Origin of the sequence: Alicycliphilus denitrificans, assembly GCF_044792555.1 — a bacterium.
GTDB lineage: Bacteria > Pseudomonadota > Gammaproteobacteria > Burkholderiales > Burkholderiaceae_C > Alicycliphilus > Alicycliphilus denitrificans_A.
Window position 1 is genome coordinate 1,739,718 of sequence record NZ_CP126238.1, and the last position, 56,291, is coordinate 1,796,008.

Consider the following 56,291-nt stretch of genomic DNA (forward strand, 5'->3'; position numbering starts at 1 on the left):
GGCGGTGGGGCGGCTGGGGATGTTCACTTGCTGCGCAGATCCACAAAGGTTCACATCATGCCGCCACCAGGCTGCCGCTTCTGGTTGCACGATGCCGAGTGCACGCTTTAAGTCCGTCCATTTCCCGCATTGCGAAAGTCAAATTTCTCATGGTGAATTGTTGAGAATGTTGCGATGCGGAAAAATTTCTCATTATGGGATATATTATTTCGCATTGAGAAAATTAATGCATAAGTGATTGATTAGTAATGAAAAAATTTATATCTTATATAAGACATAAGAGCTTGTTTTGGTCTTATAGAAGACTTAAAGTGATGTCCAAGGGCATCACATGTGGCGCCCGCCGATCCCCCTACCTTTTGGAGAGCAACCATGTCGAATTCGCTGAACGCACAACTGAGCCGTGAGCAACAAATCGCCGCCCTGGAGAAGGACTGGGCGCAAAACCCGCGCTGGAAGGGCATCAAGCGCGGCTATAGCGCCGCCGATGTGGTGCGCCTGCGCGGCAGCCTGCAGCCCGAGTACACGCTGGCCAAGCGCGGCGCCGAGAAGCTGTGGGAGAAGGTCAACGGTGGTGCCAAGAAGGGCTATGTGAACGCCTTTGGCGCCATCACCGCCGGCCAGGCCATGCAGCAGGCCAAGGCGGGTCTTGAGGCCGTGTACCTGTCGGGCTGGCAGGTCGCCGCCGACGGCAATACCAGCGAGACCATGTACCCCGACCAGTCGCTGTACGCCTACGACTCGGTGCCGACCATGGTGCGCCGCATCAACAACACCTTCAAGCGCGCCGACGAGATCCAGTGGGGCCGCGGCATCAATCCCGGCGACAAGGAATTCATCGACTACTTCCTGCCCATCGTGGCCGACGCCGAAGCGGGCTTTGGCGGCGTGCTCAACGCCTTCGAGCTGATGAAGAACATGATCGCCGCCGGCGCCGCCGGTGTGCACTTCGAGGACCAGCTGGCCGCCGTGAAGAAGTGCGGCCACATGGGTGGCAAGGTGCTGGTGCCCACGCAGGAAGCCTGCGAGAAGCTGATCGCCGCGCGCTTTGCCGCCGACGTGATGGGCGTGTCCACCATCGTGCTGGCCCGCACCGACGCCGAGGCCGCCAACCTGATCACCAGCGACCACGACGCCAACGACAAGCCCTTCCTGACGGGCGAGCGCACGCAGGAGGGCTTCTACCGCGTGAAGAACGGCCTGGAGCAGGCCATCAGCCGCGGCGTGGCCTACGCCCCCTACGCCGACCTGGTGTGGTGCGAGACCGGCACGCCCGACCTGGGCTTTGCGCGCGAGTTCGCCCAGGCCGTGCACGCCGCCTGCCCCGGCAAGCTGCTCTCCTACAACTGCTCGCCGTCCTTCAACTGGAAGAAGAACCTGGACGACGCCACCATCGCCAAGTTCCAGGACGAGCTCTCGGCGTTGGGCTACAAGTACCAGTTCATCACGCTGGCCGGCATCCACAGCAACTGGTACAACACCTTCAAGTTCGCCCACGCCTACGCGCGCGGCGAAGGCATGCGCCACTACGTGGAAATGATCCAGGAGCCCGAATTCGCGGCCCGCGAGCAGGGTTACACCTTCGTGAGCCACCAGCAGGAAGTGGGCGCGGGCTACTTCGACGACGTGACCACGGTGATCCAGGGTGGTTCGTCTTCCGTGAAGGCCCTGACCGGCTCCACCGAGGAAGAACAGTTCCACTGATCTGACGGCAGGCTGCCGGCAGTCCGCACAGAGCGCCCGCAAGGGCGCTTTGTCGTTGTGCGCCCGGTGCGCACCCGCAAGCGGGGTGGTGTGGCTGGGTGGCCCCGGCAATGGAGGTTCCCCATCCCGCTTCTGCCGTGCAGCAAGGCCCTATATCAGCAGGGTCTGCGCCACGATCACCACGCCGATCAGCAGGTTCAGGCCGACCCAGGTGCGTATGCGGGCCAGCGCCTGGCTGCCGGCGCTCCAGTCGGACGCGGCCACCGCCTGCTCCAGCCGGTCCAGCGGTGCGAAGTAGATGTAGGCAAAGATGGCCATCATCACGATGCCCAGCGCGGCCATGATGGTCCATTGGAGCGGCATGGAAAAGGCGCCGCCCGACCCGATGCTGACCACGCCGATCATGCCCAGGCCACTGGTCAGCACCACGACGATGGCGATGGCCACGGTTCCCAGAAAGCGCTGCAGCACGCCATGCAGCAAGCGCACGCGCTGCGGCGGTTCGAGCTCTTGCGCGGCGGGCCGCAGGAAGAAATGGGTGAAGACCATGCCGCCTATCCACACGATGATGGAGAGCACATGGGCGAGCTTGAGGGCGTTGTAGATCATGGGCCAAGACGACTAGGGGGAAACCCTTCATTGTGCGGCCTGTGCCGGCCCATGTTGCTGATGTTGACGCTCTCAGTCGTCGAGCGACGCGCTCCAGCGGTCGCCCCAGCCGCGGCGCAGCTCGTCCATGTCGCGCCGGTCGCGCTTGGTGGGGCGGCCTTCGCGCAGACCGTCGGCAGGCTCGGGCGCCAGGCGCCGGGCCTCGGCGGCCTGGGCGCGGGCGGCGATGCTCTCCGGCGTTTCCTCGTACAGCTGCTGCGCTACGGGCGCGGGGCCGCGGAAGTGGCTCAAGCCCCGCACCACCACCGTGCGCGGCACCTGGCCCTGGCGCAGGGCCACGGTGTCGCCCACGCGCAGCTCGCGCGCGGCCTTGGCGGCCTGGCCGTTGACGGTGACGCGGCCCTTGCCAATTTCTTCCACGGCCAGGTTGCGGCTCTTGTAGAAGCGTGCGCACCACAGCCATTTGTCCAGGCGCATCGAGTCGGGGGGCGTTGTCATGGTGGTGATTTTGCCGGGTTCAGGCCCGGGCCAGCGGCAGGCGCACCACGGCGTCCAGCCCCAGCACCCGCGCGCCCTGGCGGCGGTTGGTGAGCGCAATGCTGCCGCCCAGGGCCTGTACGATCTCCTGGCAGATGGCCAGGCCCAGGCCCGAGCCCTTGCGCACGTCGCCGGCCGAAAACGGCTGAAACAGGCGTGCGGCCAGTTCGTCGTCGATGCCGGGGCCGGCGTCGGCCATGGTCAGCACGGCATCGCCGCCTTCGGCGTGCAGCGTCACGGCCAGCTCGGTGGCGGGTGGGGCGTGGCGTATGGCGTTGTGCAGCAGGTTGCGGCACAGCTCGCGCAGCATCCATTCGTGGGCGCGCATGGGCGCAGGCTCGGTGTCTATGCCGAAGTCCAGGTCGCCCTGCGCGATCAGGGGCGAGAGTTCCAGCGCCACCTCGCGCAGCACCTCGTCGAGCCGGCTTACGGGCAGCTCGCCCTGCTGGCGCAGCTGCTCCACCTTGGCCAGCGCCAGCATCTGGTTGGCCAGCTGGGTGGCGCGCCCCACCGTGTCGCCGATCTCGTGCAGAGCCTGCTCGGGCGGCAGGTCGCCGCGCAGGGCGGACTGCACCTGGGTCTTGAGCACGGCCAGCGGCGTGCGCAGCTGGTGCGAGGCGTCGCGCACGAAGCGTTTCTGGTGCGCCAGCAGGCGCGACAGGCGCAGCATGACGGCATTCGTGGCGTCGATCAGCGGCTGCAGCTCGCGCGGGGCCGCGGGGGCGGCAATCGGCGACAGGTCGCCCGCGGCGCGGGCCTGCAGGCTGCTGCTCAACTGGCGCACCGGCCGCGTGGCGCGCTGCACCACCAGCACCACGATGGCGGCGATCAGCGCCAGCAGCAGCGCCTGGCGCGCCAGCGTGTTCCACAGGATCTGCAGCGCCGCGGCGTGGCGCAGCTCCAGCGTCTCGGCCACCTGGACCACGGCCATGCCGCGGCCCTCGGGGCTGGCCACGGGCTGCAGCAGCGCCGCCACACGCACGGGATGGTTGCGAAAACTGGTGTCGTAGAAGTCCACCAGCGCCGCGTAGGGTGGGCGCTGGGCAATGCGGCCGCGCCACATGGGCAGCTCCTCGAAGCCGGAGATCAGCTCTCCCTGCAGGTTGGAGACGCGGTAGTACATGCGGCTCTGGTTGTCGGCCTCGAAGGCCTCCAGCGCGGCGTAGGGCACGATGACGCGCAGTTCGGCCGCCTCGTCATGGCCGCGCACGTCGATCTGTTCGCTGATGGTCTTGGCCGAGGCCAGCAGCGTGCGGTCGTAGGCCGTGTTCAGCGCCGCCAGCGCCTGGCCGTACAGGCTGTAGGTGTTCAGGCCGACAAAGAGCAGGGTGGGCAGCAGGATGCCCAGCAGCAGCTGGCGGCGCAGCGAGCGGGTGCGGATCACGTTTCGGCCTTGAGCAGGTAGCCCAGCCCGCGCAGCGTCATCAAGGCCACGCCCGTGCCGGCGAGCTTCTTGCGCAGGCGGTACACGACCACCTCGATGGCCTCGTACTGCACCTCGCTCTGGCCCGGGAAGACCAGCTCGTACAGCCGCTCCTTGGTCACCGCGTGGCCGGGCTGGGCCAGCAGCGCGCGCAGCAGCGCCAGTTCGCGTGGGGTAAGGTCCATGGGCGTGCCGTGCGCGTAGGCGATGCCACTTTCTTTTTCATAGCTTATGGCGCCCATGAATAGGGCGCCTGAGGCTGATTTGACCTCTAGTCCATCGCCGCTGCGGCGCACCAGTGCGCGCAGCCGTGCCTCCAGCTCGTCCAGGTCGAAGGGCTTGGGCAGGTAGTCGTCGGCGCCGGCGTTCAGGCCCAGCACGCGGTCGCCCACGGTGCCGCGTGCGGTCAAGAGCAGCACGGGGGTGCGCAGGCCGGTGGCGCGCGCCTGCTCCAGCACCTGCAGGCCGTCCAGGCCGGGCAGGGTCAGGTCCAGCACCACGGCGTCGGGCGGGCGTGCGCGCCATTCGGCCAGCGCGCTACGGCCATCACCCAGCGCCGTCACGGCCATGCCGCGGCGCGTGAGCGAGCGCTGCAGCGTGGCCTGCATGGCGGCATCGTCTTCTACCAGGAGCAGTTGCATGCCGCGATTAGAACCGTTTTGCGCCACGGCAGTGCGGCGCAAATGCAGCGGTAGTGCCGCACGAATGCGCGTAAACCCTAGTGCATTGGACAGCCGTTTGACAGCTTGCCCGCGCATCATCGCGTCGTTCATTGTTCCACTGACACAAGCGAGGAGACTGGTATGCGTCGAGACACCTTTCTGAAATCCCTGGCGGCCCTGGCTGCCGCGGGCAGCCTGCCGCTGTCGGCGCGGGCCGCCGTGGCCATGAAGATGATGTTGCCGGCCAACCCCGGCGGCGGCTGGGACACCACCGGCCGTGCATTGGGCAAGGCGCTGCAGGACGCGGGCGTGGCCTCCAGCGTGACCTATGAGAACAAGGGTGGAGCGGCCGGCGCCATCGGCCTGGCGCAGTTCATCAATGGCTCCAAGGGCGATCCGAACGCGCTGATGGTCATGGGCGCGGTGATGGTCGGCGGCATCATCACCGGCAAGCCGCCGGTGAACCTGAGCCAGGCCACGCCGATTGCACGCCTGACGAGCGAGTACAACGTCTTCGTGCTGCCCGCCAACTCGCCGTTCAAGAACATGGCCGAGGTGGTGGCCCAGCTCAAGAAGGACCCGGGCAGCGTGAAGTGGGGCGGCGGCTCGCGCGGCTCCACCGAGCACATCGCCGCGGCCATGATCGCGCGCGAGGTGGGCGTGGACCCGGCCAAGATCAACTACGTGGCCTTCCGCGGGGGCGGTGAGGCCACGGCCGCCATCCTGGGCGGCAACGTCACCGTGGGCGGCAGCGGCTACAGCGAGTTTGCCGAGTACATCACCGCAGGCAAGATGCGGGCCATTGGCGTGACTTCGGCCAAGCGCCTGAAAGACCTCGCCAACGTGCCCACGCTCAGGGAGCAGGGCATCAACGTGGAGATCGGCAACTGGCGCGGCGTGTACGGCGCGCCCGGCATCACGGCCGAGCAGCGCAAGGCGTTGATCGCCATGGTGGACAAGGCCGTCAAATCCAAGGCCTGGGCCGAGGCGCTGGAGAAGAATGGCTGGACGCCCGCGTGGCTGGCCGGCGACGAGTTCGCCAACTTCGTGGACACCGAGTTCGCCAGCCTGCGCGCCACCATGGTCAAGTCCGGCATGGTGTGACGAGTTGCTTTGTTTTTTTATAGCGCATTGCGCCCATCAATAGGGCGTTAACTGGCATTTTTATATATACCGTCATCCCCGCGAACGCGGGGATCCACGCCTCCGGGCGCTTGGTTCGCCATAGCCATGGATTCCCGCCTGCGCGGGAATGACGGGTTCAACGCGCGGCGCCCGGGCAGGGTGCCCGTTTCCATCCCCGAGGTCGTAGCCATGTCAGAGCCTGTTCTTTCCCCCGAGCCCAGCGCCGTGCCATCGCCGCGCTGGCAGGCCGCCGTGGGCGCGGCCGTGGTGCTGGTGGCCGCCGGCATGGCCCTTGGCGCGCTGCAGATCCCGGGCGACGCCGGCTATGGCGGCGTGGGTCCCAACTTCCTGCCCTGGATGTGCGCCGCGGTGCTGGGCCTGTGCGGCGTGCTGCTGGTGCGCGAGGCGCTCACCGGCGGCTACCGCCAGGCGGCCGACCCGGGCGGCGCGCCGCGCGCGGCGCTGGCGCCCTTTGCCTGGGTCACGGCCGGCCTGCTGCTGAACGCGGCGCTTATCGAAACGCTGGGCTTCATCTTTGGCTGCACGCTGTGCTATGCGCTGGCCGTGCAGGGCCTGCGCCGCGCCAATGGGCAGACCGGGCTGCTCCATCCGCGCGCCCTGGCCGTGGATGTGTTCACCGGCCTGGTGATCACGGCGCCGGTGTTCTGGCTGTTCACGCAATTCCTGGCCATCAACCTGCCGGGCCTGACGAATACGGGGTGGCTCTGACCATGGAAATCTTCGACGCATTGATGGCGGGCTTCGCCACGGCGATCACGCCGGCCAACCTGCTGTGGGCCTTGGTGGGCTGCGCCCTGGGCACGGCCGTGGGCGTGCTGCCGGGCATCGGTCCGGCCGTGGCCGTGGCCATGCTGCTGCCGATCACCGCCAAGGTGGAGATGACGGCCTCGATGATCTTCTTCGCGGGCATCTACTACGGCGCCATGTACGGCGGCTCCACCACCTCCATCCTGCTGAACACCCCGGGCGAGACGGCCAGCATGGTCACCGCCATGGAGGGCAACAAGATGGCCAAGAGCGGGCGCGCCGGCGCGGCGCTGGCCACGGCGGCGATCGGTTCGTTCGTGGCTGGCACCGTGGCCACCGTGGTGGTGACGCTGTTTGCGCCGACGGTGGCGGAGTTCGCCGTCAAGCTCGGCCCGCCCGAATACTTCATGCTCATGGTGCTGGCCTTCACCACGGTCAGCGCCGTGCTGGGCCAGAGCAGCCTGCGCGGCATGACGGCGCTGTTCGTCGGCCTGGCGCTGGGCTGCGTGGGCATGGACCAGATTTCGGGCGCGGCGCGCTACACCGGGGGCAAGATGGAGCTGCTGGACGGCATCGACATCGTGCTCGTGGCCGTGGGCCTGTTCGCCGTGGCCGAGGTGCTCTACGCCGCGCTCTACGAGGGCAAGGTGGAGGAGTCGCAGAACAAGCTCACGCGCGTGCACATGACGGCGCGCGACTGGAAACGCTCGGTGCCCGCCTGGCTGCGCGGCACCCTCATCGGCACGCCGTTCGGCTGCATACCGGCCGGCGGCACCGAGATTCCGACCTTCCTGAGCTACGCCACCGAGAAAAAGCTCGCCAAGGGCGAGGACAAGGCCGAGTTCGGCACCAAGGGTGCCATCGAGGGCGTGGCCGGCCCCGAGGCCGCGAACAACGCCACGGTGACGGCGGCGCTGATCCCGCTGCTGACCCTGGGCATTCCCACCAGCAACACCACGGCCGTGCTGCTGGGCGCGTTCCAGAACTATGGGCTGAACCCGGGGCCGCAGCTGTTTTCCAGCTCGGCGGCGCTGGTGTGGGCGCTGATTGCGTCGCTGTACATCGGCAACCTGATGCTGCTGGTGCTGAACCTGCCCCTGGTGGGCCTGTGGGTAAAGCTCTTGAAGATCCCGCGTCCGCAGCTGTATGCCGGCATCCTGATCTTCGCCACCGTGGGCGCCTACGGCATGCGCCAGAGCACGTTCGATCTGTTCCTGCTGTACGCCATCGGCCTGCTGGGCGTGCTCATGCGGCGTTTCGACTTCCCCACCGCGCCGGTGGTGGTGGGCATGATCCTGGGGCCCTTGGCCGAGGCGCAGATGCGCAACGCCGTCTCCATCGGCGAGGGCAACTGGTGGATCTTCCTGCAGCGCCCCATGTCGCTCACGCTGGTGCTCATCGTGCTGGCCGTGCTCATCCTGCCGCGCCTGCTGCGCCGCTGGGCCGAGCGCAACATGGCGCGTGCGCATCAGAGTGCCGATGATGTGAGTTGAGGGCCTGAGCGCGCGCATCGGGCCGTGGCCCGGAGGCCCGCTCCTCGGGTTTTCTCGCGCCGGATGGCTGGCTGTTTCCCGGTATCGTGCGTTTTCTCGTGCATGCATCACCACAACCACAGGAGACAACATGCGAGGAAATGAGGGAACGACGATGCGCTGGGTCATGACGGCCCTGTCCGCCGCCACGCTGGCGGCCTGCGGTGGCTCGGGGCCATCCAATGAGCTGCCCAAGGGCATCAAGGAGATCAGCGCCACGGCCTATCCGGCCACCACGGTGGGCAAGGGCGACACCGCGGCCACCCAGGATCTGCTCACGGGCGGCATAGGCAGGACGGGCCTGGGCGCCGCCGCCGCGCCGGCCTATGCCGACCCGGCGAATCCCACTGCGGCCGAGCTGCGCCGCAATGCGCTGTTCTCCAACTACCGCGGCATCCTCGATTTCACCGCCAAGGGCGGTTACGGCACGCTTTACGGCCCCAACGTCACGGCCGACGGCCAGGTGACCGCGTCCGAGGGCCTGATCCCCGGCCGCGAGTATGTGGCCGTGCTCGACGATGGCACGGGCCGCAAGCAGACCGTGATCGCCGTGCAGGTGCCCGACAGCTTCAGCGCCGCCAACCCCTGCATCGTGCTCGGCCCCTCGTCGGGCTCGCGCGGCGTGTATGGCGCCATCGGCACGGCGGGCGAGTGGGGCCTGAAGAAGGGCTGCGCCGTGGCGCTGACCGACGCCGGCAAGGGCGTGGGCCTGCACAACCTGGCCGACGACACGGTCAACCAGATCGACGGCACGCGCGCCACGCGCACCGTGGCCGGGGCGCTGAGCTTCTTTGCGGCCAGCCTCACGGATGCCGCACGCGCGGCCTACAACGCGGCCTTCCCGAACCGCATCGCCATCAAGCATGCGCATTCGCAGCAAAACCCCGAGAAGGACTGGGGCCAGGACACGCTGGCCGCGGGCCGCTATGCGCTGTATGTGCTGAACGCGCGCTACGGCACCTTGGACAATCCCGTGCCGTTTACCAAGGCGAATACGCTGGTGATTGCGGGTTCGGCTTCCAACGGCGGCTCGGCCTCGCTGCGCGCGGCCGAGCAGGACGGCGACGGCCTGATCGACGGTGTGGTGGCCTCCGAGCCCGTGACCGAGATGCCTGGCAGCGCTGGCTACGGCATCCAGCTGGGCGGCGCGCCCGTTACCGGCTACGGCAAGACCCTGGCCGACTACACCACCTACGGCAACATCTACCAGCCCTGTGCGGCGCTGGCGGCAGACGCGGCGCTGGCCGAAACGTCGATCTACAACTACATCGGCCTGGCCGCCATGACGGCCCGCGCCACGGCGCGCTGCGACGGCCTGGCGGCCAAGGGTCTGGTCAGTGGTGCGACGACGGCCGAGCGCGCCGCCGATGCCCTGGCCAGGCTGCGCGCCTATGGCTGGAGCACCGACAACGACAGCATGCACAACGCCCATTACGCGTTGGGCAATGGGCCCATCCTCTCGGCCATGTACACCATGGCCTATGGCCGCTTTGGTGTCGATGCCAATCTGTGCGGCGCCAGCTTCGCCGCGGCCAGTGCCACGGGCGACGTGGTGGCGGCCGCCCCCGCGGCGCTGGCAAACAGCTTTGCCACGGCCAACGGCACGGCCAATGGCACGCCGGCCACGGTGATCTACAACGACTCCAAGGGTGGGGCCAAGTCCTGGCCCTGGGCGGTGTCACCCTCCACGGGTGTGGCCGATTTTGGCCTGGACAACGCCCTGTGCCAGCACGCGCTGGTCAGTGGCAAGGACCTGGCCACGGGCGCCGCGCTCACGGCGGCGAGCACGCCCACCAAGGCGCAAAGCGACGCCGTGCGTGCCGGCATTGCCGAGGTGCTGCACAGCGCCAACCTGCGCGGCAAGCCCGCCATCATCGTCGCCGGCCGCAGCGACGCACTGGTGCCGGTGAACCACAATGCGCGCGCCTACACGGCGCTCAACCGCACCATCGAGGGGGCGGCCAGCAAGCTGCGCTACATCGAGGTCGTGAACGGCCAGCACTTCGACGCCTTCCTGCCCTTCAGCGGTTTCGACACGCGCTTCGTGCCCCTGCACCCGTACTTCAACCAGGCCATGGACGTGATGTGGGCGCACCTGAAGAGCGGCGCCCAGCTGCCCGCCAGCCAGGTGGTGCGCACCACGCCGCGCGGCGGTACGGCAGGCGCCGCACCGGCCATCACGAGCGCCAACGTGCCGCCGTTTGCCATGGCGCCGGGTGTGGCCGACCAGATCGGCTTCAGCGGTACGTCCATCACCGTGCCGCGCTGACCCGAAAGACGGCGCCGCCGGGTGCCACCCGCTAAGCCATCCGGTAACGCAGAAGGCCTCCGCATGGAGGCCTTCTTGCATAGGGTGCGCCCGGCGAAGCTCTTCGACAAGCTCAGGCACGGCACCCCGATGGGCAGGCCCTTACTCGATCTTGGCGCCGGAGGCTTCCACGATGCCCTTCCACTGGAGGTACTCGGTCTTCAGCAGGGCGGAGAACTGCTCTGGCGTCATGGCCTGGGGTTCGGCGCCCTGGGCATGGATGGCGGCCTTCACGTCGGCCGTGCCCAGCAGCTTGTTGACCTCGGCGTTGAGGGTGTTGACCACGGCAGCGGGTGTGCCGGCGGGCGCGAACACACCGTACCAGGTGCTCACGTCAAAGCCCTTGAAGCCCGACTCGGCCACCGTGGGAACGTCGGGCAGCGAGGAACTGCGCTTGGCGGAGGTGACGGCCAGCGGGCGCAGCTTGCCGGCCTTGATCTGGCCCATGGCGGACGGCAGGGACGAGACCAGCAGCTCCACGTTGCCGGCCAGCGCGTCCATCAGCGCCGGGTTTGAGCCCTTGTAGGGCACATGGCTGAGCTTGATGCCGGCGGCCTTCTCGAACAGGTCGCCCGCCAGGTGGATGGAAGTGCCATTGCCGGGCGAGCCATAGGTGACGGTGCCGGGTGCTGCCTTGGCGGCGGCCACCACGTCGGCCAGCGTCTTGAATTTGGAGTTGACGCTGGTGGCAATGACCACGGGTGTCCAGGCCACATGGGCCACGGCCGTCAGGTCTTTGGTCGGGTCCCAGGGCAGGTTCTTGTAGAGCCAGGGGCCGATGACCAGGTTGTCCTTCTGGCCCATGACCAGGTCATAGCCCGTGGGCGCGGCCTTGGTGGCCTCGGTGATGCCTATGGTGCCGCCGGCGCCGGGCTTGTTGTCGGCCACCACGGTCCATTTGTTGGCCTCGGCGAGCTTGGCGGATACCAGGCGCGCCAGGATGTCGGTGCCGCCGCCGGGAGGGAAGGGCACGATCATGCGGATGGGCTTGGCGGGATAGGCGCCGACCGCGGCAGTTGTGGTTTGTGCCTGGGCGGTGGCAAGGCCAAGTGTGCAGGCGAGGGTGGCAAACGAGAGGATATGTCTACGAAGCATTAGGGGAAGTCTCCGGGGAGGCCAAGAAAAAATCAGGCGCAGCCGCCGCGCTGGCGGTCGCGCCTGGCAGTTACATGCGTTCAAAGATCGCAGCGATGCCCTGGCCGCCGCCGATGCACATGGTCACCAGCGCGTAGCGGCCCTGGATGCGCTGCAGCTCATACAGTGCCTTGACGGTGATCAGCGCGCCGGTGGCGCCGATGGGGTGGCCCAGCGAGATGCCCGAACCATTCGGGTTGACACGGGCCGGGTCGGCGCCCAGCCCCTTGGTGACGGCGCAGGCCTGGGCGGCAAAGGCCTCGTTGGCCTCGATCACGTCCATCTGGTCGATCTTCATGCCCAGTTTCTTCAGCAGCATCTGCGTGGCCGGTACCGGGCCTATGCCCATGGTCTTGGGCTCCACGCCTGCGTGCGCGTAGCCCACCAGGCGTGCCAGGGGCTTGGCACCACGCGCCTTGGCGGCGCCGGCCTCCATCAGCAGCACGGCGGCGGCGGCGTCGTTGATGCCGCTGGCGTTGGCGGCGGTGACGGTGCCGTTCTCCTTCACGAACACCGGCTTGGCCTTCTGGAAGTCCTCCAGCTTGGCGCCGGGGCGGAAATGCTCGTCCTTGTCAAAGGCCACCTCGCCCTTGCGGGTCTTGAGCATCACCGGGACGATCTGGTCCTTGAAGCGGCCCTCGGCCCAGGCCATCTCGGCGCGGCGGTGGCTTTCCAGGGCCAGGGCGTCCTGCGCCTCGCGGGTGATGCCGTGCTCGGCGGCCACGTTCTCGGCCGTCACGCCCATGTGGATGGTGTGGAAGGGGTCGTGCAGCGCGCCCACCATCATGTCGATCATCTTGGCGTCGCCCATGCGCGCGCCAAAGCGCGTGGCCAGGCTGGCATAGGGCGCGCGGCTCATGTTCTCGGCGCCGGCGCCGATGGCGATGTCGTACTCGCCCAGCAGGATGCCCTGGCTGGCGCTGACGATGGCCTGCAGGCCCGAGCCGCACAAGCGGTTGACGTTCATGGCCGGCGTTTCCTTGGCGCAGCCGCCGTTGATGGCCGCCACGCGCGACAGGTACATGTCGCGCGGCTCGGTGTTGACGACGTGGCCGAACACCACATGGCCCACGTCCTTGCCCTCCACGCCGGCCCGCGCCAGCGCCTCCCTGACGACCAGCGCGCCCAGGTCGACGGTGGGGGTGTCCTTCAGGCTGCCTCCAAAGGTTCCGATGGCGGTGCGCACACCGCTGACGACGACGACTTCACGGGTCATGGTTTTCTCCTGTAATGATAGGTTCTAAGTTAAATTGGGCTTTTGCGCCCGCTGGGTAAGCGCTGTGTGCTATTAAATAAATAGTAGATTTTCGACTGTGGCGGCACGCTTCAGGCGTCGCGCACATCGGCCACGGGGTTGCTGCCGAAGTCTGCACGCGCAAGCCATGCCAGCACGCGGTCGGCCGCGGCCGCGGGCGAGGTGAGCATGCCACCCGTCTTCAGGGCGGCAAAGTTCTGCACGTCCGGAAAGTCGGCCGGGCTGGCGCCGCGCAGCTGGACCTGCATGTCGGTGTCGATCACGCCGGGCGCCAGCGAGCAGACCTTGGCGCCATGGGGCTTGGCCGCCTCGTCCAGCGCCAGGCAGCGCGTGAAGTGGTCCATGCCGGCCTTGGCGGCGCAGTAGCCGGCCTGCGAGGCCATGGCACGCCGGCCCAGGCCCGAGGAGATGTTCAGAACCTTGCGCGCAACCTCGTGGCCCGGGCCGCCCCAGGCCTCGGTGGCGCCCAGGAAGGCGGCGGTGAGCAGCATCGGCGCCTCCAGCCCCACGCGCAGGGCGTTGGCCAGGTCGGCCATGTCCGGCGCGCTGGTGCAGGCCGACAGCGGCGCGATGCGCGGAATCACGCCCGCGTTGTTGATCAGCGTGGCGCTGGCATAGCGCCCTGCGGGCTGCGCGGCGAGCCAGGCGTGCAACTGCTGCGCGGCTGGCGCGGGCTGCGACAGGTCTACCGTCCATTGCTCCAGCACGGCGCCGGCGGGCGTGCCGGCGGCCAGTTCGGGCTGGGTGTGGCGTGCCATGCAGACCAGGGTGTGGCCGGGCTGCAGCAGCCGCCGCGCCAGGCCCAAGCCCATGCCGCGCGAGGCGCCGGTGAGGATGTACAGGTGTTGCGTCATTCCGGCATGGTAGCCGCCCAGAACGGCCGGTTGTCAAAACGGCGGCTCCGACATGTAACTGCACCAGTCGCCGCGCAGCGGGTGCGCAAACCCGAGCCCGCAGGCATGCAGCAGCAGGCGCGGTGCGCGCGCCTGCGCGGCGGCGTCGCCATACAGCATGTCGCCGAGTATGGGGTGGCCCAGGGCCGCCAGATGCACGCGCAGCTGGTGCGTGCGGCCGGTGACGGGTTCGAGTTCCACGCGCGTGGAGTCATCCACTGGGTTGTGCGCCAGCACGCGCCAGCGCGTGAGGCTGGGCTGGCCGCGCGCGGTATCGATTACGCGCAGCGGGCGGCGCTCCCAGTCGGCGGCGATGGGCAGGGAGATCTCGCTCCAGCCGTCAGCGCCGCTGCCGGGGGGCGCTTGCAGGCGGCCCGCCACTACGGCCTGGTAGCGCTTGTGCACGCGGCGCTCGGCAAAGGCATGGCCGAGTGCGCGCTGCATCTGCATGCCCCGCGCCATGAGCACCAGGCCCGAGGTGGGCTGGTCCAGCCGGTGCACGATCAGGGCGTCGGGCCACAGGGCCTGGGCGCGCGCGCTCAGGGCATCCTGCTTGGTCGGCCCGCGCCCGGGCACGCACAGCAGGCCGGACGGCTTGCGCAGCACCAGCAGCGTGTCGTCGGCATGCAGGCAGTCGACGTCAGCGCTCATGGGCCAGGCGGTCCACGGTGGCGCACAGCTCCTCCACGTCGTTGGGCTTGTGGATCAGCGCGCGTGCGCCCTCGGCCAGGGCCGCCTGCTCAATCTCGGTGGTGACATAGCCCGAGGCCAGGGCCACCGGCAGGTCGGAGCAGATGGCGCGCGCCGCGCGCAGCAGGTCCAGGCCGGAGTAGCCGGGCATGTTGTAGTCGGTGACCAGCAGGTCGTAGCGCTCGGGCGCGGCGCGCAGCGCCTGCGTGGCCTCGTGCGGGTCGGTGAAGCCGCTGACCACGTAGCCCCGGCGGCGCAGCAGGCGCTGCACCAGGAACACCAGGGCCGCGTCGTCGTCCACGTACATCACATGGCGCTGGCGCGCACCCGCCGCGGGCGGTGGTGCCGGGGGGGCGGGCGGTGTGGCAGCGGCGGGCGCCGCCATGTCGCCAGATGTTGGCGTGGCCACGGGGAAGTAGAGCGTGAAGCTGCTGCCCCGGCCCGGCGCACTGTGCACGTCGATGCCGCCGCCATGCGTGCGCATCACGCCATGCACCACGGCCAGGCCCAGGCCCGTGCCCTGGCCCACCGGCTTGGTGGTGAAGAAGGGCTCGAAGATGCGCGGCAGCGTGGCCTCGTCCATGCCCGGGCCGTTGTCCTGCACGCGCAGCGCGACATAGTCGCCGGCTGCCAGGCCCAGGCTTTCGCGCAGGTGCTGCTCGGGCTGCACCAGGGCCGCGTCCACGTCGATGCGCCCGCGCTGCGCGCCTATGGCGTGCACGGCGTTGGTGCACAGGTTCAGGAGCGCCTGCTCCACCTGCGTGGCATCGGCCAGCACCGGGGGCAGATCGGCGGGCAGGTGCATGCTCAGCTCGATCTCTGGCGGCAGCGTGACGCGCAGCAGGCGCTCCGTGTCATGCGCCACCTCGGCCAGCGTGACCGCGGCGCGCCTGGGCGCCTCGTTGCGGCTGAAGGTGAGGATCTGGCGCACCAGGTCGCGCGCGCGCCGGCCGGCCTTGTCGATCTCCAGCAGGCTTTCATGCAAGGGCGTGCCGGGCTTGCAGTCGGCCTTGGCCAGCTCGACGTTGCCCAGGATGGCGTGCAGGATGTTGTTGAAGTCGTGCGCGATGCCGCCGGCCATGGTGCCCACGGCCTGCATCTTGTGCGATTCGCGCAGCTGCGCCTCCAGTGCGCTGCGGCGCGCCTCCTCGCGCTTCCTGCCGGTGAGGTCGCGCGCGAATACGGTGGTGGTCTCGCCCCCGGTGTGGCGCTCGAAGGACACGCTGACCTCTACGGCCAACTCGCGGCCGCTCGCCGTGAGGGCCGTCATCTCGCCCAGTGCGGCCTGGGTGGTCAGCTGGGCAAAGGCCAGCACCTGCTGGGCGGCGGGCAAAAAACGGCTCAGAGGACTGTCCAGGGCGTCTCGGGGCGCGCATTGGAACAGCATGGCGGCCGTGGGGTTGAAGACGGTGATGCGCTCGTGCTGATCCACGCAGATGATGGCGTCCAGGGCCGAGTTGATCACCGCCTCCAGGCGGCGCTCGCCGGCATGCAGCTGCGCGTTGCGCTCCTGCAGCTCCTCGGCGCTGCGCTGCAGCGCCTGGCGCTCGGCCAGCAGCGGGCCCTGGTCGATCACGGCGCAGAGAAACTGCGTGAGCGGCGCGTCGTTGTCGGTGTGTGATTCGATGTGCGCGATGTGCAGGTCGCCGGTGATCTGCCGCTGCTCGTCGATGTGAAACACCACCTCGGTGGCTTCGGCCCTGCCGTGCTCCCGTGCCGTCGCAAAGGCGGCGCGCACGCGCGCCGCGTGCTCGGCCCCGACGAAGGGCATCAGCGCGATCAAGGGGCGGTCATCCTCCAGGGGCTGGAACGAGCGCTGCGCCATGGAGTTGGCCTGCACCACCATGTCGTGCTCGTCCAGCACCATGAGCGACAGGGGCACGTTGGAAAACAGCGCCTCGAAGCGTTCGGAGGCACTTTCCGCCGCCGCCTGGCTGTAGCGCAGCACCTTGTTTTGCGCCTCCAGCTCGGCCTGCGAGGCGCGCAACTCGGCAATGAGTTCGGCCATGGAGCCGCTGGCGCGCCCATGTCCGCGGCGCTCGGGCATGTCCGCCTGCGGCGGCGCAGAGGCGGGCGCTTGCGGCGGCTGCTCCGCAGCGCGCAGGAGGAAAGACAGGTCGGGCTGATCCATGGCCGCGGTGGCTGAAGGCTCAGCGTACCGACAGCAGTTCGATTTCAAACTGCAGCGTCTTATTGGCGGGAATCAGGGCGCTGGCGCCGCGCATGCCGTAGGTGGTTGCGGGCGGGCAGGTGAGTTTGGCCTTGCCGCCCTCCTTCATGAGTTGCAAGCCCTCGCGCCAGCAGGGAATGACGCGGTTGAGCGGGAAGACGGCCGGCTCCCCGCGGGTGTAGGAGCTGTCGACCTCCTTGCCATCCTCGGCGATGCCGCGGTAATGCACCTTGATCGTGTCGCCGGGCTTGGGGCTTGTGCCGGTGCCATCGTGCAGGGATTCGTAGAGCACGCCGCTGGCCGTGGTGACGGGGGCGGCCTGTGCCAGGGCGGCGGGGGCGATGAGCAGGGCGGCGAGCAGGGCCAGGGTGGAGCGCATGAGTTCTTCCAAAAAACAAAGGCCCGATGGTAGGGCCTTTGTGTGGTGAGCTAACGGGCTTAGATCAATCGAGATCAGACAGCGGCACGCAGGAGCAGAACAGATTGCGGTCGCCGTAGACGTTGTCCACGCGGCCCACGGGGGCCCAGTACTTGGTCCTGCGCAGGCTGGCCACGGGGTAGGCGGCGGCCTCGCGCGTGTAGGGGTGGCTCCAGTCGGACTGGAGCAGGCTGGTGGCCGTGTGCGGGGCGTTCTTCAGCGGGTTGTCGTCCTGCGGCCAGTGGCCGTTCTCGATCTGGCGGATCTCTTCGCGGATGGCGATCATCGCGGCGATGAAGCGGTCGATCTCGGCCAGGGTCTCGCTCTCGGTGGGCTCGACCATCAGCGTGTTGGCCACGGGGAAGCTCAGGGTGGGCGCGTGGAAGCCGTAGTCGATCAGGCGCTTGGCCACGTCCTCGGCCATCACGCCGCTGGTTTCCTTCAATTGGCGCAGGTCCAGGATGCACTCGTGCGCCACATGGCCGTTGGCCGATGCGTACAGCGTCGGGTAGTGGTCCTTCAGGCGCACGCTGATGTAGTTGGCGCTCAGGATGGCGGCTTCGGTGGCCGCGGTCAGGCCCTCCGCGCCCATCATGCGGATATACATCCAGCTAATGGGCAGAACGGCTGCATTGCCCAAGGGGGCTGCGCTTACAGCTCCTACTTTGCTAGCGATTCCGACCGTGGCATGGCCCGGAAGGTAGGGTACCAGGTCCTCCACCACGCACACCGGGCCCACGCCCGGGCCGCCGCCACCGTGCGGGATGCAGAAGGTCTTGTGCAGGTTCAGGTGGCTCACGTCGCCGCCGAATTCGCCCGGCGCGGCCACGCCCACCAGGGCGTTCATGTTGGCGCCGTCCACGTACACGCGCCCGCCGTGCTGGTGCACGATCTGGCACAGCTCCTTGACCTGGGTCTCGAACACGCCGTGCGTGCTGGGGTAGGTGATCATCACGCAGGCCAGGTCCTGGCTGTGCTGCTCGCACTTGGCGTACAGGTCGGACATGTCCACGTTGCCGTTTTCATCGCACTTGGTGACCACCACCTGCATGCCCACCATCTGCGCGCTGGCCGGGTTCGTGCCATGGGCGCTGGACGGAATCAGGCAGATATTGCGGTGCCCATGGCCCTGGGCCTCGTGGTAGGCCTTGATCGCCAAGAGGCCCGCGTATTCGCCCTGGCTGCCCGCGTTGGGCTGCAGGCTCACGCCGGCGTAGCCCGTGGCCTGGCACAGCCAGCGCTGCAGGAGCTGGTCGAGCTCGGCGTAGCCCGCCAGCTGGTCGGCCGGGGCGAAGGGGTGGATGTGGGCAAATTCCGGCCAGGTGATGGGGATCATCTCGCTGGTGGCGTTGAGCTTCATGGTGCAGCTGCCCAGCGGGATCATGGTGCGGTCCAGCGCCAGATCCTTGTCGGACAGCTGGCGGATGTAGCGCAGCATGCTGGTCTCGCTGTGGTGCGTGTTGAACACCGGGTGCGTGAGGAAACTGCTGGTACGCGCCAGGCCCGCCGGGATCAGGCTGGCGGCCGTGGACTCCAGGGCTTCAACGCTGGGCTGGGCGGCGTTCGGCGCAAAGGCGCTCCACAGCAGGGCGAGGTCCGCGCGGGTGCTGGTTTCGTCCAGCGACATGGCCACGCATTGGGTGCGCAAGAGGCGCAGGTTGGCGCCGGCCTGCAGGGCGCGCTGCAACACGGCCTGTGCGGCGGCGGGACTGCCCATGTCCACCGTGAGGGTGTCAAAGGCCGTGGCGTGCAGCGGGGGCAGGCCCAGCTGCTTCAGGCCCGCCGCCAGGATGGCCGCCAGGCGCGCCACGCGCTGGGCGATGCGCGCGAGGCCCTCGGGGCCGTGGTACACGGCATACATGCTGGCGATCACGGCGGGCAGCACCTGCGCGGTGCAGATGTTGGAGGTGGCCTTTTCGCGGCGGATGTGCTGCTCGCGCGTCTGCAGCGCCAGGCGGTAGGCCGGCTGGCCGTGCGCGTCCACGCTGACCCCCACCAGGCGGCCAGGCAGGCTGCGCTTGAACGCGTCGCGGCAGGCCATGTAGCCCGCGTGCGGGCCGCCCGCGCCCATGGGCATGCCAAAGCGCTGGGTGGTGCCGACCACGATGTCGGCGCCCATCTCGCCGGGCGACTTGAGCAGCGTGAGCGCCAGCAGGTCGGCGGCCAGGATCAGGGCCGCGCCCTTGGCGTGGATGGCCTCGCTGCTGGCCTGCCAGTCGGCCAGCCAGCCACTGGAGCCGGGGTATTGGTTGATGGCGGCAAAGTAGTCGTCGCCGTTGATCGCGGCGGTCCATTCCTCGGCCGAGCGAACGATCTTCACGGTGAAACCCAGCGGCGCCGCGCGTGTTTCAATGACCTCGATGGTCTGCGGGTGGCATTCGCCGCTGACGATGAAGGTATTGCCCTTGGCCTTGACCGAGCGCTTGGCCAGCGTCATGGCCTCGGCGGCGGCGGTGGCTTCGTCCAGCATCGAGGCGTTGGCGATGTCCATGCCGGTGAGGTCGGTGACCATGGTCTGGAAGTTGACCAGCGCCTCCATGCGGCCTTGGCTGATCTCCGCCTGGTAGGGCGTGTAGGCGGTGTACCAGGCGGGGTTCTCCAGGATGTTGCGCAGGATGACGCCCGGCGTGTGCGTGCCGTAGTAGCCCTGGCCGATGAAGCTCTTCTTCACCTGGTTCTTGCTGGCGATGGCCTTCAATTCGGCCAGCGCGGCGGCCTCGGTGCAGGCCGCAGGCAGATCCATGGGCGTGGCGCGGGCGATGGAACGCGGCACGATGGAGTCGACCAGCGAGCGGCGCGAGGCCTCGCCGATCACGGACAGCATCAGCGCCTCGTCTTGGGCATCAATGCCGATATGGCGGGGCAGGAATTCGGTGGCGTTTTCCAGAGCGGACAGGGAAGGGGCGGCGTTCATGGGTCTTTAGATAAAATGACATCGAAAGCCGCTCTGGGTAAGCGCGAGCAGCTATCTTTTTATTGGGCGTTGAGCGTTTGGCGTGGACTACGCAACAACGCTCAATGCACCTCAGGCGCTGGCGGCAAAGGCGTTGTAGGCGGCCTCGTCCATCAGCGCATCCAGTTCGCCGGGGTTGGACAGCTTCACCTTGAAGAACCAGCCGGCGGCCAGCGGGTCGCTGTTGGCCAGCGACGGGTCGTCGCGCAGGGCCTCGTTGACCTCCACGATCTCGCCCGAGACGGGCATGTACACGTCGGCGGCGGCCTTCACCGATTCGACCACGCCGGCTACGTCCCCCTGGGCAAAGCTCTTGCCGATTTCGGGCAGATCCACGAAGACCACGTCGCCTAAAGCGTCCTGCGCATGCACGGTGATGCCGACCACGGCGCCATTGGCGTCGGCAGCGTTGACCCATTCGTGGTCTTTGGAAAATTTGATGCTCATGAAAGTCTCCGAAAAAGAAGAAAAAAAGTTGCGAGAAAGACCCAGGGCGCACTGTAGCCGCCCTGGGCACGGCAGAAATCAGGGGAAGTCAGCCCCTTTCAGCCCCGGTAATAGCGCGGCGGCAGGAAGGGGGTGGGCGCCACCTCCATGGGCACGGCCTTGCCGCGCACCATGGCGTTCACGCGCGTGCCGACCGCGGCCAGCTGCGGCGGCAGGTAGCCCAGGGCAATCGGCTTGTCCACGCTGGGGCCCAGCAGGCCGCTGGTGACCTGGCCCACCTTCTGGCCATCCAGGCTGTGCAGCTCGGTGTGCTCGCGCACCGGCACGCGTTCCAGCGCCACCAGGCCTACGCGCTTGCGCGTGAGGCTGGCCGGGTCGTCAATCTGGGCCAGCACCAGGTCCGCGCCCGGAAAGCCGCCGGCGCGTGCGCCGCCGGTGCGGCGCACCTTCTGGATGGCCCAGTTGAGTGCCGCCTCGGGCGGGGTGGTGCGGGTGTCGATGTCGTTGCCATACAGGCACAGGCCGGCCTCCAGGCGCAGCGAGTTGCGCGCGCCCAGGCCAATCGGGGCCACCTCGGGCTGGGCCAGCAGGGCGCGCGCCAGGGCCTCGGCCCTGTCGCCGGGCACGGAGATTTCAAAGCCGTCCTCACCGGTATAGCCGCTGCGCGTGATGAACAGCGCGGCGCCGTTCCAGTCGAAGCTGCCGCCGCTCATGAACACCAGCTTTTCCACGCCCGGCACCAGGCGCGAGAGGGCCGTCACGGCCTGGGGGCCTTGCAGGGCCAGCAGGCCCTGGGTTGGCATGGTCATGACCTGGCAGCGGCCGCCGATGCGTGCCTGTATATGGGCGATGTCGCCCACCTTGCAGGCGCCGTTGACGATCAGGAACAGCGTGTCGTTGCCCTGGTTGAAGAACATCAGGTCATCGATCACGCCGCCCTCGTCATTGAGCAGCAGGCCGTAGCGCTGCCTGCCCACGGGCAGGTCGATCACGTCCACCGGCATCAGCGACTCCAGCGCGGCTGCGGCGTCCGGCCCGATGAGCTGCAACTGGCCCATGTGCGAGACGTCGAACAGGCCGGCCTGCGTGCGTGTGTGCAGGTGCTCGGCCATCAGGCCGCTCTTGTACTGCACGGGCATGGAGTAGCCGGCAAAGGGCACCATGCGGGCGCCCAGCTCGATGTGCAGGGCGTTCAGGGGAGTGGTCAAGAGTTCGGTAGCGGACAAGGCGTTTCTCCAGGGCAAATACGGGCCATGGCCGAAGCCACGGTGTTTGCCCTGCTGTCCTCTTTACCTGAGAGATTCACCCGGCGATGCGGGTTTGCTCCTTCGGTGGGTACCCAAGGCGGACTTGGGTACCTCTCTCCAGCAAGGAAACGCCCGCAACTGCTGCGGGCGTGTCGTCAGTCCTTTTGCCTGAGCGTTTTGGCTGCGGGCCTGCGCCTTCGGCGGCCGGCGTTTGGGTGCTGGCTCTCTCCTGACAGCCGCAAATTCTACATCCCGCAGCGCGCCGGGCGATGCGCCGCGGCGTTTTCCGATAATCTGCAGATGCAATAAAAAGGATGGCAATGACAGAACCAAGAACCGAGGATGCAGCGGCCGACAAATCTGGCCTGGTTTTTCCCTGTGGTCAGGCGCCCGTGGCGGGCAGCGTCAAGGAGGTCGCTCCGGGCGTGTGCTGGATACGCATGCCCATTCCGTTTGCGCTTGACCACATCAACCTGTGGGCGATACGTGACGGCGCGGGCTGGGCGCTGGTGGACACCGGCATCTGGGCCACCGACACGGCAGACGCGTGGCGCCAGCTGTTTGCCACGGTGTTGCCGCAGGGGGTGACGCGCATCTTCGTCACCCACATGCACCCGGACCATGTCGGCATGGCCGGCTGGCTCACGCGCAAGTTCGACTGCCGCCTGTGGATCAGCCGGCTGGAATACCTGACCTGCCGCGCCCTGGGCGCCGACACCGGCCGCGAGGCGCCCGAGGACGCGATCCGCTTCTACCGGCGCGCCGGCTGGAGCGAGGAAGCGATAGAGACCTACCGCACGCGCTTTGGCGGCTTTGGCAAGATGATCTACGCGCTGCCCGACAGCTACCGGCGCCTGCGCGACGGCGAGGATATCGAAATAGGCGGGCAGGCCTGGCGCGTGGTGGTGGGCACAGGCCATTCTCCCGAGCATGCCTGCCTGTACTGCCCCGCACACAAGCTCCTGATTTCCGGCGATCAGGTGTTGCCGGGCATTTCGTCGAATGTCTCGGTGTTTCCCGCGGAGCCCGATGCCAACCCGCTGGCCGACTGGCTGGCCTCGCTGGACAAGCTGCAGCAGCAGGTGCCGGACGACGTGCTGGTGCTGCCGGCGCACAACCAGCCGTTTCGCGGCCTGCACGCGCGCATCCGGGCGCTGCGCGAGGGCGTGCACCGCGGGCTGGAGCGCCTGCGCGCCCACCTGGAGCAGCCCCGGCGCGCGGTGGATGTGTTCGGTGCGCTGTTTGCGCGCCCGATCACCGAGGCCCAGCACCAACTGCTGAGCCTGGCCACGGGCGAGAGCATGGCCCACCTCAACTACCTGGTGGCGTGCGGCGAGGTGACGGTGACGCTGGGCGAGGATGGCTGCGCCTGGTACCACAGGGTGCCAGGCTGAGCGCCGCTTGGGCTCGCGCTACCTGGCATACACCAAGTCACGCAGGAACAGCGACAGCTGCGGCACGTAGGTGATGACCATCTGGCAGGCCGGAATCACGCACACGAAGGGCAGCAGGTGGCCGACGCTGAGCTCCAGCGTGATGCACGCCACCGTGCAGGCCGCAAACAGGTTCACCACCATGATCAGGCCGAAGTGTGCAGCCACCGGCTCCGGGTGTAATTGAGTTGAACCTAGGAGGCTGTCGGACTTGGAAATCACCGGCTGCAAATCGACCGCAGCGGCCCATTTTCCACCGTCTTTTTGCCCAATAGCTCGGCTATTGGGCTGCAAATCCGGCAAAAACTGGTCTCGCTGGGGCCGATTTTCGCTTTCGGCGCTCCAAGCCCGACAGCCTCCTAGAAACGGCACTGGCTGGCAAGCGGTCAACTTCCGTTTCTAGGTTGAAGGCTTTGCTTGTCGGCTGCCGGAAGCTTGTCGAATATGGCCTTGTTCATCACGAAGATACGGGGCGAGTACACATGGCTGGTGAGTCAGCAACAAGCCTGGCCGCGGTCCACATGCTCAGAGCGCCTTGACCAGCTCCGGCACCGCCTGGAACAGATCCGCCTCCAGCCCATAGTCGGCCACGCTGAAGATCGGCGCCTCGGGGTCCTTGTTGATGGCCACGATGACCTTGCTGTCCTTCATGCCCGCCAGGTGCTGGATGGCCCCGGAGATGCCGCAGGCGATGTACAGCTGCGGCGCGACGATCTTGCCCGTCTGCCCCACCTGCAGGTCGTTCGGGGCGTAGCCCGCGTCCACCGCCGCGCGCGATGCGCCGATGGCCGCGCCCAGCTTGTCGGCCAGCGGGGTCATGACCTCGTTGAACTTCTCGCTGCTGCCCAGCGCCCGGCCACCGCTGACGATGATCTTGGCGGCCGTCAGCTCGGGGCGGTCGTTCTTGGTGACCTCGCGGCCCACGAAGCCGCTCTTGCCGCTGTCGGCGACGGCGGCCACACTCTCCACGGCGGCGCTGCCGCCGGTGGCGGGCGCGGCGTCAAAGCCCGTGCCGCGCACGGTGATGACCTTCACGGCGTCGCTCGATTGCACGGTGGCAATCGCGTTGCCGGCGTAGATCGGGCGCTCGAAGCTGTCGGGGCTCACCACCTTGGTGATGTCGCTGATCTGCGCCACGTCGAGCTTGGCGGCCACGCGCGGGGCCACGTTCTTGCCGCCGGCGGTGGCGGGGAACAGGAGGTGGCTGTAGTTGGCTGCGATGGCGAGAACCTGGGCGGCGAGGTTTTCCGCCAGGCCGTCCTTCAGGGCGGCGCCGTCGGCGTGCAGGACCTTGGCGACGCCGGCGATCTGGGCGGCGGCGGCTGCGGCGGCTTGTGCGCCTTCACCGGCCACCAGCACATGCACCTCGGCGCCGCAGGCGGCGGCGGCGGTGACGGTGTTCAGGGTGGCCGCCTTGAGGCTGGCGTTGTCGTGTTCTGCAATGACGAGTGCGGTCATGTTGTGTTCTCCTTCTGCCTTAGATGACCTTGGCTTCGTTCCTGAGTTTGGCCACCAGCGTAGCCACGTCGGGCACCTTGATGCCGGCGCCGCGCTTCGGGGGCTCGGCCACCTTCAGGGTCTTCAGGCGCGGGGCCACGTCCACGCCCAGGTCCTCGGGCTTGACGGTCTCCAGCGGCTTCTTCTTGGCCTTCATGATGTTGGGCAGCGTGACGTAGCGCGGCTCGTTCAGGCGCAGGTCGGTGGTGATCACGGCCGGGGTGGTCAGCTGCAGGGTTTCCAGGCCGCCGTCGACTTCGCGCGTGACGTTGACCTTATCGCCGGCCACTTCGACCTTGTTGGCGAAGGTGGCCTGGGGCAGGTCGGCCAGGGCGGCAAGCATCTGGCCGGTCTGGTTGGCGTCGTCGTCGATGGCCTGCTTGCCCAGGATGATGAGGCCGGGTTGCTCTTTGTCCACCAGGGCCTTGAGCAGCTTGGCCACGGCCAGGGGCTGCAGTTCTTCCGTCGTCTCCACCAGGATGCCGCGGTCGGCGCCGATGGCCATGGCGGTGCGCAGGGTTTCCTGGCATTGGGCCACGCCGCAGGAGACGGCGATGACCTCGGTGGCCACGCCCTTTTCCTTCAGGCGCACCGCCTCTTCGACGGCGATTTCGTCAAAGGGGTTCATGCTCATCTTCACGTTGGCGATGTCTACGCCCGTGCCGTCCGATTTCACGCGGACCTTCACGTTGTAGTCCACCACGCGTTTCACGGGGACGAGGATTTTCATCTTCAGCTTTCTTTCGATAAAGGAGGCAAATTGGCGGTAACTGTGGCCCAAAGGACGGGAGGCGGATGCGTCCAAATGGACGATGTTGCGCCCAGGGGTTCACCCACAATCAGCGTAACTGTCACTCGAACCGAAGAACTTCATATGGCCAACCCCTACGCCCCCTTGCTCCAGCCCGGCCGCATTGGCACGCTGGAATTGCGCAACCGCATCGCCCTGGCGCCCATGGGCGAGAACTTCGGGGGCCTTGATGGTCACGCCACCGAGCGTACCCAGGCCTATTACGAGGCACGCGCGCGCGGCGGTGCAGGCCTGGTCATTCTGGGCACGACGGCAGTCTCCTGGCCCAGCGGTACCAGCGAGCCGCACCAGCTGGGTATCTCCAAGGATGAATTCATCCCCACCCTGGCTGCCGTGGTGCACCGTGTGCGCCAGCATGGCGCCAAGGTGGCCATCCAGATCAACCACAGCGGCAGGGTGGCCGCCAATGACCGTGCGCACGGGCGCGAGATGTGGGTGCCTTCGGTGCCGCCGGAGCTGCCGCCCATTGCGGCGATGCGCACCATCACGCCCCAGGAAATCTCGACCTTCGTCGGCGTAGGCCCCCACCCTGACCGCTACCGCGTGATGGACGAGGCCGACATTGCACAAATGATCGAGTGGTATGCCGCCGCCGCCGTGCGCGCGCAGCAGGCGGGCTTTGACGCCGTGGAGGTGCATTGCGCGCACAACTACATCATTGCCGGTTTTCTCTCGCCCTACTTCAATCAGCGCACTGACATGTATGGCGGCAGCTACGAGAACCGCTCGCGCCTGCTGCGCGAGGTGCTGACCGAGGTGCGCCGCCGCGTGGGCCCCGACTATCCCGTCTGGGTGCGCCTGGACGCGCAGGAGATGCACACCCCCGGCGGCATCGTGCTCGAAGAGGCGCTGCAGACGGCACGCCTGTGCGAGCAGCTGGGGGTGGATGCCATCAGTGTTTCGGCCTATGCGCGCCTGACCTGCGGCAGCGACTTCACCGACGCGCCCATTCCGCAGCGAAGTGGCGCTTACCTTGAATACGCCAATGCCTTCAAGCGCGTGGTGCGCCTGCCCATCATCGTCGCCGGGCGCGTGGAGCCCGAGGCGGGTGCTGAGGCAATAGCGGCTGGCGAGGCCGATTTCATCGCCATGGGGCGCAAGCTGTTGGCCGACCCCGAGTTGCCCAACAAGCTGCTGGCCAACCAGCCGCAGGGCATTCGCCCCTGCATCTACTGCTACGCCTGCGTGAGCGAGATCTTTGTCAACCGGGGTATCAAATGCGCGGTGAACGCACAGGCTGGCCATGAGCATGAGGCGGCCATCATTCCGGTGCAAAAGCCCAGGCATCTGCTGGTGGTGGGCGGCGGGCCTGCGGGCATGGAGGCGGCGCGCGTGGCCATGCTGCGCGGTCATCGCGTGACGCTGGCCGAGCGCAGCGACCGCTTGGGTGGCACGCTGTTCTTTGCCGGCCTGGCCTACCCGGAAAACGGCCGCCTGCTCGATTACCTGGTACGCCAGATGCAGCACCCGCGCATCGAAGTGCTGCTCAGCACCACGGTGGACGCAGCACTGCTGGCCCGCTTGCAACCCGACGAAATCCTGGTTGCCACGGGTGCCAGGCGTGCTGCGCCCGCCATCGAGGGTGCGCAGCAAAACCATGTCTGGAGCGGCGACGAGCTGCGCCGCCTGATGACCGGCGACGGCGCCGACGAGATCGCCCGCGCCAAGCTCGGCCTGGCCGAGCGTGCGCTATTCAAGGCCGGGGGCATGCTAGGCGTGACTGACAGTGCGGCTGCGCTGCAAAACCTGTCGAAACTCTGGATGCCCTTGGGCAAGCGAGTGGTGGTGATTGGCGGCGGCCTGGTGGGGCTGGAACTGGCGGAATTCCTGCTGGCACGCGGGCGCCAGGTTACGGTGCTCGAACCTGGCACGCACCCGGGATCGGAGCTGCCCATCGTGCGCCGCTGGCGCGTGGTCGAGGCGGTGCAGGCCCATGGCCAGCTGCATCTGCAGGCGCAGGTGCAGCGCATAGAACGCAGGCAGGTGCTGTGGCTGGACAGGAAAGGTCAGGAGCAGCGCAGCGAGGCCGATTCCGTGGTGCTGGCCCTGGGGGCCGAGCCCGATGCCGGCGTGGCCGAGCGGCTGCAGGCGCTGACCAGCGTGCCGGTGCAACGCCTGGGTGATAGTGCCGCGCTGGGTTACATCGAAGGGGCCATGCACACCGGACACCACGCCGGGCGCATGGTGTGAGCTGCCTGCCCGGGGGGCTACCCCGGGATGTCATTCCTTGGTGCCCAGCCAGGCCACGCTGTTGAGGAAGATGCGCACCAGCTCCATCTGGCGGCGCACCCCGGTCTTGGAAAAAATGGAGCGCAAGTGCGCGCGTGCCGTGTTGCGACGGATGTTCAAGGCCTCGGCCGCTTCTTCGAGCGACATGCCGTTGGCCAGCTGTATGGCCAGCATGGTCTCGGCCGGCGTGAGCTGGAACAGCTGCTGCGCCAGCTTCACTGGCGGCTGGGTCTTGCTTTCGGAGTCGCGCACAAAAACGGCCACCGCCGGGCGCTGCTTGCCCTCGGTCCACTGGTCGGGCGAGATGCTTTGCACCACCACGCCCCAGGCCAGTTGGCCCGAGGGGCGGCTGATGGACAAGGCCTCGGTCAATGCTATTTTTGTGCCTGCGTTGTGGCTCAGGGCATCCTTCACCATGCGCTGCAGCTTGCGGTTGTCGTTGGCGTAGGTGGCTTCGAGCTGGTGGCCCGCCACGCGCAGGCCGTCCTGCATGTCCAGGATGGACTTGGCCGCCGGATTGCACTCGATGACGTTGCAATCCTTGTCCAGCACCACCACGCCCACGAGCAGCTGCGCCATCGCCCGGCTGTACAGCGAAAGCACCTTGCGGTCCTGGTGGATCGACTGGTGCAGGTTGAGTGCGCGCTTGATGTGCGGTATCAGGCGCCGCCCCAGATCCTTGTCGGCTGCCGAGAAGGGCGGAGCCTGCTCGCCCCGGGTGACGCGAAAGCCATAGACCTCTCCTTCGCGGGTGCCTATGTCTGCTGCCATGACGTGGTAGACATCGTGCGGAGCACACCAGTCGCGGTAGTAGGCGGAGGCGCGCCACTCGGCATCGGAAATCACATCAGCGTTGGTCACCAGGCGGTCGGGCTGCACGCCGGTGAAGGGGCTCACGCTCAGGTTGGGCGTGTTGAGCTCCAGCGCACGCCGTCCCTCGCTCACCGAGACGATCAGCCCCGTGTCCTCGGCCGTCACGGTGCGCACGATCAACGAGACATAGTTGCCCTGCAGTTCATGCCGAATGGACTCCAGGCAGCCCTCCCAGCCATCAGGATTGAGGGCTGCCTCGTAGAGCTTGTCCAGAATCTGGCTGAACCTGTCCAGGGTGATGGAACTGCTCGCAGTGCCGGTGGACGGTGGAAGGTCGGGCATGGGCGGATGGTGGCAAGCGATAGGGAGGCGCAAGTCTAACGGGTGGTCAACACTCGCACCGCGAGGCAGGAATGATGGTTTACACCAGTTCAAATAGCCCTGCGGCCCCCATGCCTCCGCCAATGCACATGCTGACTACGGCGTAGCGCACACCACGGCGGCGGCCCTCCAGCAGCGCATGGCCCACCAGGCGCGCACCCGACATGCCGAAGGGGTGGCCAATCGAGATCGCGCCGCCGTTGACGTTCAGGCGGTCATCGGGAATGCCCAGTGTGTCGCGGCTGTACAGCACCTGGCAGGCAAAGGCCTCGTTGATCTCCCACAGGCCGATGTCGCCCACGGTCAGGCCGTGGCGTGCCAGCAGCTTGGGGATGGCGAATACCGGGCCAATGCCCATTTCGTCGGCGCCGCAGCCCGCCACGGCCAGGCCCCGGTAGGTGCCCAGCGGGGTCAGGCCCCGGCTCTCGGCCTCGGCGCGGCTCATGAGCACGCTGGCGCTGGCGCCGTCGGAGAGCTGCGAGGCATTGCCCGCGGTGATGAACTCGCCCTGGGCCACCCACTGGCCGTTCTTCCACACGGGCTTGAGCGCGGCCAGGCTCTCCAGCGTGGTGCTGGCGCGGTTGCCCTCGTCCTGGGCCAGCGTGACCTCCTCGCGGCCGGTTTCGTTGCCTTCCTTGTCGAACAGCAGCTTGGCTGTAGCGAGGGGCACGATCTCGTCGGCAAACAGCCCGGCGGCCTGCGCGGCGGCCACGCGCTGCTGGCTTTGCAGCGAGTATTCGTCCTGTGCGGCGCGCGAGACGTTGTAGCGCCGGCTCACGATCTCGGCCGTCTCAATCATCTGGATATAGGCCGTGGGCATGGCGGCGAGTACCGCCTTGGACTGCGCGCGGTAGCCGTTCTTGTGCTTGTTCTGCACCAGCGAGATGGACTCCAGGCCACCGGCCACGGCAATGTTCATCTCACCCGTCATGATGCCCTTGGCGGCCGTGGCAATGCTCACCAGGCCCGAGGCGCACATGCGGTCTATGGCCATGCCGCCCACGCTCTCGGGCAGGCCCGCCGTGTAGGTGCACAGGCGCCCCAGGTTGTAGCCCTGTGAGCCCTGCTGCGCGGCAATGCCCAGGATGACGTCGTCCACGTCCTTGCCATCCACGCCCGCCTTGGCCAGCGCCGCGCGGATGACATGGCCGCCCAGTACGGGGGCCTCGGTGTCGTTGAACGCGCCGCGGTAGGCCTTGCCAATGGGCGTGCGGGCGGTGGAGACGATGACGGCATCCTGCGGGTTCTTGCTCATGGGGTATTCCTTCCAAAACCTTCAAAAAAACAGGCGGCTGATGGTGTCCACCACGCAGCCGGGCTTGTCCGATCCTTCGATCTGCACGGTGATGCGCACCGTCGCCTGCACGCCGCCGCCCTTTACGGGCTCGGCAGCCACCACGGCGCCGTGGCCACGCACGCGCGCGCCCACAGGCACTGGCGCCGGAAAGCGCACCTTGTCGCAGCCGTAGTTCACGCCCATCTTCAGCCCCTGGTACTGCACCAGCTGGGGCAGGAATAGGTTGGCTAGCGACAGGGTGAGGTAGCCGTGGGCAATCGTGGTGCCAAAGGGTCCGCCCTGGGCGCGCACGGGATCGACGTGGATCCACTGGTGGTCGCCCGTGGCGTCGGCAAAGGTGTCGATGCGCTCCTGCGTGATGGCCAGCCACCCGGTCGTGCCCAGGTCCTGGCCCACGGCCTGCAGCACGGCGGCGGCGGAGTTGAAAACCTGCGCCATCGTCACGCCCTCTGGGAGCTGACGGAGACCACCTCGCCCGTCATGTACGAGGTGTAGTCGCTGGCCAGCATGAGCATGACGTTGGCCACCTCCCAGGGCTCGGCGCCCCGGCCAAAGGCCTCCTTGGCCGACAGCTCGTTGAGCAGCTCTTCGGAGGCGGACTTTTTCAGGAAGGCATGGATGGCGATGGACGGCGCCACGGCGTTGATGCGCACGCCGAACTCGGCCGCCTCCATGGCCGCGCAGCGCGTCAGAGCCATCACGCCGGCCTTGGCTGCGGCGTAGTGCGCTTGCTCCACCTGGGCGCGCCAGCCCAAAACCGAGGCGTTGTTGACGATCACGCCCTTGCCGCGCGGCTGCATCACCTGCAGTGCGGCGCGCGTCATGCGGAAGGTGCCGGTCAGCGTCACGTCGATGACCTTGTGCCACTCGTCATCGGGCATCTCCACCAGGCGGCGGCTGGTGCCCAGGCCGGCGTTGTTGATGAGTACGTCGATGCCGCCCGTGCGCTGCTCGGCGAAGGCGATCAGCGCGTCCACCTGATCCTGCTGGCTCACGTCGCACAGCAGGCCGTGGATGTCCTGCAGGCCGGTTTTCTCGCGCAGCGCGGCCACGGCCTCGCTCAGGCGGCGCTCGTGCACGTCGGAGATGACGAGGCTGCGGCAGGCTTCCTCGGCCGCGCGCTGGGCTACGGAAAAACCAATGCCCGCGCCTGCCGCGGCGGTGACCAGCACGGATTTGCCACGCAGCAGGCCGTGGGCGGGAACGTAATCGGGGGAGGCTTTCATGGGCAGTTATCCAGTCGATGGTTCTGCCCGCATGTTGCAGGCTGGCGGCGGCAGCTGCATCGTCCGGTAGGACGATGGGGCAGGGCGGTCAGCGTGGCATGCCCAGCGCGCGCTCGGCCATCAGGTTGAGCTGGATTTCGTTGCTGCCGGCGTAGATGGTGTCGGCGCGGCTGCCAAGCCACAGCTGGCGCAGGCCGTCGTGCAGCGCGTCGCTGTCGTCCATGTCGGCGGCGGGGCCGAGCACGTCTATGGCCAGCTCGCCCAGGCCGCGCCGCCAATTCGACCACGCGTACTTGGAGACGCTGGCGGCGCGCGGATCGGCCTGCGCGCCGCTGGTGCGCAGCGCGTGGCTGCGCAGGGTATCGAGCCCCAGTGCCGCCTGTGCGATGCGCTGACGCAGGAGCGGGTCGCGCGCCGCGCCATTGGCCTTCGCTGCGGTGATTACGTCCTGCAGCTCGGAGCGGAAATGCGCCTGCTGGCCCAGGGTGGACGCGCCGCGCTCGCAGCCTAGCAGGTACATCGCCACCTGCCAGCCCTGGCCGGGCACGCCCAGGTGCAGGCCGGCCTCGGTGCGTGCGTCGTCGAAGAACACCTCGTTGAACTCGCTGCCGCCGGTGATCTGGCGGATGGGGCGGATTTCCACCCCCGGCTGGTCCAGCGGCACCAGCAAAAACACCAGGCCCTTGTGGCGCGGCTGGCCGCTTTGGCGCTCTTCGCAGCGTGCCAGCACGAAGATCCAGTTCGCCTCATGCGCCCAGGAGGTCCAGACCTTTTGCCCGTCGATCACCCACTCGCCCGTGGCCGCGTCCTGGCGTGCGCGCGTGCGCACTCCTGCCAGGTCCGAGCCCGCACCGGGTTCGGAGTAGCCCTGCGCCCAGTAGTCCGTGCCTGCCAGCACGCCGGGCAGGAAGCGCTGTTGCTGCTCTGGCGTGCCCCAGGCCATCAGCGTGGGGGCGAGCAGGGTCTCGCCAATGTGGCCAATGCGCCCGGGGCCGCCACAGCGCACGTATTCCTCGTGGAAGATGATTTGCTGTGCCAGCGGCAGGTTGCGCCCGCCGTATTCGCCGGGCCAGCCCAGACCGGTCCAGCCGCCGCGGGCCAGTTCCTGCTCCCAGCGTTTGGCCAGTTGCGCGTCGTAGCCGGGCGCACCCAGGCCGGCGGCGCCGCGCAGCGGGGCAAATGCGCCGCACAGGTGGTCGTCCATCCAGGCGCGCACTTCGGCGCGGAAGGCTTGCTCTTCGGTGGCCTCAATCAGGTTCATGGCTTGACCTCCTTGCCAGGAAAAATTGGTATCTTTTTGATAGCATTTGACGCTTTGCAAATAATGGTTTCATGCCAATTTGGCTTGAATTTTTGCCATGAGTGCAGTGGGGTGGTGACAGCCATCCCCCCCGTTTTTGACTCATTCTTAAGGGTAGGATTGGCAGATAACGCTTGTGCATAAAGCGTTAGAAGCTATCAATTCAGGAGTTATTGGTGATTCCGTCATCCAGCAATTGACGCGCCACCAGCTCGCGCCACCAGCGCAGCGGCGCCAGGCGTTGGCTGCTGGCCTGGGCGCGGCGGAAATACAGGTGCGGGTCATATTCCCAGGTAAAGCCCACGCCGCCGTGCAGCTGGATAGCCTCGCGCGTGCAGTACAGCGCGGCCTCGGTGGCCTCGCACACGGCCTGGGCGGCGGCGCGCAGCAGCACGTCGGCAGCGGGGTCGGTGTCGGCCAGGCAGGCCGCGCCATAGACGGCCGAGCGCGCGGTTTCCAGCGCCACCAGCATTTGGCCAATGCGGTGCTTGACGGCCTGAAAACTCGCCACGGGCTTCTCGAACTGCTGGCGCTCCAGCGTGTAGGCCAGGGACAGGTCCAGCGCCTGCTGCGCCACGCCGACCTGCTCGGCCGCCAGGGCGATGGCTGCGATGCAGCGCGTGTGCGTCAGCAGCGCCTGCAGCACCGGGCCGTGGGCAATGCGCTGGGTGGCATCCAGCGCCACCTGCTGTGCCGTGACCTGGCCGTGCAGACGCGTGGCGTCCACGGCGGGTTGGGTGGTGACGGCCAAGCCGGGCGCGTCGGTGGGTACGAGGAACAGGCCCCATGCGCCATCGCTTTGTAGTGCGGGCAGCAAGAGTTGCTGCGTCACGGGGGCAGAGCCGACCTGCGGCCACTGGCCTTGCAGCAGCCAGCCATCGCCGTTGTGTGCTGCCTGGGCGGTGAGAGTGGGGGTGTCTGGCGCGGGCAGTGCCAGGGCAAAGCGCTGTTCGCCGCTGGCCAGGGCCTGTAGCGCGGCGTCAACCTCGGGCTGGCCCGCCAGCGCGCGCAGGGCCGTGGCGGCCAGAGCCACGCCGTCGAAGTAGGGCACGCAGGCCAGGCGCCGGCCCAGCTGTTCTTGCAGCAGCGCCAGCTCGACAAGGCCCAGACCCAGGCCGCCCTGGGCCTCGGGGCTGTGGATGCCGCACCAGCCCAGCTCGGCCAGGCCCTGCCACAGGGCCTCATCCCAGCCGCCGGACTGGGCGCTGACGTCGCGCACGCGCTCGCTGGCGCTGTGCGCGGCGAGGAATTCGGCGGCGCTGTCGACGATCAGGCGCTGCTCTTCGGTGAGGTTCAAATCCATCGCATGGCTCTGCTTTTTGCTCCTTCCCCCTCTGAGGGAAGGCAGGGATGGGGGCTTGCAGGGCGTGGGGGATGCGCTTGCGCCGTTGGCCCCCACCCCAACACCCCAGCGGGGGAGGGAGGTGAAAACCGGCTCAGGTGCCGTACACCTTCTGTGGTTTGGGGCCTTGGGCGATGAGCTCATCGACCACGGCGGTGAGCTCGGCCGGTTCCCAGCGCGCTCCCTTGTCGCGGATGGTGCCGGTGTGCCAGCCGTCGGCGACGGAGATCTCGCCGCCCTTGGCCTCGAAGCAGCGTCCGGTCACATGGGCCGACAGCGGGCTGCCCAGCCACACGACGATAGAGGCGACGTTCATCGGGTCCCAGGCGTCAAAGCCGCTGTTGGGCTTTTTCACCATGTCCGGCATGGCGCTCTCGGTCATGGCGGTGCGCGCGGCTGGCGCCAGGCTGTTGGCGGTGATGCCGTAGCGCGCCAGCTCGGCGGCCTGCACCAGCGTCAGGCCGGCAATGCCGGCCTTGGCCGCGGCGTAGTTGCTCTGGCCGATGGAGCCCTGCAGGCCCGCGCCGGAGCTGGTGTTGATGATGCGCGCATCCACCGGCTGGCCGGCCTTCTTCTGGTCGCGCCAGTAGCGGCCAAAGGTGTTGCCCATGCAGTAGTGGCCGCGCAGGTGTACGCGCATGACGGTGTCCCAGTCCTCCTCGGTGAGGCTCAGGAACATGCGGTCGCGCAGCACGCCGGCGTTGTTGACCAGCACGTGCACGCCGCCAAAGGCGGTCAGGGCGGCGTCGAGGATGGCCTCGGCGCCGGCCAGGGTGGTGATGTCGCCGCTGTTGGCTACTGAGCGGCCACCGGCTGCTTTCACCTCGTCCGCCACGGCCTGGGCGGCGTCATGGCGGATGTCGTTGACGACCACGTTCGCGCCTTCTTGCGCAAACGCCAGCGCATAGGCGCGCCCCAGGCCGGCGCCGGCGCCGGTGATGACCACAGTGCGTTGGGTACAGATGGGCATGTCAGATCCTCGGGTTTTGTAGGGTGATGGAGTGGGGCAGGTCAGGCCTTGAAGGGTGTCAGGTCGGGCATGCGCTGCGCCCAGGGCATGGCCTGCTCCAACTGCGCGGCCAGGGTCAGCAGGCGGTCTTCACGGCCGTAGGGGGCGACGAAATGCGCGCCCACGGGCAGGCCGTCGGCCGTCCAGTGCGCGGGCACGGACATGGCGGGGTGGCCGCTGATGTTGAACAGCGAGGTGAAGGCCGAGGAGTTCATGGCTTCGCGCGCATAGCTTTGGAAGGGTTGGTCCAGCGTCAGCACACCCAGCTTTTGCGCCGGCACGGCGGTGGTGGGCGAGAGCACCAGGTCGTACTCGCCGAAGAAGGCGTCGATCAGCTGGCCCGCCTTGTCAAAACCCAGGCGCGCGGCGTAGAGCTGCTGCGCCGTGGCCTTTTTCGCCTGCTGCAGCGCGGCCCAGTCCAGAGGCTCCATCTCGTCCTCGCGCACGGCGCGGCCCAGCAGCTTCTCGCGCCGCTCAATGGTGTGGAGCATGGCTGTGCCCATGGCCGTGCCCATGCCGGCGTAGATTTCCTGCACCGGCAGTTCGGGCATTTTTTCCTCCAGGCTGTGGCCCAGGGCCTCGCAGGCCTTGGCGGCGGCATCCATGGCCGCCAGGCAGTCGGGGTGCACGGGCACGCCAAAGTAGTTTTTGCGCCACAGGGCAATACGCAGCCTGCGCGGGCGCTGCAAGAGTGCCTGCAGATAGCTGCCGGGCGCGCCTTCGGGCGGGTGTACGCGTGAGCCGGCCTCGGGCCCCGCCGTCAGGTCCAGCAGTAGGGCGCTGTCGCGCACGCTGCGGCTGATGGCGTGGTTGATGGACATGCCCATGGAGCCTTCGAGCACGTCCGGACCGCCGGGCACACGGCCGCGGCTGGGCTTGAGGCCGAACAGCCCGCAATGCGCCGCCGGGATGCGTATGGAGCCGCCGCCGTCGCTGGCATGTGCCAGCGGCAGGATGCCCGCCGCCACCACGGCCGCCGCCCCGCCCGAGGAGCCGCCGGTGGTGTGCGCAGCGTTCCAGGGGTTGGGCGTGGCGCCGTACAGGCGCGACTCTGTGGTGGTGGTCATGCCGAATTCGGGCGAGGCGGTCTTGCCGAAGATGTTCAGCCCCGCGGCCTGGTAGCGCTGCACCAGGGTGGTGCTGTGCGGCGCCACGGCATCCTTGAAGAAAGCGCAGCCGTTGGTAGTGACCGTGCCCTGCAGGTATTGGCCCAGGTCCTTGAGCAGGAAGGGCACGCCCCACAGCGGCGCGGTCTTGGTGGCCTGTGCGCGTGCGGCGCGGCCCAGGGCAGAGAGCTTGTGCGCCTGCTCGCGCGCCAGGTCAAAGTCGCGCAGCACCACGGCGTTGAGCCTGGGCAGGGCCTCGACGCGGGCGATGGCCGCGTCCAGCGCCTCCAGCGGCGTGACTTCACCGCTGCGCAGCTGCTGCGCCCAGGCGCTGGCGTCCTGTGGCGTGCGGGTTTTGGCGCTGGCCATGCCGGGCAGGGCCAGGCCGGTGGCGGCAGCGCCCGCCACCGCCCCTTGCAGGAGCAGGCGGCGCTGGGGGTTGGGGGCAATGCGGTCGGTCATGGTGCTGCTCCTGCGCGGCGTGGGGTTTGCTCTCTGTCCTGGGAGCGGGAGAGGGCGGGGGTGAGGCTTACAGCCGCTCGATGATGGTCACGTTGGCCTGGCCGCCGCCTTCGCACATGGTCTGCAGGCCGTAGCGCCCGCCGGTGCGCTCCAGCTCGTGCAACAGCGTGGTCATGAGCTTGGCGCCCGAGGCTCCCAGCGGGTGGCCCAGGGCTATGGCGCCGCCGTTGACGTTGGTGCGCGCCGGGTCGTAGCCGGTCTCCTTGAGCCAGGCCATGGCCACCGAGGCAAAGGCCTCGTTGATCTCCACCAGGTCGATGTCGTTCATTGTCATGCCGGCCTTCTTCAGCGCATGGGCGGTGGCCGGTATGGGGGCGGTCAGGTGCCAGATCGGGTCGTCGGCGCGCACGCTGATGTGGTGGATGCGTGCGCGGGGCTTCAGGTTATAGCGCTTGAGCGCGGCCTCGGACACCACTAGGACGGCGGCGGCGGCGTCGCAGGTGGAGCTGGAGACGGCGGCGGTGATCTTGGGGTAGGTGGGGTCTACCGGCTCCAGCGTGGCCAGCTTCTCCAGCGTGCTCAGGCGCGCGGTCTCGTCCATCTTGAAGTCGCCATACGGAACCACTTCGCGGTCGAAGCGCCCTTCGGCAATGGCCTTGAGCGCGCGGTCGTGGCTTTGCTTGGCAAACACCTCCATGTCGACGCGGCTCGCGCCCCAGTGGTCGGCAATGCGCTGGGCGGCGTAGAACTGGTTCACCGGCGCATCGCCAAAGCGCGCCTGCCAGCCCTGGCTTTGGGCGAACGGGGTGGTAAAGCCCAGCGGCTGGCCCGCCAGCATGGCAGACGAGATCGGGATGGCGCTCATGGTCTGCACGCCGCCGGCCAGCACCACGTCCTGCGTGCCGCTCATCACCGCCTGCGCGGCGAAGTGGATGGCCTGCTGCGAGCTGCCGCACTGGCGGTCCACCGTGGTCCCGGGCACGTTGAGCGGCATGCCCGCCGCCAGCCAGGCGGTGCGGGCAATGTCGCCGGCCAGCGCACCGATCGTGTCCACGCAGCCGAAGATGACGTCGTCGTACTCGTCGGCGGGCACGCCGTTGCGCTCGACCAGCGCGCGGATGACATGCGCGCCCAGGTCAGCGCCATGCACATGGGCCAGCGAGCCCTTGCGCTTGCCGGTGGGCGAGCGCAGGGCGTCAACGATATAGGCTTGGAAGGTGGCCATGGGAATCCTTGTCTGTGAACGTGAAGGCGGGCGGTGAGCGGCTGTCCGCACTTTCCCTCTCTGGGGGAAGGTGGGGATGGGGGCCTGGATGCTGGCGCGGGGCTGAGTTGGTGGGGATGCGTCGCTGGCCCCCACCCCGGCCGGGGAGGGAGCAGGGGGTCAGTGGAACGTCGCCCCCGGCCCCAGCGGCGCCTTGTCGGCCAACAGGGCGGCGCTCAGGCGCTCTTGGTGGAAGGCGCGGTCACCCCACGCGGCATTCAAGGCCCAGGCGCGCTTCATGAACATCTGCAGGTCCACTTCCCAGGTGTAGCCCATCGCGCCGTGCACCTGTATGCCCTTGTGTGCGGCCAGCAGGGCGGCCTCGCCGCACACCAGCTTGGCGTGGGCAATGCGGGCGCTGGTGCTGGCGTCCTTGGTCGCCAGCGCGGCGGCGGCGCGGTAGAGCACGGGCTTGGCAAATTCGATGGCCGTGAACACGTCGGCCAGGTGGTGCTTGACGGCCTGGAAGGCACCAATGGGCTTGCCGAACTGCTTGCGCTGGCCCGCGTAGTCCACCGTCATGTCCAGCATGTGCTGTGCCAGGCCCACGAGCTGCCCGGCCACGCAGAGGGCGCCGCGCTCCAGTGCCTCATCCCACAGTAGCTGGCCGGCTGCTTCATCGGCAATGCGGGTGGCATCACCGGCTTGCCACTGCACGCTGCACAGGCGGCGCGAGGCGTCTATGCTGCGTTCGGTATGCACCTGGACAGCGCTGGCGGGCACGGCGTGCAGTTCCAAGCCTGCGGAGGTGGCATGGGGCAGCAGCAGTAGGTCGGTGAGGTGGGCGTCGGCCACCCAGGGGTTGACGGGGTGACCAACGGCGATACGAGCGCTGCCATCGACGATGCGCGGCAGCCACTGGGCGCGCGCGGCGTGGCTCTCGGGCAGGCCCGCCAGGATGCCGGCAGCGACATAGGCGGTGTCGGTGAGCGAATCAGGGATGGCGTAGTAGCCTAATTCCTGCGTCATCAGAGCCCAGTCGATGTCGCCCAGGCCCAGGCCACCCTCGGCTTCGGGCACGGACAGGCCGGTCAGGCCCTGTTCGGCGATCTTGCGGCGCAGTTCGGGGCTGCGCCCGGCGTCGGTGTCCCACACCTCGCGCAGCAATTCGGGCGGGGCCTCGGTCATCAGGAAGCGGCTGACCGAGTCGCGAAACGCCATCTGGTCTTGGGTGAAGGTGAATTCCATGATCGTGTTTCCTCTATCAGGCTTTCGGCATACCCAAGACACGCTCGGCAATGATGTTGCGCTGGATCTCGTTGCTGCCGGCGTAGATCGGGCCGGCCTGGGCGAACAGGAAGCCTTCCAGCCAGTCGTGCGTCTCGGCGTCGTCCACCAGTTCGGCACGCGCGCCCAAGATGCGCAGCGCGGTTTCGTGCAGCAGAAGATCGAGTTCAGACCAGAAGATCTTGTTGGTGCTGGCCTCGGCGCCAATGCTGACACCCCGGGCCAGCTTGGCCACCGTGTGGTAGGAGGCCAGGGTGTAGGCCTCGGCGCCCATCCAGGCGCGGTTCACGGCCTCGCGGATGCCGGGGTCGCGGTCGGCCGTGGCCTGGTGCTTGCGGTAGAGCTGCACCAGCTTTTGCGCCGTGCGCTGGTAGCGTGCGGGCGAGCGCAGCAGCAGGCCCCGCTCGAAGCCTGCGGTGGCCATGGCCACATGCCAGCCCTGGCCCTCGTCGCCCAGTCGGTTTTGCACCGGGACACGCACGTCGTCGAAAAAGATCTCGGCAAAAGCTTCCTTGCCGTTCAGTGCGCGGATCGGGCGGATGGTGATGCCAGGCGCATCCAGTGGCACCAGCAGGTAGGTCAGGCCATGGTGGCGGAAGGAATTGGGGTCGCTGCGGAACAGGCCGAACAACCAGTTGGCAAACACCGCGCGGGTGGACCAGATTTTCTGGCCGTTGACTACGTAGTGGTCGCCGTCGCGTATCGCCTTGCTGGAGATGGCCGCCATGTCCGAGCCCGCGTTGGGTTCGCTCCAGCCCTGGGCCCACATGTCGTCGCAGCGCGCCGTGCGCGGCAGGAAGCGCGCCTTTTGCTCGGGCGTGCCAAATTCCATCATGGTCGGGCCGAACAGCAGGATGCCATTCTGGTTCACGCGCTGGGGTGCGTCCATGGACCAGTATTCTTCCTCGAAGATCAGCCACTCGATGAGGTCGCTGCCGCGCCCGCCCAGGTCCTTGGGCCAGGTCAGGCTGCTGAAACCCGCGCCGGAGAGCTTGGCCTCCCACTGGCGGTGTTGTTCAAAGCCCTCGCGTGTGTCATAGCTGGCAAAGGGCGCTTGCGGCACGTTGGCGCGCAGCCAGTCGCGCACCTCGGCGCGGAAGGCCTGTTGGGCAGGGGTGTAGCGAAGGTCCATGGCGGCTTGTCCTTGCAGGTCAGAATTGGGCGTCGCGCTTTTCCACGAAGGCCTGGCGCGTCTCGGATGAATCCGGGCTCATATAGGCCTGCAGGGTAAAGCCCTGCTCCCAGCGGTACTTGTCTTCGAGGTTGCCGTCCTCGATGCCGTTGAGCGCCTCCTTGGCGATGCGGATCATGGCCGGGCTCTTGGCGGCGATTTTTGCGGCGATCGCCAGCGCCGTATCGCGCAGAGCATCGCGCGGCACCACGCGCTCTATGGCGCCCAGGCGCAGCGCCTCGGGCGCGCCGATCATCTCGCCGGTGAAGAACAGGTAGCGCGTCTTTTGCACGCCGAACATGCGCTGCAGGTGCGCCGCACCGCCCATGGCGCCACGGTCCACCTCGGGCAGGCCGAAGGTGGCGTCGTCGGCGGCAATCACTATGTCGGCTGCGCCGCAGATGCCAATGCCCCCGCCCAGCACGAAGCCGTGTACGGCGGCGATGACCGGCACCGGATTGCGGTGCACGGCCTTGAAGGTGGCGTAGTTGCCTGCGTTGACGCTGACGATGAGCTTGTCGTTGGCGGCCAGCTCCTTGATGTCCACCCCGGCGCAGAAGCCCCGGTTCTCGGCGCGGATGACGATCACGCGTACCTCGGAGCGCTGGCCCAGTGCGGCGATTTCGGCGGCCAGGCCGTTCCAGCCGGCGGCGTTCAGGGCGTTGACCGGGGCGCGGTCAATCACCAGCTCGGCCACGCCGTTGTCGTGGATGTGGGAATGGAACTGTTGCTGGCTCATGGAAGGGTTCAATGGGTGGAGAGGTCGGTTGCGAAAGCTTGTGCCGAAAGCTGCTGGTAGCGCTGCTGTGCCTGGGCGACGATGCCGTGGATCACGTCCTGGCAGGAGTCGAGCTTGCCGATCAGCGCTGCCACCTGCCCGGCGGACATCACGCCCTCGGCGGGCTTGCCCTCGACCATGGAGCGCTGCAGTAGCATGGGGGCGTTGGCCGCCATCACGGTCTGCGCCACGCTGGCCGGGTCTTCGCGCAGTGCCTGCCACAGCACTGACAGGGCGTGGCCGCTGGTCATGCCGGTCTGCGCCTTCCACTGCAGGGCAAGCGACAGGGCGATGCGCACGCGCTTGAGCGGCGAGGCCTTCTCCAGCATGCTCAGGTATTCGTTGGGGATCATGCGCTGGGGCATGCCGTCGACCAGGTGCGAGATGCGGATCTGCTCGGCATCCTTGGTGGCCAGGTAGCGCGCCAGTGTGGCCTGTGGCACGCCCGAGTCGCTGGTCATCAGGAAGCGCGTGCCCATGGCAATGCCCTGCGCACCAAAGGCCAGCGCCGAGAGCAGGCCGCGCCCGTCGTAGAAGCCGCCAGCGGCCACCACCGGCACCTGCACGGCATCCACCACCTGGGGCAGCAGCACCATGGTGGGCACGCTGCCAGTGTGTCCGCCGCCTTCGCCGCCCTGGATGGTGATGGCGTTGGCGCCCATCTCTATGGCCTTTTGCGCGTGCTTGAGCGCCCCCACCGTGGGCATGCAGACGATGCCTGCATCGCGCAGGCGGCCAATGGTCTTCTTGTCCGGCCCGCGCCCGTAGCTGACGGCGCGGATCTTGTGCTTGACCGCCAGATCCAGCAGTTGCAGCGCGTTGGGCTGGAACATGTGGAAGTTCAGGCCAAAGGGGCGGTCGCCCGTCAGCTCCTTGACACGCAGGATCTCCGCCTCGATGTGGTCGGCGGCGATGGTGGCCCCGGCCAGGAAACCAAAACCCCCGGCGTTCGTCGTGGCCGCCACCAGGCTGGAACCGGCCACCCAGCCCATGGCGGTCTGCACCACAGGGAATTCGCAGCCCAGAAGGTCGCACAGGGGTGTGCGCAGCCTGTTTTCGCTCACGCGCCGGCTCCCTGTTTGTTGGCCTGTACCATGCTTTTGGCGTCATGCCCGCCCAGCTGTCCTGCGCCCAGCACCTGGCTTTGGGCATGGGCGAAGTGGTGGTAGCCAAAGGCCATGTCCATGGTGCTGCGCAGGCCCTGCAGCTCTTCCACGCGGTTGATCACGCTCTTGGTCAGCGACAGGCCCAGGCGCGGCTGGCTGGCGATCTTTGCGGCCCAGGCGTAGGTGGCAGTTTCCAGCTCGTCGCGCGGCACCACCTTGTTGACCATGCCCATCTGGTAGGCGCGCTCGGCCGGCATGCGCTCGCCCAGGTATAGGAACTCCTTGGCGATGCGTGGGTTCAGCTCGTGTGCGTGGGCAAAGTACTCCACGCCGGGAATGCCCATGCGCACCACCGGATCCTGAAAGAACGCATCGTCGCTGGCGACGATGAGGTCGCACACCCAGGCCAGCATCAGGCCACCGGCGATGCAGGCGCCCTGCACCATGGCGATGGTGGGCTTGGGCATGTCGTGCCAGCGCCGGCACATGCCCAGGTAGACCTCCTGCTCGCGCGCGTAGAGCTGCTCTGCGCCCGGTTTGTTGGTGTGGTCCCACCACAGGTGCTTGCGCTCGAAGGGCTTGTTGATGTCGCGCCCCGGTGTGCCGATGTCGTGCCCCGCGCTGAAGTGCTTGCCTGCGCCCCGCAGCACGATGACCTTCACGGCATCGTCGCTGACGGCGCGCTCGAACGCCGCGTCCAGCGCATAGGTCATCTGCGAGTTCTGTGCGTTGTTGAAGCCGGGGCGGTTCATGGTGACCGTGGCAATACCATCGGCCACCGCGTACAGCACGGGCTCGTCGGTTTCGTAGACGGACTGGTCTTCGCGTTGCACCAGGGCATCGCCGGGGTGGTTCTGGCTCATGGTGTCAGCCTCCAAGCACGCTGGCGCGCAGGCTATGGGGGTCGAGCTCGGCAAGTAGGGCCAGCTGCGCGGGCGTGGGGTCGGCCGTGGTGGGTACCTGGGCAGGGATGTGCAGCGGGAAGCCCGTGGCCTCCTGCACCTGCGCCGCCGTCACGCCGGGGTGCAGCGACACCAGGCGTGACTGGTGGTCGGGGCCGCCAAAATCGATCACGCAGAGATTGGTGAAGATGAAGCGGATGTCGGCCACCTCATCCAGGCTCCAGCCCTCTGCCAGGCGCGCCGGGTTGTAGCCCACCGAGGCCACCATGTCCACCTCGCCCGCTACGAACACCTTGGGGCTGTGGTTGGGCACGAAGAAGGAATTGGCATGGTTGATGGAGTTGCCCGGAAAGCCGCGCACGCCCAGCATCATGGATTTGGGCCGGGCGTAGTCGCTGCCGACCATGGAGATATTGCCCTGGCCGAAGCGGTCTACCTGGGTGGGGCCCACCATGGCGTGGCGCTTGCCGCCCCAGACGTTGTCGAAAATGCGCGCAAAGCCCATGTGGCTCTCGCGTTGCACCTGGTAGCTGCCGCGCGGGCCGATGGGTACGGGCTGCTGCACGATCCAGGCCTCGGAGTCGGTCATCATCAGGTCGGGGTTGATGCTGCGCATGCACAGCGAGGCCGCCAGGCGCGGCACGATGCCGATGCCGGTGGCCAGTACCTCGCCATCGTCCTTCCAGACCTGCGCGGCGGCGCAGATGATGCGATCCACCAGAGCAATTTCACTCATCTCGATTTCCTTTCAGGTCAGAACACCGGCAGGGGCAGCTTGGCAATGGCCTCGGGGCCGCCCACACGCTCCAGGTACTGTTCCTGGCTGCATTGCACGTAGCGATCAAAGTAGTTGGCCCAGCCTCCTTCTTCCTTGGCGCTCGCCGCGTATTCCTTGAAGTGCTTGGTGTCAAAGCCATACAGCGGTGCGCAGGAGCTGGGGTGTGCGCCACAGGGTAGGTGCACCACGCCCGTGGTTTCGGCGCGCTCCCAGGGTACATAGCGGGCCTCTTCGCCCTGGGCGAAATAACTGCTCTCGACCAGCTCGTCGCAGCTCACGAAGGTGCTCCTGGCGGCGCGCGCGAACAGGTCGTCCATGTACAGGTCCGGCCCCTTGACCTGGCACACGCCGCGCGCGTCGGCGCGGTCCACGTGCAGCAGGGCCACGTCCAGATGCAGGGCGGGCATGGCTACCCACTGTTTTTTGTCATAGGGAGAGGGCACCAGCTTCAGGCCGGGGCTGTGTTTGAGCACGTCCGTGCCCAGGCCGATGCGCGTCGGGATGAAGGGCACGCGCATGGCGGCGGCCTTCAGACCCAGCAGAAAATGGCCTTCGTCGATCTCCATCACCTCCAGCGCACCGCTTTGGCGCGCCTGGCGGAAGTAGGGCTCCAACGGGATGAAGTCCAACGTGACGAACGCGAAAATGAGCTTCTTGACCTTGTCGGCGGCGCACAGCATGCCTACGTCGGCACCGCCATAGGCGACCACGGTGAGATCCTTGACGGGGCTGCGCAGCAACTCGCGCACCAGGGCCATGGGCTTGCGCCGGGGGCCCCAGCCGCCGATGCCGACGGTCATGCCGTCCTTGATCTGTGCGACTGCCTGGGCCGCGCTCATGAGTTTGTTGGCCATGGCGATCACGCCTCCTTGTCCAGTAGTTGTTGCTGCGACACGCTGAAGTCGTGCCCCCATAGGCTCACGCGCGTGAATTCATGGGCGATATGCTCGTTCCAGTCCAGCACCGCGCCGCCGTAGCCAAACTCGATGTCGAAGTTGGAGGGTGTGCGCATGTAGAACGAAATCATCTTGTCGTTGGTGTGCTGGCCCAGCGTTGCCGTCTGCTGCACCTTGTGTGCGCGCATCCGGTCCATGGCGCGGCCTACCTCGGGCATGCCCTCTACCTCGACCATCACATGCACGCAGCCGCTTTCCACCGGAAAACCCGCGATCGCCAGGCTGTGGTGGCGGCCGTTGTTGCAGTGCAGGAAGTGGATCGGCAGCATCACGCCCTCGGTGCCCGGGGGCTCGAAGTTCATGATGTCCGACAGGCCAAAGCCCATCACGTCCTTGAAAAATGCGGCGGTCTTGGCGAAGTCGGGCGCGGGCAGCACGGTGTGGCCCATGCCTATGCCTCCCGTGACGAAGCGCGACACGCCCATGGGCGAGGCAAAGTGTGCGAAGTCGGACTTGAAGCCCCAGACCACTTCGTGGCGGTTACCAGAGGGGTCGGCAAAGCTGACCACCTGCTGCGCGCAGCGCTGGCGGCAAAAAGCGGCGTCTTCCAGCACATGGGCCACGTCGGCATTGCGCAGGGCCTGCACGGCTTGCTCGAAGGCGGACTGGCTGGCAACTTCCCAGCCCGAGGCGACATAGGCGTTGCGTGCGCCAGGCTCGACGGCAAGGCGGAACTGGCGCTCGTCCATGCGCACCAGCAAGCCTCCGTTGGCGCTGGGTGCGGTCATCATGCCCAGCACGTTCTCGGCGTAGTTTTTCCAGCGGGGCATGTCGGTGGTTTGTGCCACCACATACGCCAGGCCGCGAATGTCCATCATGGTGTGTCCCTTCTCTTTCCCATGACATGGGGAGTTCGGGGCATTCTGGCCAAGGCCGGCGGCGGCAACATCGTCCGTTGAGACTAACGCAGGCCGGGCCCTGTGGTGCGTGCTACGGGGGCGATGGACACAAGCTCAGGTGTACGGCCGCTTCGGCCTGCGCCGCGCTGCCGAGCATGCACAGTGACAGTGTCGCTGCCTGTGATGACAACGTGCGTGCTGGCGCTCGGCCCTGCCGGGCAGAGGGGAATCCATGGCTCCACTCCTATGGGTTTTATGGCTATCAAAAACGACCTGCCACCCACTAGGCGATGCGGGCAGGGGGGGCACGATGTCAGCGCCGCGGCAGTTGACATACTGCATTTGAACGACAGGGCAGACCCTAGTCCCCGCGTGCCGGCGTGTTACTCCTTTTGGACGATGCCCCTGCCGGGTAGGGCGCCGAACAATGCAAACGCCCTTGCCACTGTTTTTGCTCCTGCCCATGACCATCACTGTCCAACTCTCACGCACCGATGCCTTCGTCGCCGCCATGGCGCGGGCACTGATTCACTTGCGCAAGCCGCTGGGTGCGTTCTTCCTGTTGCTGACCGTGGCCCTGGGGATTTCGGCCCTGCAGACGCGGCTGGATCCGGGATTCAACAAGCTCATACCCCTCAAGCACCCGTACATGGCGGCATTCCTGCAGCATTCGGGCACGTTCTCTGGTGCCAACCGGGTGCTGGTAAGCGTGCACTGGAAGGGCGAGGGCGACATCTACAACTCTGAGTTCCTGACCGTGCTGCGCAAAGTGCACGATGAGGTGTTCTTCATTCCCGGGGTGAACCGAGGCAGCGTGCGCTCCATCTTTGCCCCCAATGTGCGTTACATCGAGGTGACGGAAGACGGATTTACTGGCGACGTGGTCATCCCTTCGCGCTTCAGCGGCGATGCAGAAAGCATTGCGGGGGTGCGCGGCAACGTGGCCAAGTCGGGCGTGGTCGGCCAGTTGGTGGCCAAGGATTTGAAGTCGGCCCTGGTGCAGGCCGACCTGCTGGAGGTGAACCCGGAGACCGGGGCCCGCCTGGATTACGCCAAGGTGGCGCAGCAGCTTGAGCACATCCGCAGTGAGTTTGCCAAGGATTCCATCGATATCCAGATCGTCGGCTTTGCCAAGGTCATGGGTGACGTGATGAGCGGCCTGTTCACCGTAGTGCTGTTCTTTGCGATTGCCTTTGCCGTCACCTCCATCCTGCTGTGGATGTATTCGCGCTCGCTCAAGCTTACGGTGCTGGCGATTGCCGTGGCGCTGCTGCCGGTGATCTGGCTGCTGGGCATATTGCCGCTGATCGGCTATGGAATCGATCCCATGTCAGTGCTGGTGCCGTTCCTGATCTTCTCCATCGGTGTGTCGCACGCGGTGCAAATGACCAACGCTTGGAAGCAGGAAGTCATGTCCGGTCAGAGCGCGCGCCAGGCGGCCGAGAGCGCGTTTCGCAAGCTCGCCATCCCCGGCATCATGGCGCTACTGGCGAATGCGCTGGGTTTTCTGGTGATTATGATGATCGACATCCCCATCGTGCACGAGTTGGGCCTGACGGCCTGCCTGGGTGTGGCGCTGATGATCATGACCAACAAGATGTTCATGCCCATCATCCTGTCGCACCTGCGCCTGGAGTTCACCGCGCAGCAGGCTCCCGACAATGCCCGGCAGCGCCATGCACTGTGGTGGAGCGTCTCGGCCCTGGCGCGACCGGGACCGGCGCTGGCCACGTTTGCCGTCATGCTGGCGCTGCTTGCCGGGGCCACTTATTACTCGCGCCAGCTGCAGACGGGTGATATCGGCAGCGGTGTGCCGGAGCTGCGCGCCGACTCGCGCTACAACCAGGACAACGCCAAGATCATCTCGCGCTACGCCATCGGCATGGACGTGCTCTCGATCTACGTCGAGACGAAGAACCTCGAAGAAGCCTGCCTGAACTGGGAGGTGATGAACGCTATTGAACGCTTCGACCAGCGCATGCGTGGTGTAGCTGGGGTGCAGTCCATCCGCACCATTGCGGGCCTGACCAAGCTCTACGCCGCCGGCAACAACGAGGCCAACCCGCGCTGGGCCGTGCTGCAGCGCAGCGAAGGCGGGCTGCGCGCCGGAGCCCGCGCCGCTAACCCCGAGAACGGCTACAACACCGATGGCTGCAAGACCATCCACATCGCCATCTACCTGACAGACCACGAGGGCCGCACGCTCAAGCACGTGGTCGATGAGGTGCAGGCATTCATCGACGCCAATCCTCTGCCCAACGCAACCTTCCGCCTTGCTGGCGGCAACGCCGGCGTGGCCGCCGCCACCAACGAGGCGGTGGAGAAGGCCGAGGTGCAGATGTTGATGTCCATCTTTGCCGCCATCTCGCTCTTGTGCTGGCTTACTTTCCGTAGCTGGCGCGCCGTGTTGTGCGTTATCGTGCCGCTGACCCTGGTCACCATTATGTGCAATGCCCTGATGGCACTGCTGGGTATCGGCCTGAAAGTGGCCACCTTGCCGGTGATTGCGCTGGGCGTGGGCGTGGGTGTGGACTATGGCATCTACATCTTCGAGTCCATGCAGCACGAGATGCAGGGCCGCGGCCTGGCGCTGCGCGAGGCCTTCTACGAAGCCATGCGCCAGCGCGGCACGGCCGCCGTGTTCACGGCCGTGACCATGTCGATTGGCGTGGGAACCTGGGCTTTCTCTGCCCTCAAGTTCCAGGCCGACATGGGCATTCTGCTGGCCTTCATGTTCCTGGTGAACGCCCTGGGAGCGATCTTCTTGCTGCCTGCACTGGCCTGCTGGCTGGGCGTGGAAGAAGAGCAGCGCGGTAAACAGGTGCTGCATGGGCAAGTGCATGCGGCGGCGTGATCACCTGCGCTGACATGAGTGCCGAGGCTGTCACCCAGATCACGCAGCTACTCTATCGGTATGCCGAACATATCGACCAGGGCCAGCTGGAGCAGGCGGCGGCCATGTTTGCCCAGGCCCGCATCCACGCAGGGGGGAAACAGCCCCTGGATGTGCGGGAGCTGCTGGCACTGTGGCGCCGCCTTCTCATTCTTTATCCGTGCGGCACGCCCCGTACCCGCCACCTGATCACCAATTCCATCATCAACGTGGCCGACGACCGGCTGAGCGCCAGCGCACGCTCGTGCTACACGGTCTTGCAGGCGGTGGATGGGTTTGCGCTGCAGGCCATTGCCAGCGGCTGCTACCACGACCGGTTTTCCTGTATCGATGGCGTCTGGCAATTTGCCGAACGCGACTACCGGCAGCTGGACTTCGTGGGCGATCTGAGCCGCCATCTGCGCACAGTGGTGAAACCTGGCGCAATCGAGTGAACTCCATGCAAAACGCCCCGATGGTCGGGGCGTAGTTGTCACTGCTATTGTGAAATGCGCCTGCTCAGACGGTCTCAGCAGTGGCCACGGGATAGTCGTTATAGCCCGCCGCGCCCGCGGTGTAGAGCGTGCGCCGGTCGAATCTGGCCAGCGGCAGGCCCGCGCGCAGGCGCTGCACCAGGTCGGGGTTGGCGATGAAGTGGCGTGCAAAAGATATCGCCTCGCCCTGGCCGGCCTGCAGCGCGGCCTCGGCGCTGGCGCCGTCGAAGCCGTCGTTGAGGATCAGCGGGCCGCCGAAGTTCTGGCGCGCCAGCGCGAAGGCGTCGATGTCGGCACTGGGCGCGCGCATCACGTGCAGGTAGGCCAGGCCCAGGGGGCTGGCCTGGCGCATCAGCTCGGCATGGGTCGCGCCCGAATCTTCGTCGGCCGTGTCGTTGTAGGTGTTGCCCGGGTTCAGGCGCATGCCCACGCGGCCAGCGCCTATGGCCTCGGCCATGGCCTGCAGGCATTCCGCTGCAAAGCGCGCACGCGCTGCGGCGTTGCCGCCGTATGCGTCCTGGCGCTGGTTGGTGGCCGAGCTCAGGAACTGCATGCTCAGATAGCCGCTGGTGCCGTGCAGTTCCACGCCGTCAAAGCCCGCCTCGCGCGCACGCAGTGCGGCTGCGCGGTGCTCGGCGATGGCGGCTTTTACCTCTTCGGTGCTCAGTGCGCGCGGTATGTCGAAGGGCTGCATACCTGCGGCGTCGGTCCAAATTTCGCCGCGCGCCTGCAGCGCCGAGGGCGCCACGCTGTCCACGCCGGCAGGCTTGATGTGCTGGCTGCCAATGCGCCCGCTGTGCATGATCTGCAGCACGATGCGCCCGCCACGCTGGTGCACCGCATCCGTCACGCGGCGCCAGGCGCGCACATGGGCTGCGGTCTCTATGCCGGGCTGGCGGCAGTATGCCTGGCCGGTCACTTCGGGCCAGGTGCCCTCGGCGACGATCAGGCCGGCCGTGGCGCGCTGGGCGTAATGCTCGACCATGAGCGCGTTGGGCGTGCCGTCGGGTTCGGCGCGGTTGCGCGTCATGGGCGCCATGACGATGCGGTTGGCCAGGTGCAGGTCGCCCAGCGTGACGGGCGTGAACAAGTGCTGTGTCATACCAAAGGGGCGCGTTCAGCGCACGCGCATTTTCGGCGCGGGGGTGCCGCGCCTGATGGTTTTGAGGAACTGCTCCAGTGGCGCGGGTGCGGCCACCTGGGGCAGGCTGTCCTTGTCCGGGCGCAGGGCCCAGAACTCTTTCCAACTGGGGAACAGGTCGTGAAAGGTACCCCAGTAGGGCTCGCGGCCGGGCCAGCGCATCTTCATGTCGCCGATGGGCGGCTTGTTCAGGTCGGTGGCGTACCAGTAGCAGGGCAGGCGGCGGCGGAAGTACCACTGTCCGTCGATGCGCTCGTAGTCGTCCCAGTACAGCATCTGCATGATGACCCACTCGGGGCCGCATTCATGCTCGTTCTTGGAGTAGACGACACCGGTGGCGTGGCCCGAGTCCACGAACTCGATGATGTGCTGGCCCAGGTGGTGCGAGGTGCCAGTGAACTGGTCGCGCAGGGTCTGGTCCTGCCAGGCCTTGAAATGCGCACGCCCGACCTTGTCCTTACCCACGCGGATGTCGGGGGCGAAGAGGTTCACATGGGCGTCCATGTCGCGCATGTCCAGCGACAGCGAGTATTTGCCAGCAAGCTGGCGGATGGCGTCGATCGACTCCAGGCGGTCTATGCGCTCCTCCAGCGTGGAGGGCCAGGTGCTTGTGGTCATGAGAACTTCCGGGCGTTACAGGGCGGTGACCAGCACGGCCGAGCGGCCGCCATCGACGGGCAGCGAGGCGCCGGTGATGTAGCCGGACTCGTCGCTGGCCAGGAAGACGATGGCGTTGGCCAGGTCGTCGGGCTGGCCCACGCGGCCCATGGGGATGAGCTTTTCGGTGGCCTTGCGGCTTTCCTCGCTGGCCAGCATGCCGGCGGTGGCCGGGGTCTCGACCACGGCCGGGATGACCACGTTGACGCGCACGCCGTAGGGCGCACCCTCGGCAGCAGCCGCGCGCGAGAAGTTGTCCACTGCCGCCTTGGCCGCGCTGTAGCCCGCCATCCAGGGCGTACCGAGCTGCCCGCAGATGGAGGAAACGTTGACGACCGCGCCGCCCCTGTCCTTCATCAGCTTGAGCGCCGCGCGCGTGCCCCAGAAGGTGCCGTCCACCGTGGTCTGGAAGTTGGCATGCCAGTCGGCGGTGCTCATCGTGTCGATACTTCCCCAGGTATAGGCCATGGCGTTGTTGACCAGGATGTCCAGCCTGCCGTGGCGCTGCGCCGCGCCTTCGATGGCGCCCACGTACTGCGCTTCATTGCCCACGTCGGCCAGCACCGCCTCGGCCTGGCCGCCGGCGGCGCGGATGCCTGCCACCACCGCGTCCAGCGGCTCCTGGCGGCGCCCGCAGATCACCACCGTCGCGCCCTCCTGCGCCAGGCGCCGCGCCGTGGCCGCGCCAATGCCGCTGCCGCCACCCGAAACAAAGGCCACCTTGCCTTGCAGTCGATTACCCATTGCTGTTCTCCCTGGTGATCACAAGAAGGCGCTGCCGCCGTTGACGGCCACGCTCTGGCCGGTGACAAAGCCGCTGTCGTCGCTGACCAGGAACACCGCCACCTTGGCAACGTCATCGGGCTCGGCCATGCGGCCCATGGGCACGCCGGCGATGATGGCGTCGGCCCATTCCTGGGGGATGCCCTGCATCATGGGCGTGTTGGTGGGGCCGGGCACCAGGGTGTTGACGCGCACGCCGCTCTTGGCTAGTTCCTTGGCCATGACACGGGTCAGGCCCTGGATGGCGGCCTTGGAGGTGACGTAGTGCGCCGGACCGTCGCCGCTCACGGCCGAGGTACTGCCCACGTTGACCACCACGCCGCCGCCGGACTTCAGCATGGCGCGCACCGCGGCGCGGGCGCAGTAGAAGGCGCCGTTCAGGTTCACGCTGATGACGCGGGCCCAGGCCTCGTCCGACATTTCGGTGAAGCTGTCCATGCCGCCCGTGCCGGCGTTGTTCACCAGCACGTCCACGCGGCCGCGCTGCGCCAGCACTTCATCGACCAGCACGTTCACAGCGGCGGAGTCGGCCACGTTGAGTGCGCGCGCCAGGTGCTGGCCGTCCAGTCCTTCGAGGGTCTGCTGCGCGGCTTCGAGATTCAGGTCCAGCGCCACCACGGTGGCGCCTTCGGCGGCAAACCGGCGTGCAATCGCACGGCCCATGCCCTGGCCGGCGCCGGTTACCAGCGCCACTTTGTCTTTGAGTTTCATGTTTCGCTCCGATGGTCGGTACCGGGCTCCACAGCCCGTTGGCGCAAGCGTAGGCATGCAGGGGCGGCGAGCCATCGTCCGATGGGACTACGGCCGGTGGTATTTCTGCGGGCGCCTGGGTATCGCCGCGCCTTTACTGCCCCCGTACTGGGCACTGCGCCAGCGCCTGCTGCTGCAGCTCGCGCTTGACCACCTTGTTGGAGGCGTTGATCGGAAACTGCGTGAAATTCAGTACATGGCGCGGCACCTTGTAGTTGGCCATGTGGGCTCGCGCCCAGGAGATCAGGGCCTGGGCGTCGATGGGTTCGCCGCTGCGCGTGATGACGCAGGCGCAGCCGACCTCGCCCATGCGCTCGTCGGGTACGCCGACCACGGCTACCTGGGCGATGTCGGGATGGGCCGAGAGCAGGCGCTCGATCTCCGCCGGGTAGCAGTTGAAACCGCCGACGATGAACATGTCTTTGAGCCGATCGGTGATGCGCAGGTAGCCGCGCGCGTCCAGCACCCCCACGTCGCCGGTGTGCAGCCAGCCATGCTCGTCTATGGCCTCGCGCGTGGCGGCCTCGTCCTCAAAGTAGCCCTGCATCACGTGGTAGCCGCGCAGCAGCACTTCGCCGGCCTCGCCCGCGGGCACGTCGCGGCCCTGCTCATCGACGCAGCGCACCTCGGTGCCGGGCAGGGCGTGGCCGCAGGTGCTGGCCACGGTCTCGGCGCTGTCGCTGGGCTCGCACAGGGTGGCGCAGCCGCCACACTCGGTCAGGCCGTAGGCAGTGGTCACGTTGGTGATGCCCAGTTCCTCGCGCATGCGCCGGATCAGCACCGGCGGCACCGTGGCCGCGCCGGTGACCGAGGAGCGCAGCGAGGACAGGTCGTAGCTTTGGAGCTGCGGGTGCGCCAGCATGGTCAGGAACAGCGTGGGCGGGCCGGGCATGAAGCTGATGCGGTCGCGCGCGATGCGGGTGAGCACGGCGTCGGCGTCGAACACCTGCTCGGGGTAGACCGTGGCGCCGCGCACAAAGGCCGCCACCCAGCCGGCCTTGTAGCCAAAGGTGTGAAAGAACGGGTTGACAATGAGGTAGCGGTCTTCCGCCCCCAGTCCCACCACGCGCGACCATTCGTCAAAGGCGCGGATGGTGGGGCCATGCGCCGCCATCACGCCCTTGGGGCGGCCCGTGGTGCCGGAGGTGAACATCAGGTCCGCCGTGCTCTGCGGGCCCAGCGTCGCCTCGCGAGCGAGCACGGCGCTGTTGGGCACATCCTTGCCCAGGGCGAGGAAATCCGTCCAGGCATGGTCACCCGCGCCGCTGACGCCCGCGCGCGTGGCGTCGCGCAGCACCACCACATGCGCCAGCGTCGCCGGTCGGTAGTCCTGCAGCAGCGCGGGGTAGTACTGGTTCAGGAAGTCGCCAATGCAAAACAGCACGCGTGCCCGGCTGCGCTCCAGGATGTCGGCCGCCTCCATGCCCTTCATGCGGGTGTTGAGCGGCACCAGGATGCAGCCGGCCGCGTGCACGCCGCAGGCGGCGGTGATCCATTCGTGCAGATTCGGCGCCCACAGCGCCACGCGGTCATCGGCCGCAACGCCCAGGGCGATCAGGCTGCGCGCGACCTGCTCGCTGCCTTGCAGCAGCTGGGCGTAGCTCAGGGTGGTGTCGCCATCGACGATGGCCGGGCGGCTGCCGTGCTGCTGGGCCGACTGGCGGATCAGCGCGGGCAGGTGCGGCGGCAGGTGCGCAGGGTGGGGGTAGGAGGGGGCGGGCATGGGCGGGGTTTACTCAGGGAACTGGATGCGCAGCTTCTTGCTGGTGGGCACGGCCTGGCAGGACAGCGTCCAGGCCTTGGCCAGGTCCTTCTTGTCCAGGGCCTCGTTGTGGCGCAGGTGCACGCTGCCCTCTTTGACCTGGCACATGCACGAGGCGCACATGCCCGCCTGGCAGGAGTAGGGCGCGTTGATGCCCGCGCGCAGCGCGGCTTCGAGCAGGGTCTCGGTGCCGGCGCAGCGCAGCTGGTAGGTCTCGCCGTCCAGGCGCAGCTCGACTTCGGCCTCGTCCACGGCGTCAGGCACGGGCGCGGCGGCGGGGGCCGGGGTGCTGGGGGCGTCCTCCTCGGGCAGCGAGGCAAAGCGCTCCACATGCACGCGTTCCTGAGGCATCTCGATCGCCTGCAGCGCGGCCACGGCGGCATCCATGAAGAGGCCGGGGCCGCAGATGAAGGCCTGGGCCGCCCGGCTGTGGCGTGCCAGCTCGGCCAGTTGCGCCACCGAAGGCACACCCTGCACCGAATCGAGCCAGTGGATGATGGACAGGCGGGAGGGGTAAGCACCGGCCAGGGCCTTCAATTCGTCACGGAAGATGACGGAGCGCTCATCGCGATTCGCGTAGAGCAGGGTGATGCCCCCGCTGCCGCCCTGCAGCGCGCTACGCAGGATGGAGAACACCGGGGTGATGCCGCTGCCGCCCGCGAGCAGCAGGAAATCGCCATCGAGCGCACGCGGTGTGAACACGCCCGCAGGCGCCATGACCTCGATGCTGTCGCCCACGCGCACGTTGTCGCAGACCCAGTTGGAGCCGCGCCCGTCCTGCACGCGCTTGATGGTCACGCGTGGAGCTTCATCGACGCCCGGCGCGCTGGACATGGAGTAGCAGCGCGGCAGCCAGCGCCCGCCCACGGGCAGGCGCAGCGTGAGGAACTGGCCCGGCTTGTAGCGAAAGGCCTGCTGCAGCGCGGGCGGGATGGCAAAGACCAGGGATTTGGTGTCCGGCGTTTCATCCACTACGGCCTGCACCGTGAGGGCGTGGTAGCGCGATGCGGCGGTCGTCATGGTCACAGGCCCATGCCCAGGATGGCGCTGTCGGCGCGGATTTCGGCGCCGCTGATGGCACTGGATGCGTCGCTCGCAAGGAAGACCATCACCTGCGCGATCTTGTCGGGCATGGCGGCGCGGCCCTTGGGGTTCTTTTGCGGGTCGAACAGCAGAAACTGTGCGGGCACGCCCGGGGCGCTGGCCTGCATCATGGGGGTGTAGATGCCGTCCGGGTGCACGGAGTTGACACGGATCGCCAGCCCATTCTTGCGGCAGTACAGCGCCGTGGTGCGCGTGATGGCGCCCACTGCGGCCTTGGAGGCGCTGTAACCCAGGTAATTCTCGACCGGCAGCCAGGATGAGACCGAGGCCATGTTGACGATGCTGCCGCCGCGCTCCTTCATGGCCGCCACGCCGTGCTGGCAGCCCAGGAACACCGAGGCCGCGTTGACCTGCATGAGCTGCTGGAACTGCGCCAGCGTGGCTGTCTCCACATTGCCTGGGATGAGGATGCCGGCGTTGTTCACCAGGATGTCCAGCGGACCGAAATGCTGCTGCGCAGTGGCGATGGCGGCTTGCCAGTCGCCTTCCTGCGTCACGTCGTGGCGCACGAAGACGGCGTTCGCGCCGCACTCGGCCGCCAGCGCCTGGCCCGCGGCCTCGTTCACATCGCTGATGACCACGCGCGCGCCTTCGCGCAGCAGCAGCAGCACCACTTCACGGCCCACGCCGCTGGCCGCACCGGTGACCAGGGCGACCTTGTTGTCTACTTGTCCCATACCATGACCTTTTTAGTTGGCTTGCAATTTTTTGATAGCTGTTTACGCTTATTGGGCATGTGTTTTCGGCTGTTTTTTCCGAAATTTGCTTACGCCTTTTCGCAAATTACAACCCTATGCCAAGGGGCGAATTTTTCTCCTGCCCCCATCTGGGAGAAGGCTGGGATGGGGGCTGACGACGCAGGTTTGGAGGCTGTCGTCCAAACCTTGGCCGCGGGCTCCCACCCCAACCCCAGAGGGGGAGGGAGT

The 56,291-nt window shown here is 67.4% G+C and carries 49 protein-coding genes, 1 pseudogene and 2 riboswitches (1 of these 52 only partly in view); of the genes and pseudogenes, 9 read left to right on the forward strand and 41 right to left on the reverse strand.

Annotated elements, in window-relative coordinates:
* Nucleotides 1-21, reverse strand: the beginning of a protein-coding gene (locus P7644_RS08300) for a DMT family transporter (RefSeq protein WP_404303162.1). The gene continues 915 nt to the left of window position 1, outside the view; only the first 21 of its 936 coding nucleotides appear in the window; it begins with the start codon at nt 19-21; its stop codon lies beyond the left edge, outside the window.
* 351 nt (nt 22-372) lie between these two features.
* On the opposite strand from P7644_RS08300, the gene aceA reads away from it, so the two are divergent.
* Nucleotides 373-1,704 carry an isocitrate lyase gene (gene aceA / locus P7644_RS08305; RefSeq protein WP_404302738.1) on the forward strand — a complete coding sequence of 444 codons (1,332 nt, stop codon included), beginning with the start codon at nt 373-375 and terminating at the stop codon, nt 1,702-1,704.
* A gap of 150 nt (nt 1,705-1,854) precedes the next feature.
* On the opposite strand, the gene P7644_RS08310 is transcribed toward aceA, so the two are convergent.
* From P7644_RS08310 to P7644_RS08325, 4 genes are all read right to left on the reverse strand, one after another.
* Complete coding sequence (locus tag P7644_RS08310) at nt 1,855-2,313, reverse strand: CopD family protein (RefSeq protein WP_404302739.1); 459 nt, start codon at nt 2,311-2,313, stop codon at nt 1,855-1,857.
* Between the two features lie 72 nt (nt 2,314-2,385).
* A complete protein-coding gene (locus tag P7644_RS08315) occupies nt 2,386-2,811 on the reverse strand; it encodes an RNA-binding S4 domain-containing protein (RefSeq protein ID WP_404302740.1) in 426 nt (141 codons plus the stop codon).
* A gap of 19 nt (nt 2,812-2,830) precedes the next feature.
* Nucleotides 2,831-4,234, reverse strand: a complete 1,404-nt coding sequence (locus P7644_RS08320; RefSeq protein WP_404302741.1) for a sensor histidine kinase — start codon at nt 4,232-4,234, stop codon at nt 2,831-2,833.
* A complete protein-coding gene (locus tag P7644_RS08325; protein WP_404302743.1) occupies nt 4,231-4,914 on the reverse strand; it encodes a response regulator in 684 nt (227 codons plus the stop codon). The genes P7644_RS08320 and P7644_RS08325 overlap by 4 nt, the downstream gene beginning before the upstream one ends.
* A gap of 162 nt (nt 4,915-5,076) precedes the next feature.
* On the opposite strand from P7644_RS08325, the gene P7644_RS08330 reads away from it, so the two are divergent.
* The 4 genes from P7644_RS08330 (at nt 5,077) to P7644_RS08345 (ending at nt 10,629) form a co-directional block, all read left to right on the forward strand.
* Nucleotides 5,077-6,039 (forward strand): Bug family tripartite tricarboxylate transporter substrate binding protein, encoded by a 963-nt coding sequence (locus tag P7644_RS08330; protein ID WP_404302744.1) that lies wholly within the window; start codon nt 5,077-5,079, stop codon nt 6,037-6,039.
* Nucleotides 6,040-6,249: 210 nt separating this feature from the next.
* Nucleotides 6,250-6,789 carry a tripartite tricarboxylate transporter TctB family protein gene (locus P7644_RS08335; protein ID WP_404302745.1) on the forward strand — a complete coding sequence of 180 codons (540 nt, stop codon included), beginning with the start codon at nt 6,250-6,252 and terminating at the stop codon, nt 6,787-6,789.
* A 2-nt stretch (nt 6,790-6,791) separates the two neighbouring features.
* Nucleotides 6,792-8,321, forward strand: coding sequence for a tripartite tricarboxylate transporter permease (locus tag P7644_RS08340; protein ID WP_404302747.1), 1,530 nt, complete (start codon nt 6,792-6,794; stop codon nt 8,319-8,321).
* 130 nt (nt 8,322-8,451) lie between these two features.
* Complete coding sequence (locus P7644_RS08345) at nt 8,452-10,629, forward strand: 3-hydroxybutyrate oligomer hydrolase family protein (protein WP_404302749.1); 2,178 nt, start codon at nt 8,452-8,454, stop codon at nt 10,627-10,629.
* 141 nt (nt 10,630-10,770) lie between these two features.
* Here the strand turns inward: P7644_RS08345 and P7644_RS08350 are convergent, their stop codons facing one another.
* From P7644_RS08350 to gcvT, 9 genes are all read right to left on the reverse strand, one after another.
* Nucleotides 10,771-11,763 carry a Bug family tripartite tricarboxylate transporter substrate binding protein gene (locus P7644_RS08350; RefSeq protein WP_404302751.1) on the reverse strand — a complete coding sequence of 331 codons (993 nt, stop codon included), beginning with the start codon at nt 11,761-11,763 and terminating at the stop codon, nt 10,771-10,773.
* Between the two features lie 70 nt (nt 11,764-11,833).
* Complete coding sequence (bktB, locus tag P7644_RS08355; protein WP_404302752.1) at nt 11,834-13,018, reverse strand: beta-ketothiolase BktB; 1,185 nt, start codon at nt 13,016-13,018, stop codon at nt 11,834-11,836.
* 110 nt (nt 13,019-13,128) lie between these two features.
* Entirely contained in the window at nt 13,129-13,911 is a 783-nt protein-coding gene (locus P7644_RS08360) for an SDR family NAD(P)-dependent oxidoreductase (protein WP_404302753.1), read from the reverse strand.
* A gap of 33 nt (nt 13,912-13,944) precedes the next feature.
* Nucleotides 13,945-14,601, reverse strand: coding sequence for an RluA family pseudouridine synthase (locus P7644_RS08365; RefSeq protein WP_404302754.1), 657 nt, complete (start codon nt 14,599-14,601; stop codon nt 13,945-13,947).
* Nucleotides 14,591-16,771, reverse strand: coding sequence for an ATP-binding protein (locus tag P7644_RS08370; protein WP_404302755.1), 2,181 nt, complete (start codon nt 16,769-16,771; stop codon nt 14,591-14,593). Before P7644_RS08370 ends, P7644_RS08365 begins: the two co-directional genes overlap by 11 nt.
* Nucleotides 16,772-16,790: 19 nt before the next feature.
* Nucleotides 16,791-17,189 carry an FKBP-type peptidyl-prolyl cis-trans isomerase gene (locus tag P7644_RS08375; protein WP_404302756.1) on the reverse strand — a complete coding sequence of 133 codons (399 nt, stop codon included), beginning with the start codon at nt 17,187-17,189 and terminating at the stop codon, nt 16,791-16,793.
* Between the two features lie 64 nt (nt 17,190-17,253).
* The gene (gcvP, locus tag P7644_RS08380) at nt 17,254-20,142 is read right to left on the reverse strand and encodes an aminomethyl-transferring glycine dehydrogenase (RefSeq protein WP_404302757.1); all 2,889 of its coding nucleotides are present in this window, start codon (nt 20,140-20,142) and stop codon (nt 17,254-17,256) included.
* Nucleotides 20,143-20,253: 111 nt separating this feature from the next.
* Nucleotides 20,254-20,628 (reverse strand): glycine cleavage system protein GcvH, encoded by a 375-nt coding sequence (gcvH, locus tag P7644_RS08385; RefSeq protein WP_404302758.1) that lies wholly within the window; start codon nt 20,626-20,628, stop codon nt 20,254-20,256.
* Between the two features lie 98 nt (nt 20,629-20,726).
* Entirely contained in the window at nt 20,727-21,854 is a 1,128-nt protein-coding gene (gcvT, locus tag P7644_RS08390; RefSeq protein ID WP_404302759.1) for a glycine cleavage system aminomethyltransferase GcvT, read from the reverse strand.
* Between the two features lie 44 nt (nt 21,855-21,898).
* A riboswitch (glycine riboswitch) is annotated at nt 21,899-22,006 on the reverse strand.
* Nucleotides 22,007-22,021: 15 nt separating this feature from the next.
* Nucleotides 22,022-22,117: riboswitch (glycine riboswitch) on the reverse strand.
* Nucleotides 22,118-22,189: 72 nt separating this feature from the next.
* Between gcvT and P7644_RS08395 the strand changes: the two genes are divergently transcribed.
* Complete coding sequence (locus P7644_RS08395; protein WP_404302761.1) at nt 22,190-23,269, forward strand: MBL fold metallo-hydrolase; 1,080 nt, start codon at nt 22,190-22,192, stop codon at nt 23,267-23,269.
* 18 nt (nt 23,270-23,287) lie between these two features.
* Here P7644_RS08395 and P7644_RS08400 read toward each other — a convergent pair.
* The 3 genes and pseudogenes from P7644_RS08400 to P7644_RS08410 form a co-directional block, all read right to left on the reverse strand.
* A pseudogene (locus P7644_RS08400) lies at nt 23,288-23,554 on the reverse strand (C4-dicarboxylate ABC transporter permease); the annotation flags it as partial.
* A 279-nt stretch (nt 23,555-23,833) separates the two neighbouring features.
* The gene (locus P7644_RS08405; RefSeq protein ID WP_404302665.1) at nt 23,834-24,766 is read right to left on the reverse strand and encodes an electron transfer flavoprotein subunit alpha/FixB family protein; all 933 of its coding nucleotides are present in this window, start codon (nt 24,764-24,766) and stop codon (nt 23,834-23,836) included.
* Between the two features lie 19 nt (nt 24,767-24,785).
* Nucleotides 24,786-25,535 carry an electron transfer flavoprotein subunit beta/FixA family protein gene (locus P7644_RS08410; RefSeq protein ID WP_404300454.1) on the reverse strand — a complete coding sequence of 250 codons (750 nt, stop codon included), beginning with the start codon at nt 25,533-25,535 and terminating at the stop codon, nt 24,786-24,788.
* Nucleotides 25,536-25,679: 144 nt separating this feature from the next.
* Between P7644_RS08410 and P7644_RS08415 the strand changes: the two genes are divergently transcribed.
* Nucleotides 25,680-27,806, forward strand: coding sequence for an FAD-dependent oxidoreductase (locus P7644_RS08415; protein ID WP_404302762.1), 2,127 nt, complete (start codon nt 25,680-25,682; stop codon nt 27,804-27,806).
* A 30-nt stretch (nt 27,807-27,836) separates the two neighbouring features.
* On the opposite strand, the gene P7644_RS08420 is transcribed toward P7644_RS08415, so the two are convergent.
* From P7644_RS08420 to P7644_RS08500, 17 genes are all read right to left on the reverse strand, one after another.
* The gene (locus P7644_RS08420; RefSeq protein ID WP_404302763.1) at nt 27,837-29,000 is read right to left on the reverse strand and encodes a helix-turn-helix transcriptional regulator; all 1,164 of its coding nucleotides are present in this window, start codon (nt 28,998-29,000) and stop codon (nt 27,837-27,839) included.
* Nucleotides 29,001-29,079: 79 nt separating this feature from the next.
* Nucleotides 29,080-30,294 (reverse strand): acetyl-CoA C-acyltransferase, encoded by a 1,215-nt coding sequence (locus P7644_RS08425; protein ID WP_404302764.1) that lies wholly within the window; start codon nt 30,292-30,294, stop codon nt 29,080-29,082.
* A gap of 21 nt (nt 30,295-30,315) precedes the next feature.
* Nucleotides 30,316-30,774, reverse strand: a complete 459-nt coding sequence (locus tag P7644_RS08430; RefSeq protein WP_404302766.1) for a MaoC family dehydratase — start codon at nt 30,772-30,774, stop codon at nt 30,316-30,318.
* Between the two features lie 2 nt (nt 30,775-30,776).
* The gene (locus tag P7644_RS08435; protein ID WP_404302767.1) at nt 30,777-31,562 is read right to left on the reverse strand and encodes an SDR family oxidoreductase; all 786 of its coding nucleotides are present in this window, start codon (nt 31,560-31,562) and stop codon (nt 30,777-30,779) included.
* An 88-nt stretch (nt 31,563-31,650) separates the two neighbouring features.
* A complete protein-coding gene (locus tag P7644_RS08440; RefSeq protein WP_404302768.1) occupies nt 31,651-32,823 on the reverse strand; it encodes an acyl-CoA dehydrogenase family protein in 1,173 nt (390 codons plus the stop codon).
* Between the two features lie 202 nt (nt 32,824-33,025).
* Nucleotides 33,026-34,165 (reverse strand): acyl-CoA dehydrogenase family protein, encoded by a 1,140-nt coding sequence (locus P7644_RS08445; RefSeq protein WP_404302769.1) that lies wholly within the window; start codon nt 34,163-34,165, stop codon nt 33,026-33,028.
* Nucleotides 34,166-34,298: 133 nt separating this feature from the next.
* A complete protein-coding gene (locus P7644_RS08450) occupies nt 34,299-35,174 on the reverse strand; it encodes an SDR family oxidoreductase (protein ID WP_404302770.1) in 876 nt (291 codons plus the stop codon).
* Nucleotides 35,175-35,215: 41 nt separating this feature from the next.
* The gene (locus P7644_RS08455; RefSeq protein WP_404302771.1) at nt 35,216-36,781 is read right to left on the reverse strand and encodes an amidase; all 1,566 of its coding nucleotides are present in this window, start codon (nt 36,779-36,781) and stop codon (nt 35,216-35,218) included.
* A 67-nt stretch (nt 36,782-36,848) separates the two neighbouring features.
* A complete protein-coding gene (locus P7644_RS08460) occupies nt 36,849-38,006 on the reverse strand; it encodes an acetyl-CoA C-acetyltransferase (protein WP_404302773.1) in 1,158 nt (385 codons plus the stop codon).
* Between the two features lie 159 nt (nt 38,007-38,165).
* Nucleotides 38,166-39,233 carry an acyl-CoA dehydrogenase family protein gene (locus tag P7644_RS08465; RefSeq protein ID WP_404302774.1) on the reverse strand — a complete coding sequence of 356 codons (1,068 nt, stop codon included), beginning with the start codon at nt 39,231-39,233 and terminating at the stop codon, nt 38,166-38,168.
* Between the two features lie 16 nt (nt 39,234-39,249).
* Nucleotides 39,250-40,404 (reverse strand): acyl-CoA dehydrogenase family protein, encoded by a 1,155-nt coding sequence (locus P7644_RS08470; protein ID WP_404302775.1) that lies wholly within the window; start codon nt 40,402-40,404, stop codon nt 39,250-39,252.
* 19 nt (nt 40,405-40,423) lie between these two features.
* Entirely contained in the window at nt 40,424-41,182 is a 759-nt protein-coding gene (locus P7644_RS08475) for an enoyl-CoA hydratase family protein (protein WP_404302776.1), read from the reverse strand.
* 8 nt (nt 41,183-41,190) lie between these two features.
* Complete coding sequence (locus tag P7644_RS08480) at nt 41,191-42,285, reverse strand: NAD(P)H-dependent flavin oxidoreductase (protein ID WP_404302777.1); 1,095 nt, start codon at nt 42,283-42,285, stop codon at nt 41,191-41,193.
* Nucleotides 42,282-43,190, reverse strand: a complete 909-nt coding sequence (locus P7644_RS08485; RefSeq protein WP_404302778.1) for an enoyl-CoA hydratase — start codon at nt 43,188-43,190, stop codon at nt 42,282-42,284. The genes P7644_RS08480 and P7644_RS08485 overlap by 4 nt, the downstream gene beginning before the upstream one ends.
* A gap of 4 nt (nt 43,191-43,194) precedes the next feature.
* A complete protein-coding gene (locus tag P7644_RS08490) occupies nt 43,195-43,965 on the reverse strand; it encodes a CoA-transferase subunit beta (protein ID WP_404302779.1) in 771 nt (256 codons plus the stop codon).
* A 17-nt stretch (nt 43,966-43,982) separates the two neighbouring features.
* Nucleotides 43,983-44,861, reverse strand: a complete 879-nt coding sequence (locus P7644_RS08495; RefSeq protein ID WP_404302780.1) for a CoA transferase subunit A — start codon at nt 44,859-44,861, stop codon at nt 43,983-43,985.
* A gap of 5 nt (nt 44,862-44,866) precedes the next feature.
* Nucleotides 44,867-45,781, reverse strand: coding sequence for a VOC family protein (locus P7644_RS08500; protein WP_404302781.1), 915 nt, complete (start codon nt 45,779-45,781; stop codon nt 44,867-44,869).
* Nucleotides 45,782-46,265: 484 nt separating this feature from the next.
* Between P7644_RS08500 and P7644_RS08505 the strand changes: the two genes are divergently transcribed.
* Both P7644_RS08505 and P7644_RS08510 read left to right on the forward strand, forming a co-directional pair.
* Nucleotides 46,266-48,656: an RND family transporter gene (locus tag P7644_RS08505; RefSeq protein ID WP_404302782.1), complete on the forward strand. Its 2,391-nt coding sequence runs from the start codon at nt 46,266-46,268 to the stop codon at nt 48,654-48,656.
* A 14-nt stretch (nt 48,657-48,670) separates the two neighbouring features.
* Nucleotides 48,671-49,129, forward strand: coding sequence for a nuclear transport factor 2 family protein (locus P7644_RS08510; protein ID WP_404302784.1), 459 nt, complete (start codon nt 48,671-48,673; stop codon nt 49,127-49,129).
* A gap of 64 nt (nt 49,130-49,193) precedes the next feature.
* Here the strand turns inward: P7644_RS08510 and P7644_RS08515 are convergent, their stop codons facing one another.
* The 7 genes from P7644_RS08515 to P7644_RS08545 all read right to left on the reverse strand — a co-directional run bounded on the left by P7644_RS08515 (nt 49,194) and on the right by P7644_RS08545 (nt 56,042).
* Nucleotides 49,194-50,270, reverse strand: a complete 1,077-nt coding sequence (locus tag P7644_RS08515) for an alkene reductase (protein ID WP_404302785.1) — start codon at nt 50,268-50,270, stop codon at nt 49,194-49,196.
* Between the two features lie 15 nt (nt 50,271-50,285).
* Entirely contained in the window at nt 50,286-50,927 is a 642-nt protein-coding gene (locus tag P7644_RS08520; protein WP_404302786.1) for a nuclear transport factor 2 family protein, read from the reverse strand.
* Nucleotides 50,928-50,942: 15 nt separating this feature from the next.
* Complete coding sequence (locus P7644_RS08525; RefSeq protein WP_404302787.1) at nt 50,943-51,710, reverse strand: SDR family NAD(P)-dependent oxidoreductase; 768 nt, start codon at nt 51,708-51,710, stop codon at nt 50,943-50,945.
* 18 nt (nt 51,711-51,728) lie between these two features.
* Nucleotides 51,729-52,460 carry an SDR family NAD(P)-dependent oxidoreductase gene (locus tag P7644_RS08530; protein WP_404302788.1) on the reverse strand — a complete coding sequence of 244 codons (732 nt, stop codon included), beginning with the start codon at nt 52,458-52,460 and terminating at the stop codon, nt 51,729-51,731.
* A gap of 133 nt (nt 52,461-52,593) precedes the next feature.
* A complete protein-coding gene (locus P7644_RS08535; protein WP_404302789.1) occupies nt 52,594-54,222 on the reverse strand; it encodes a FadD3 family acyl-CoA ligase in 1,629 nt (542 codons plus the stop codon).
* A gap of 9 nt (nt 54,223-54,231) precedes the next feature.
* Entirely contained in the window at nt 54,232-55,281 is a 1,050-nt protein-coding gene (locus P7644_RS08540) for a 2Fe-2S iron-sulfur cluster-binding protein (protein ID WP_404302790.1), read from the reverse strand.
* A gap of 2 nt (nt 55,282-55,283) precedes the next feature.
* Nucleotides 55,284-56,042, reverse strand: a complete 759-nt coding sequence (locus P7644_RS08545) for an SDR family oxidoreductase (protein ID WP_404302792.1) — start codon at nt 56,040-56,042, stop codon at nt 55,284-55,286.
* Nucleotides 56,043-56,291 lie beyond the last annotated feature (249 nt).

Excerpts from the sequence above, each read along its gene's own strand:
- P7644_RS08315 (WP_404302740.1), bottom strand. The coding sequence starts at position 2,811 with ATGACAACGCCCCCCGACTCGATGCGCCTGGACAAATGGCTGTGGTGC.
- P7644_RS08470 (WP_404302775.1), bottom strand. The coding sequence starts at position 40,404 with ATGGACCTTCGCTACACCCCTGCCCAACAGGCCTTCCGCGCCGAGGTG.
- P7644_RS08485 (WP_404302778.1), bottom strand. The coding sequence starts at position 43,190 with ATGAGCCAGAACCACCCCGGCGATGCCCTGGTGCAACGCGAAGACCAG.
- P7644_RS08335 (WP_404302745.1), top strand. The coding sequence starts at position 6,250 with ATGTCAGAGCCTGTTCTTTCCCCCGAGCCCAGCGCCGTGCCATCGCCG.
- P7644_RS08515 (WP_404302785.1), bottom strand. The coding sequence starts at position 50,270 with ATGACACAGCACTTGTTCACGCCCGTCACGCTGGGCGACCTGCACCTG.
- P7644_RS08510 (WP_404302784.1), top strand. The coding sequence starts at position 48,671 with ATGAGTGCCGAGGCTGTCACCCAGATCACGCAGCTACTCTATCGGTAT.
- P7644_RS08465 (WP_404302774.1), bottom strand. The coding sequence starts at position 39,233 with ATGGAATTCACCTTCACCCAAGACCAGATGGCGTTTCGCGACTCGGTC.
- gcvH (WP_404302758.1), bottom strand. The coding sequence starts at position 20,628 with ATGAGCATCAAATTTTCCAAAGACCACGAATGGGTCAACGCTGCCGAC.
- P7644_RS08325 (WP_404302743.1), bottom strand. The coding sequence starts at position 4,914 with ATGCAACTGCTCCTGGTAGAAGACGATGCCGCCATGCAGGCCACGCTG.
- P7644_RS08490 (WP_404302779.1), bottom strand. The coding sequence starts at position 43,965 with ATGAGTGAAATTGCTCTGGTGGATCGCATCATCTGCGCCGCCGCGCAG.
- P7644_RS08445 (WP_404302769.1), bottom strand. The coding sequence starts at position 34,165 with ATGGATTTGAACCTCACCGAAGAGCAGCGCCTGATCGTCGACAGCGCC.
- P7644_RS08530 (WP_404302788.1), bottom strand. The coding sequence starts at position 52,460 with ATGAAACTCAAAGACAAAGTGGCGCTGGTAACCGGCGCCGGCCAGGGC.
- P7644_RS08310 (WP_404302739.1), bottom strand. The coding sequence starts at position 2,313 with ATGATCTACAACGCCCTCAAGCTCGCCCATGTGCTCTCCATCATCGTG.
- P7644_RS08460 (WP_404302773.1), bottom strand. The coding sequence starts at position 38,006 with ATGGCCACCTTCCAAGCCTATATCGTTGACGCCCTGCGCTCGCCCACC.
- P7644_RS08450 (WP_404302770.1), bottom strand. The coding sequence starts at position 35,174 with ATGCCCATCTGTACCCAACGCACTGTGGTCATCACCGGCGCCGGCGCC.
- P7644_RS08505 (WP_404302782.1), top strand. The coding sequence starts at position 46,266 with ATGACCATCACTGTCCAACTCTCACGCACCGATGCCTTCGTCGCCGCC.
- P7644_RS08435 (WP_404302767.1), bottom strand. The coding sequence starts at position 31,562 with ATGAAAGCCTCCCCCGATTACGTTCCCGCCCACGGCCTGCTGCGTGGC.
- P7644_RS08330 (WP_404302744.1), top strand. The coding sequence starts at position 5,077 with ATGCGTCGAGACACCTTTCTGAAATCCCTGGCGGCCCTGGCTGCCGCG.
- P7644_RS08345 (WP_404302749.1), top strand. The coding sequence starts at position 8,452 with ATGCGAGGAAATGAGGGAACGACGATGCGCTGGGTCATGACGGCCCTG.
- P7644_RS08475 (WP_404302776.1), bottom strand. The coding sequence starts at position 41,182 with ATGAGCCAGCAACAGTTCCATTCCCACATCCACGACAACGGCGTGGCC.
- P7644_RS08430 (WP_404302766.1), bottom strand. The coding sequence starts at position 30,774 with ATGGCGCAGGTTTTCAACTCCGCCGCCGCCGTGCTGCAGGCCGTGGGC.
- P7644_RS08540 (WP_404302790.1), bottom strand. The coding sequence starts at position 55,281 with ATGACGACCGCCGCATCGCGCTACCACGCCCTCACGGTGCAGGCCGTA.
- P7644_RS08395 (WP_404302761.1), top strand. The coding sequence starts at position 22,190 with ATGGCAATGACAGAACCAAGAACCGAGGATGCAGCGGCCGACAAATCT.
- P7644_RS08370 (WP_404302755.1), bottom strand. The coding sequence starts at position 16,771 with ATGGATCAGCCCGACCTGTCTTTCCTCCTGCGCGCTGCGGAGCAGCCG.
- P7644_RS08500 (WP_404302781.1), bottom strand. The coding sequence starts at position 45,781 with ATGATGGACATTCGCGGCCTGGCGTATGTGGTGGCACAAACCACCGAC.
- P7644_RS08410 (WP_404300454.1), bottom strand. The coding sequence starts at position 25,535 with ATGAAAATCCTCGTCCCCGTGAAACGCGTGGTGGACTACAACGTGAAG.
- P7644_RS08405 (WP_404302665.1), bottom strand. The coding sequence starts at position 24,766 with ATGACCGCACTCGTCATTGCAGAACACGACAACGCCAGCCTCAAGGCG.
- P7644_RS08440 (WP_404302768.1), bottom strand. The coding sequence starts at position 32,823 with ATGAACCTGATTGAGGCCACCGAAGAGCAAGCCTTCCGCGCCGAAGTG.
- P7644_RS08415 (WP_404302762.1), top strand. The coding sequence starts at position 25,680 with ATGGCCAACCCCTACGCCCCCTTGCTCCAGCCCGGCCGCATTGGCACG.
- aceA (WP_404302738.1), top strand. The coding sequence starts at position 373 with ATGTCGAATTCGCTGAACGCACAACTGAGCCGTGAGCAACAAATCGCC.
- bktB (WP_404302752.1), bottom strand. The coding sequence starts at position 13,018 with ATGACCCGTGAAGTCGTCGTCGTCAGCGGTGTGCGCACCGCCATCGGA.
- P7644_RS08535 (WP_404302789.1), bottom strand. The coding sequence starts at position 54,222 with ATGCCCGCCCCCTCCTACCCCCACCCTGCGCACCTGCCGCCGCACCTG.
- P7644_RS08350 (WP_404302751.1), bottom strand. The coding sequence starts at position 11,763 with ATGCTTCGTAGACATATCCTCTCGTTTGCCACCCTCGCCTGCACACTT.
- P7644_RS08340 (WP_404302747.1), top strand. The coding sequence starts at position 6,792 with ATGGAAATCTTCGACGCATTGATGGCGGGCTTCGCCACGGCGATCACG.
- P7644_RS08495 (WP_404302780.1), bottom strand. The coding sequence starts at position 44,861 with ATGGCCAACAAACTCATGAGCGCGGCCCAGGCAGTCGCACAGATCAAG.
- P7644_RS08425 (WP_404302764.1), bottom strand. The coding sequence starts at position 30,294 with ATGAGCAAGAACCCGCAGGATGCCGTCATCGTCTCCACCGCCCGCACG.
- P7644_RS08420 (WP_404302763.1), bottom strand. The coding sequence starts at position 29,000 with ATGCCCGACCTTCCACCGTCCACCGGCACTGCGAGCAGTTCCATCACC.
- P7644_RS08365 (WP_404302754.1), bottom strand. The coding sequence starts at position 14,601 with ATGAGCGCTGACGTCGACTGCCTGCATGCCGACGACACGCTGCTGGTG.
- P7644_RS08360 (WP_404302753.1), bottom strand. The coding sequence starts at position 13,911 with ATGACGCAACACCTGTACATCCTCACCGGCGCCTCGCGCGGCATGGGC.
- P7644_RS08455 (WP_404302771.1), bottom strand. The coding sequence starts at position 36,781 with ATGACCGACCGCATTGCCCCCAACCCCCAGCGCCGCCTGCTCCTGCAA.
- gcvP (WP_404302757.1), bottom strand. The coding sequence starts at position 20,142 with ATGAACGCCGCCCCTTCCCTGTCCGCTCTGGAAAACGCCACCGAATTC.
- P7644_RS08375 (WP_404302756.1), bottom strand. The coding sequence starts at position 17,189 with ATGCGCTCCACCCTGGCCCTGCTCGCCGCCCTGCTCATCGCCCCCGCC.
- P7644_RS08525 (WP_404302787.1), bottom strand. The coding sequence starts at position 51,710 with ATGGGTAATCGACTGCAAGGCAAGGTGGCCTTTGTTTCGGGTGGCGGC.
- P7644_RS08520 (WP_404302786.1), bottom strand. The coding sequence starts at position 50,927 with ATGACCACAAGCACCTGGCCCTCCACGCTGGAGGAGCGCATAGACCGC.
- P7644_RS08545 (WP_404302792.1), bottom strand. The coding sequence starts at position 56,042 with ATGGGACAAGTAGACAACAAGGTCGCCCTGGTCACCGGTGCGGCCAGC.